The sequence below is a fragment of the Desulfotomaculum copahuensis genome, assembly GCF_001655685.1.
Taxonomy (GTDB): Bacteria; Bacillota; Desulfotomaculia; order Desulfotomaculales; family Desulfovirgulaceae; genus Desulfotomaculum_G; species Desulfotomaculum_G copahuensis.
In genome coordinates, this window is sequence record NZ_LYVF01000047.1 from 115343 (window position 1) to 173013 (window position 57671).

Annotated in this window: 57 protein-coding genes and 1 other RNA gene (2 of these 58 running past the window's edge); 42 read left to right on the forward strand and 16 right to left on the reverse strand. The window is 56.3% G+C overall.

What is annotated here, in order from left to right:
* The 16 genes from A6M21_RS03820 to rnpB form a co-directional block, all read left to right on the forward strand.
* Nucleotides 1-100, forward strand: partial view of a sigma-54-dependent Fis family transcriptional regulator gene (locus tag A6M21_RS03820; RefSeq protein ID WP_066666554.1) — the 3' end only. The gene continues 1646 nt to the left of window position 1, outside the view; only the last 100 of its 1746 coding nucleotides appear in the window; its start codon lies beyond the left edge, outside the window; it ends in the stop codon at nucleotides 98-100.
* A 282-nt stretch (nucleotides 101-382) separates the two neighbouring features.
* Nucleotides 383-1558, forward strand: coding sequence for a thiolase family protein (locus A6M21_RS03825; protein ID WP_345788078.1), 1176 nt, complete (start codon nucleotides 383-385; stop codon nucleotides 1556-1558).
* A 54-nt stretch (nucleotides 1559-1612) separates the two neighbouring features.
* Nucleotides 1613-2773 (forward strand): acyl-CoA dehydrogenase family protein, encoded by a 1161-nt coding sequence (locus A6M21_RS03830; RefSeq protein WP_066666556.1) that lies wholly within the window; start codon nucleotides 1613-1615, stop codon nucleotides 2771-2773.
* Between the two features lie 205 nt (nucleotides 2774-2978).
* Nucleotides 2979-3830, forward strand: a complete 852-nt coding sequence (locus tag A6M21_RS03835) for a 3-hydroxybutyryl-CoA dehydrogenase (RefSeq protein ID WP_066666657.1) — start codon at nucleotides 2979-2981, stop codon at nucleotides 3828-3830.
* 19 nt (nucleotides 3831-3849) lie between these two features.
* The gene (locus A6M21_RS03840) at nucleotides 3850-5451 is read left to right on the forward strand and encodes a long-chain fatty acid--CoA ligase (RefSeq protein WP_242868754.1); all 1602 of its coding nucleotides are present in this window, start codon (nucleotides 3850-3852) and stop codon (nucleotides 5449-5451) included.
* 142 nt (nucleotides 5452-5593) lie between these two features.
* A complete protein-coding gene (locus tag A6M21_RS03845) occupies nucleotides 5594-7243 on the forward strand; it encodes an acyl-CoA synthetase (protein WP_066666658.1) in 1650 nt (549 codons plus the stop codon).
* Nucleotides 7244-7395: 152 nt separating this feature from the next.
* Entirely contained in the window at nucleotides 7396-7935 is a 540-nt protein-coding gene (locus A6M21_RS03850) for a hypothetical protein (RefSeq protein WP_066666558.1), read from the forward strand.
* Between the two features lie 280 nt (nucleotides 7936-8215).
* A complete protein-coding gene (locus tag A6M21_RS03855; RefSeq protein ID WP_066666559.1) occupies nucleotides 8216-9067 on the forward strand; it encodes an AAA family ATPase in 852 nt (283 codons plus the stop codon).
* Nucleotides 9068-9108: 41 nt separating this feature from the next.
* A complete protein-coding gene (locus A6M21_RS03860; RefSeq protein ID WP_066666560.1) occupies nucleotides 9109-10305 on the forward strand; it encodes a vWA domain-containing protein in 1197 nt (398 codons plus the stop codon).
* A 212-nt stretch (nucleotides 10306-10517) separates the two neighbouring features.
* Entirely contained in the window at nucleotides 10518-11210 is a 693-nt protein-coding gene (locus A6M21_RS03865) for a tRNA (adenine(22)-N(1))-methyltransferase (protein WP_066666561.1), read from the forward strand.
* On the forward strand, nucleotides 11207-12328 hold the full coding sequence (locus A6M21_RS03870) for a Nif3-like dinuclear metal center hexameric protein (protein ID WP_151191795.1): 1122 nt from the start codon (nucleotides 11207-11209) through the stop codon (nucleotides 12326-12328). The genes A6M21_RS03865 and A6M21_RS03870 overlap by 4 nt, the downstream gene beginning before the upstream one ends.
* A gap of 369 nt (nucleotides 12329-12697) precedes the next feature.
* On the forward strand, nucleotides 12698-12919 hold the full coding sequence (locus A6M21_RS03880; RefSeq protein WP_066666564.1) for a 4Fe-4S dicluster domain-containing protein: 222 nt from the start codon (nucleotides 12698-12700) through the stop codon (nucleotides 12917-12919).
* On the forward strand, nucleotides 12916-14055 hold the full coding sequence (locus tag A6M21_RS03885) for a 2-oxoacid:acceptor oxidoreductase subunit alpha (protein ID WP_066666565.1): 1140 nt from the start codon (nucleotides 12916-12918) through the stop codon (nucleotides 14053-14055). Before A6M21_RS03880 ends, A6M21_RS03885 begins: the two co-directional genes overlap by 4 nt.
* Nucleotides 14056-14886: a 2-oxoacid:ferredoxin oxidoreductase subunit beta gene (locus tag A6M21_RS03890; RefSeq protein ID WP_066666566.1), complete on the forward strand. Its 831-nt coding sequence runs from the start codon at nucleotides 14056-14058 to the stop codon at nucleotides 14884-14886. It begins immediately after the preceding gene.
* Nucleotides 14879-15520 (forward strand): 2-oxoacid:acceptor oxidoreductase family protein, encoded by a 642-nt coding sequence (locus tag A6M21_RS03895; RefSeq protein WP_242868755.1) that lies wholly within the window; start codon nucleotides 14879-14881, stop codon nucleotides 15518-15520. The genes A6M21_RS03890 and A6M21_RS03895 overlap by 8 nt, the downstream gene beginning before the upstream one ends.
* Before the next feature lie 183 nt (nucleotides 15521-15703).
* An RNA gene (gene rnpB / locus A6M21_RS03900) (RNase P RNA component class A) lies at nucleotides 15704-16104 on the forward strand.
* Nucleotides 16105-16162: 58 nt separating this feature from the next.
* Here the strand turns inward: rnpB and A6M21_RS03905 are convergent.
* The 3 genes from A6M21_RS03905 to A6M21_RS03915 all read right to left on the reverse strand — a co-directional run bounded on the left by A6M21_RS03905 (nucleotide 16163) and on the right by A6M21_RS03915 (nucleotide 19964).
* Nucleotides 16163-17551, reverse strand: coding sequence for a phosphomannomutase/phosphoglucomutase (locus tag A6M21_RS03905; protein WP_201721830.1), 1389 nt, complete (start codon nucleotides 17549-17551; stop codon nucleotides 16163-16165).
* 244 nt (nucleotides 17552-17795) lie between these two features.
* Nucleotides 17796-18887 carry a glycosyltransferase gene (locus tag A6M21_RS03910; RefSeq protein ID WP_066666568.1) on the reverse strand — a complete coding sequence of 364 codons (1092 nt, stop codon included), beginning with the start codon at nucleotides 18885-18887 and terminating at the stop codon, nucleotides 17796-17798.
* A gap of 15 nt (nucleotides 18888-18902) precedes the next feature.
* Nucleotides 18903-19964: a mannosyltransferase family protein gene (locus A6M21_RS03915; protein ID WP_161485994.1), complete on the reverse strand. Its 1062-nt coding sequence runs from the start codon at nucleotides 19962-19964 to the stop codon at nucleotides 18903-18905.
* Between the two features lie 226 nt (nucleotides 19965-20190).
* Between A6M21_RS03915 and A6M21_RS03920 the strand changes: the two genes are divergently transcribed.
* From A6M21_RS03920 to A6M21_RS03935, 4 genes are all read left to right on the forward strand, one after another.
* A complete protein-coding gene (locus tag A6M21_RS03920; RefSeq protein ID WP_151191787.1) occupies nucleotides 20191-20871 on the forward strand; it encodes a response regulator transcription factor in 681 nt (226 codons plus the stop codon).
* 76 nt (nucleotides 20872-20947) lie between these two features.
* Entirely contained in the window at nucleotides 20948-22345 is a 1398-nt protein-coding gene (locus A6M21_RS03925) for a sensor histidine kinase (protein WP_066666571.1), read from the forward strand.
* A gap of 279 nt (nucleotides 22346-22624) precedes the next feature.
* Entirely contained in the window at nucleotides 22625-22909 is a 285-nt protein-coding gene (locus tag A6M21_RS19365) for a hypothetical protein (RefSeq protein ID WP_161485995.1), read from the forward strand.
* A gap of 191 nt (nucleotides 22910-23100) precedes the next feature.
* Nucleotides 23101-24324 carry a stalk domain-containing protein gene (locus tag A6M21_RS03935; protein WP_161485996.1) on the forward strand — a complete coding sequence of 408 codons (1224 nt, stop codon included), beginning with the start codon at nucleotides 23101-23103 and terminating at the stop codon, nucleotides 24322-24324.
* A 90-nt stretch (nucleotides 24325-24414) separates the two neighbouring features.
* Here A6M21_RS03935 and A6M21_RS03940 read toward each other — a convergent pair whose 3' ends face one another.
* Both A6M21_RS03940 and A6M21_RS03945 read right to left on the reverse strand, forming a co-directional pair.
* Complete coding sequence (locus A6M21_RS03940) at nucleotides 24415-25572, reverse strand: UxaA family hydrolase (protein ID WP_066666574.1); 1158 nt, start codon at nucleotides 25570-25572, stop codon at nucleotides 24415-24417.
* On the reverse strand, nucleotides 25572-25856 hold the full coding sequence (locus A6M21_RS03945) for a UxaA family hydrolase (protein ID WP_066666575.1): 285 nt from the start codon (nucleotides 25854-25856) through the stop codon (nucleotides 25572-25574). The genes A6M21_RS03940 and A6M21_RS03945 overlap by 1 nt, the downstream gene beginning before the upstream one ends.
* 543 nt (nucleotides 25857-26399) lie before the next feature.
* Between A6M21_RS03945 and A6M21_RS03950 the strand changes: the two genes are divergently transcribed.
* Complete coding sequence (locus A6M21_RS03950; protein WP_066666576.1) at nucleotides 26400-26915, forward strand: hypothetical protein; 516 nt, start codon at nucleotides 26400-26402, stop codon at nucleotides 26913-26915.
* Nucleotides 26916-27308: 393 nt separating this feature from the next.
* Nucleotides 27309-28049: a carboxypeptidase regulatory-like domain-containing protein gene (locus A6M21_RS03955; protein WP_066666577.1), complete on the forward strand. Its 741-nt coding sequence runs from the start codon at nucleotides 27309-27311 to the stop codon at nucleotides 28047-28049.
* A gap of 101 nt (nucleotides 28050-28150) precedes the next feature.
* Here A6M21_RS03955 and A6M21_RS19435 read toward each other — a convergent pair whose 3' ends face one another.
* Entirely contained in the window at nucleotides 28151-28249 is a 99-nt protein-coding gene (locus A6M21_RS19435; RefSeq protein WP_151191788.1) for a polysaccharide deacetylase family protein, read from the reverse strand.
* 500 nt (nucleotides 28250-28749) lie between these two features.
* Here A6M21_RS19435 and A6M21_RS03960 point away from each other — a divergent pair, with 500 nt between their 5' ends.
* Nucleotides 28750-29517, forward strand: coding sequence for a DEAD/DEAH box helicase (locus A6M21_RS03960; protein WP_151191789.1), 768 nt, complete (start codon nucleotides 28750-28752; stop codon nucleotides 29515-29517).
* Nucleotides 29518-29530: 13 nt separating this feature from the next.
* Nucleotides 29531-31087, forward strand: a complete 1557-nt coding sequence (locus A6M21_RS03965; protein WP_078060369.1) for a helicase-related protein — start codon at nucleotides 29531-29533, stop codon at nucleotides 31085-31087.
* A 375-nt stretch (nucleotides 31088-31462) separates the two neighbouring features.
* On the opposite strand, the gene A6M21_RS03970 is transcribed toward A6M21_RS03965, so the two are convergent.
* Nucleotides 31463-31798 (reverse strand): spore coat protein, encoded by a 336-nt coding sequence (locus tag A6M21_RS03970; RefSeq protein ID WP_066666578.1) that lies wholly within the window; start codon nucleotides 31796-31798, stop codon nucleotides 31463-31465.
* A 16-nt stretch (nucleotides 31799-31814) separates the two neighbouring features.
* On the reverse strand, nucleotides 31815-32009 hold the full coding sequence (locus tag A6M21_RS03975; RefSeq protein ID WP_066666579.1) for a ferritin-like domain-containing protein: 195 nt from the start codon (nucleotides 32007-32009) through the stop codon (nucleotides 31815-31817).
* Between the two features lie 219 nt (nucleotides 32010-32228).
* On the opposite strand from A6M21_RS03975, the gene A6M21_RS03980 reads away from it, so the two are divergent.
* Nucleotides 32229-34214, forward strand: coding sequence for an oxidoreductase (locus A6M21_RS03980; protein WP_066666580.1), 1986 nt, complete (start codon nucleotides 32229-32231; stop codon nucleotides 34212-34214).
* Nucleotides 34215-34277: 63 nt separating this feature from the next.
* On the opposite strand, the gene A6M21_RS03985 is transcribed toward A6M21_RS03980, so the two are convergent.
* The 3 genes from A6M21_RS03985 to A6M21_RS03995 form a co-directional block, all read right to left on the reverse strand.
* The gene (locus A6M21_RS03985) at nucleotides 34278-34889 is read right to left on the reverse strand and encodes a GNAT family N-acetyltransferase (RefSeq protein WP_066666662.1); all 612 of its coding nucleotides are present in this window, start codon (nucleotides 34887-34889) and stop codon (nucleotides 34278-34280) included.
* Between the two features lie 128 nt (nucleotides 34890-35017).
* Entirely contained in the window at nucleotides 35018-36379 is a 1362-nt protein-coding gene (locus A6M21_RS03990) for a sigma-54-dependent transcriptional regulator (protein ID WP_066666581.1), read from the reverse strand.
* Nucleotides 36351-37913, reverse strand: a complete 1563-nt coding sequence (locus A6M21_RS03995; protein ID WP_066666582.1) for an ATP-binding protein — start codon at nucleotides 37911-37913, stop codon at nucleotides 36351-36353. The genes A6M21_RS03990 and A6M21_RS03995 overlap by 29 nt, the downstream gene beginning before the upstream one ends.
* A gap of 574 nt (nucleotides 37914-38487) precedes the next feature.
* Here A6M21_RS03995 and A6M21_RS04000 point away from each other — a divergent pair.
* From A6M21_RS04000 to A6M21_RS04010, 3 genes are all read left to right on the forward strand, one after another.
* Complete coding sequence (locus tag A6M21_RS04000) at nucleotides 38488-39411, forward strand: sulfite exporter TauE/SafE family protein (RefSeq protein ID WP_066666583.1); 924 nt, start codon at nucleotides 38488-38490, stop codon at nucleotides 39409-39411.
* Nucleotides 39411-40235 (forward strand): TIGR02186 family protein, encoded by an 825-nt coding sequence (locus A6M21_RS04005; RefSeq protein WP_066666584.1) that lies wholly within the window; start codon nucleotides 39411-39413, stop codon nucleotides 40233-40235. Before A6M21_RS04000 ends, A6M21_RS04005 begins: the two co-directional genes overlap by 1 nt.
* Nucleotides 40236-40344: 109 nt before the next feature.
* Entirely contained in the window at nucleotides 40345-41013 is a 669-nt protein-coding gene (locus A6M21_RS04010) for a hypothetical protein (RefSeq protein WP_066666585.1), read from the forward strand.
* A 1-nt stretch (nucleotide 41014) separates the two neighbouring features.
* Here A6M21_RS04010 and A6M21_RS04015 read toward each other — a convergent pair whose 3' ends face one another.
* Together A6M21_RS04015 and A6M21_RS18620 are read right to left on the reverse strand one after the other, a co-directional pair.
* Entirely contained in the window at nucleotides 41015-41992 is a 978-nt protein-coding gene (locus A6M21_RS04015; RefSeq protein ID WP_066666586.1) for a sulfite exporter TauE/SafE family protein, read from the reverse strand.
* A 32-nt stretch (nucleotides 41993-42024) separates the two neighbouring features.
* On the reverse strand, nucleotides 42025-42174 hold the full coding sequence (locus A6M21_RS18620; protein ID WP_161485997.1) for a hypothetical protein: 150 nt from the start codon (nucleotides 42172-42174) through the stop codon (nucleotides 42025-42027).
* A gap of 763 nt (nucleotides 42175-42937) precedes the next feature.
* Here A6M21_RS18620 and A6M21_RS04030 point away from each other — a divergent pair.
* Both A6M21_RS04030 and A6M21_RS04035 read left to right on the forward strand, forming a co-directional pair.
* Nucleotides 42938-44236, forward strand: coding sequence for a sulfite exporter TauE/SafE family protein (locus tag A6M21_RS04030; RefSeq protein ID WP_078060371.1), 1299 nt, complete (start codon nucleotides 42938-42940; stop codon nucleotides 44234-44236).
* Nucleotides 44237-44254: 18 nt separating this feature from the next.
* Complete coding sequence (locus A6M21_RS04035) at nucleotides 44255-44968, forward strand: hypothetical protein (RefSeq protein ID WP_066666589.1); 714 nt, start codon at nucleotides 44255-44257, stop codon at nucleotides 44966-44968.
* A gap of 212 nt (nucleotides 44969-45180) precedes the next feature.
* Here the strand turns inward: A6M21_RS04035 and A6M21_RS18625 are convergent, their stop codons facing one another.
* Both A6M21_RS18625 and A6M21_RS04040 read right to left on the reverse strand, forming a co-directional pair.
* Entirely contained in the window at nucleotides 45181-45348 is a 168-nt protein-coding gene (locus tag A6M21_RS18625; RefSeq protein WP_161485998.1) for a hypothetical protein, read from the reverse strand.
* Nucleotides 45349-45499: 151 nt separating this feature from the next.
* A complete protein-coding gene (locus A6M21_RS04040) occupies nucleotides 45500-46942 on the reverse strand; it encodes an NAD(P)/FAD-dependent oxidoreductase (RefSeq protein ID WP_066666590.1) in 1443 nt (480 codons plus the stop codon).
* A gap of 160 nt (nucleotides 46943-47102) precedes the next feature.
* Here A6M21_RS04040 and A6M21_RS18275 point away from each other — a divergent pair, with 160 nt between their 5' ends.
* Complete coding sequence (locus tag A6M21_RS18275; protein ID WP_151191790.1) at nucleotides 47103-47288, forward strand: hypothetical protein; 186 nt, start codon at nucleotides 47103-47105, stop codon at nucleotides 47286-47288.
* Between the two features lie 37 nt (nucleotides 47289-47325).
* On the opposite strand, the gene A6M21_RS04045 is transcribed toward A6M21_RS18275, so the two are convergent.
* On the reverse strand, nucleotides 47326-49665 hold the full coding sequence (locus tag A6M21_RS04045; protein ID WP_066666591.1) for a PAS domain-containing protein: 2340 nt from the start codon (nucleotides 49663-49665) through the stop codon (nucleotides 47326-47328).
* Nucleotides 49666-49913: 248 nt separating this feature from the next.
* Between A6M21_RS04045 and rpsB the strand changes: the two genes are divergently transcribed.
* The 11 genes from rpsB to rseP form a co-directional block, all read left to right on the forward strand.
* On the forward strand, nucleotides 49914-50618 hold the full coding sequence (gene rpsB / locus A6M21_RS04050) for a 30S ribosomal protein S2 (RefSeq protein WP_066666592.1): 705 nt from the start codon (nucleotides 49914-49916) through the stop codon (nucleotides 50616-50618).
* A 127-nt stretch (nucleotides 50619-50745) separates the two neighbouring features.
* Nucleotides 50746-51402, forward strand: coding sequence for a translation elongation factor Ts (gene tsf, locus A6M21_RS04055; protein ID WP_066666593.1), 657 nt, complete (start codon nucleotides 50746-50748; stop codon nucleotides 51400-51402).
* A 138-nt stretch (nucleotides 51403-51540) separates the two neighbouring features.
* Nucleotides 51541-52278 (forward strand): UMP kinase, encoded by a 738-nt coding sequence (gene pyrH / locus A6M21_RS04060; protein ID WP_242868763.1) that lies wholly within the window; start codon nucleotides 51541-51543, stop codon nucleotides 52276-52278.
* Nucleotides 52253-52828, forward strand: coding sequence for a ribosome recycling factor (frr, locus tag A6M21_RS04065; protein WP_066666594.1), 576 nt, complete (start codon nucleotides 52253-52255; stop codon nucleotides 52826-52828). The genes pyrH and frr overlap by 26 nt, the downstream gene beginning before the upstream one ends.
* Before the next feature lie 4 nt (nucleotides 52829-52832).
* Complete coding sequence (locus tag A6M21_RS04070; RefSeq protein ID WP_066666595.1) at nucleotides 52833-53033, forward strand: hypothetical protein; 201 nt, start codon at nucleotides 52833-52835, stop codon at nucleotides 53031-53033.
* Between the two features lie 2 nt (nucleotides 53034-53035).
* Nucleotides 53036-53203: a DUF362 domain-containing protein gene (locus A6M21_RS04075; RefSeq protein ID WP_066666596.1), complete on the forward strand. Its 168-nt coding sequence runs from the start codon at nucleotides 53036-53038 to the stop codon at nucleotides 53201-53203.
* Nucleotides 53204-53284: 81 nt separating this feature from the next.
* Nucleotides 53285-54091 (forward strand): undecaprenyl pyrophosphate synthase, encoded by an 807-nt coding sequence (gene uppS / locus A6M21_RS04080; RefSeq protein ID WP_066666597.1) that lies wholly within the window; start codon nucleotides 53285-53287, stop codon nucleotides 54089-54091.
* Nucleotides 54091-54879, forward strand: a complete 789-nt coding sequence (locus A6M21_RS04085; RefSeq protein ID WP_066666598.1) for a phosphatidate cytidylyltransferase — start codon at nucleotides 54091-54093, stop codon at nucleotides 54877-54879. Before uppS ends, A6M21_RS04085 begins: the two co-directional genes overlap by 1 nt.
* Before the next feature lie 11 nt (nucleotides 54880-54890).
* A complete protein-coding gene (gene ytvI / locus A6M21_RS04090; protein ID WP_066666599.1) occupies nucleotides 54891-55952 on the forward strand; it encodes a sporulation integral membrane protein YtvI in 1062 nt (353 codons plus the stop codon).
* Between the two features lie 88 nt (nucleotides 55953-56040).
* Entirely contained in the window at nucleotides 56041-57222 is a 1182-nt protein-coding gene (locus A6M21_RS04095; protein WP_066666600.1) for a 1-deoxy-D-xylulose-5-phosphate reductoisomerase, read from the forward strand.
* 15 nt (nucleotides 57223-57237) lie between these two features.
* Nucleotides 57238-57671: the 5' portion of an RIP metalloprotease RseP gene (gene rseP / locus A6M21_RS04100; RefSeq protein ID WP_066666601.1), read on the forward strand. Its footprint extends 586 nt past the window's final position; 434 of the gene's 1020 nt are visible here — the first part of the coding sequence; its start codon is at nucleotides 57238-57240; its stop codon lies off the right edge, out of view.

Consider the following 57671-nt stretch of genomic DNA (forward strand, 5'->3'; position numbering starts at 1 on the left):
CAAGGTTGCCGGCATCCTGGGGGTAAATCAATCCACCGTAGTGCGCAAAATGAAAAAATACAACATACAGGTACGCGATATCATTTGTGATGCAAAGTGATGCTCGAGTGATGCACTGCATCGCAGGAGCATCACTATTCAGCCTCCATGCCAGGAGCCGGGCCGTTGGCACGCAATTTGCAATTTTATTAATAAGCAGAATTGACATTTTTAATGCGGATCCCGGCCGTACGAGTCACGCTCCCGAAAAAGGCGGGCGGTTGTAATTGAGAAGATGATGCAAGCGCATCATCTTCCAATCCGGCGTGCTTGGTGTAACAGCTTTGACCGGTGTGCCCCTATTGCCGGCATATTGTGGAGGAGGAGATGCCAATTGCAGGATGTGGTTATTGTATCGGCTGTCCGGACGGCCATTGGTGATTTTGGTGGCCAGTTCAAAACGATGATCTCGCATCAACTGTCTGTACCGGTTATTCAAGAGGTGCTGAAAAGAGCCGGGGTCGGCGGTGAAATGGTGGATGATGTGATTCTGGGCAATTGCGCCCAGCGAACCGACGAGCCCAACGTGGCCCGAACCGCGGCGCTGGTGGCCGGGTTGCCCAAAGAAGTCACCGGCATGACCGTTCAGCGCCAGTGTTCCTCCGGCATGCAGGCCATTGTCTGCGGTTACCAGCAAATTGTCACCGGCGATTCGGAAATCGTCCTGGCCGGCGGTGTGGAAAGCATGAGCACTGTGCCCTATGTACTCAAAGGTGCCCGTTGGGGTCAGCGCCTGCAGCACGGTCAGATGACCGACGCATTGTGGGAAATGCTCACCGATCCCATTCATCACATCTTGATGGGGGAAACGGCTGAACGGTTGGCGGACAAGTACGGCATCACCCGGCGCGAGCAGGACGAGGTGTCTTTGCGCAGTCATTTGAATGCCGCCCGGGCGCGGGACACCGGGTTGTTTGACGCCGAGATCGTACCGGTGGCCGTCCCCCAACGCAAGGGTCCGCCCCGGGTGGTCAACCGGGATGAGCATCCGCGGGCGGATTTAACCATGGAGCAGTTGGCCGGGCTGAAACCAACCTTCCGCAAAAACGGCACCGTAACGGCGGGCAACTCTTCCGGATTGAACGACGGCGCGGCCGCTGTATTGCTCATGTCCCTGGAAAGGGCGCGTTCAATGGGTTTGAAACCCCTGGGACGCATCGCCGGCTTTGCCCGGGCCGGGGTGGAACCGGATTTGATGGGTTACGGTCCGGTGCCGGCCATTCGTAAAGCGCTTAAACGGACCGGGATGAACCTGGAGGACATGGAACTGGTTGAATTGAACGAGGCGTTTGCCGCGCAATACCTGACTTGCGAAAAGTTGCTCGATTTAAACCGGGACGTTACCAATGTCAACGGCAGTGGAGTGGGCCTGGGGCATCCGGTGGGTTGCACCGGCGCCAGGCTGGTGGTTACCCTCCTTCACGGGATGGCCCGGCGCAACCTGCGCTATGGTTTGGCTTCCCTGTGTGTGGGTGGAGGCATGGGCTATGCCATGATTCTGGAGCGGGAGAAAGAGTAAAACAGGCGGAATTTGTTAAAAAACCAGTAAAAATCAACCATGGAGGGTCATTAAATGTATGAACTTTCCGAGGAGCAGGAAATGCTGCGCCAGATGGTGCACCGGCTGGCCGAGCAAAAAGTGGCCCCGCGGGCGGCGGCCATTGATGAAGAAGATGCTTTTCCCTGGGACTTGAAGGAACTTTTTGCCGGGCAGGAACTGCTGGGGGCCGGGGTGCCGGAAGCATACGGCGGCACCGGGGCGGGGTTGCCGGCGGTTTGTGTGGTCGTGGAGGAAATCGCCCGGGTATCGGCTGCCGCCTCGCTGATCGTAGCCGCGCAGGAACTGGGGCTGATGCCCATTTTGCTGGCCGGTTCGGAAGAACAGAAGCGAAAATACCTGCCCGGGTTGGCCGCCGGTGAATTAATCAGTGCTTTTGCCTTAACTGAGCCCAACGCCGGTTCCGATGCCGGCAGCGTACGGACCGGCGCCCGGCGGGAAGGAAGCAAATATGTGCTCAACGGTCAGAAGTGTTTTATCACCAATGGCGGCCTGGCCGATGTTTACACCGTTTTTGCCAGCACTGATCCGGCCAGGGGAATCAAGGGTTTGAGTGCTTTTATTGTGGAAAAGGATGCGCCCGGTTTTGCGGCCGGTAAAAAGGAAAAGAAAATGGGCATCCGCGGTTCCCAGACGGCGGAATTGATTTTTGAAGATTGCGAGGTACCGGCTGAAAACTTGCTTGGCAAGGAAGGGGATGGCTTCAAGATTGCCATGATGACCCTGGATCACACCCGGCCGGTAATCGGCGCCCAGGCGGTGGGTATCGCCTGCGGGGCGCTGGAATACGCCCTCAATTACGCCCGGGAGCGTGTGCAGTTCGGGCGGCCGATCGCCGGGTTCCAGGGCATCCAGTTCATGCTGGCCGACATGGGTACCAGGGTGGAAGCGGCCCGGCAACTGGTTTACAAGGCGGCCTGCTTCATTGAGGAAGCCGGGGTCAAAGGTGCACCGCCGGCGGAGATCAGCCGTTATTCTTCCATGTGCAAACTTTTTGCCTCGGACGTGGCCATGCAGGTTACGGTGGATGCCGTGCAGATCCTGGGCGGTTATGGTTATATGCGGGAGTATCCGCTGGAACGGATGATGCGCGATGCCAAGATCACCCAGATTTATGAGGGCACCAACCAGATTCAGCGCCTGGTTGTTGCCCGGTCCATGCTGGACAAGCGCTAGCACCCGGGGAGCAAAAGGCCGGCCGCCCGAAGCGTGCAGCCGCCCGGTCCCGCACGGCAATAAGCCGGCTGCGCTTGACAGGCGGCGGTTCCTGTTTGGCAGGGCGGCGCTGTGATTGTTTGCCGGGACATTGGAAAACATGCCCGGGATTCCTGCGGCGGCCGGTAAAACACGGAAATTAATTTTTTGGGAGGAGATGTTATTTATGACTGTTAATACCATTGCAGTCATCGGCGCCGGCACCATGGGCGCCGGCATTGCTCAGGCGGCGGCCATGGCCGGTTACAAGGTAGTTCTTTCCGATATCAAGCAGGAGTTCGTCCAGCGCGGGCTGTCCACCATCCGGGCCAGCCTGCAGCGTTTGGCGTCCAAGGGCAAACTGGGGGACGGGGATGTTCAGGCGGTCATGGACCGGCTGGTTCCGGAGGTCGGTCTGGAGGCCGCGGGGACGGCGGATCTGGTCTTCGAGGCGATTGTTGAAAACATGGAAGCCAAGAAAAACCTTTACCGCGAGTTGGATATGACGTGCTGGCCGGAGGCGGTTTTTTGCTCCAACACCTCCGGACTGAGCATTACGGAAATGGCTTCCGTCACCGGACGGCCGGACAAAGTAATCGGCACGCATTTTTTCAACCCGGTGCCCGTAATGAAACTGGTGGAAATCATTCGCGGCTGCGACACTTCGGATGAAACTTTTGACACGGCGCGGGAAGCCTGCCTGCGTATGGGCAAAACCCCGATCCTGGTCCAGGAAGCCCCCCTGTTTGCAGTCAACCGCATCCTGGTACCTATGATTAACGAGGCCATTTTTGTTTTGCAGGAAGGTGTGGCCAGCGCCAAAGACATTGACACCGGCATGAAACTGGGCGCCAACCACCCGATCGGCCCCCTGGCCCTGGCTGACTTGATTGGCCTGGATGTGCTCCTGATGGTCATGGACACCCTTTACCAGGAAACCTGCGACTCCAAATACCGGCCGGCGCCCCTGCTGCGCAAACTGGTGCGGGCGGGTCACTACGGGCGCAAGTCCGGTAAAGGGTTCTACGAATACAAGTAAACCGGGGGTGGTTGAATTGATGCGCTATCCATTGCTGCTGCGCTCCATTTTGGAACGGGCCAGAAAACTGTTTCCGGCCAAGGAAATAGTTTCCCGGGATTTTTCCGGGCTGTTTCGCTATGACTACGGCCGGTTTTACGAGCGGGTTTGCCGGTTGGCCAATGTGCTAAAAGAATTGGGGGTCGAACCCGGCGACCGGGTGGCCACGCTGGCCTGGAACAACCACCGTCATCTGGAGCTTTATTTCGCCCTTCCCTGTATGGGAGCCGTAGTGCACACGGTCAACCTGCGCCTGTTCAAAGAACAGATCATTTTTATCCTCAATCATGCTGAAGACCGGGTTATATTCATTGATGAAGATCTGGTGCCCGTAATTGAAGAGATCAGGGAGCAGGTTCAGGGGTTGAAGCATTTCGTCATCATGACCGATAAAGACGGACCGCCCCCCACCAGTTTGAGTCCAGCGTACTCTTACGAACAGCTGTTGGCCGGGGCTTCGCCCGATTACCGTTTTCCCGCGGATCTGGACGAATGGTCTCCCGCTTCAATGTGTTATACCACCGCCACCACCGGCGACCCCAAGGGCGTAATGTATTCACACCGGGCGTTGTATCTGCACAGCCTGATGATCGGCATGACCGATACCTTCGGTCTGTGTGAGCAGGATGCAGCCATGCCGGTGGTGCCCATGTTTCACGTCAACGCCTGGGGTATACCGTACGGCGCAGCCTTGGTGGGGGCAAAGCTGGTCCTGCCCGGTGCGCGCCCCGATGCCCGGGTGTTGTGTGAACTGATTCAAAATGAAAAAGTCTCGGTGGCGGCGGGGGTGCCGACTATCTGGATGGGTTGCTTGAACCTGCTGGAGAAGGAAAATTATGATTTCAGCAGTTTGAGCCGTCTGCTGGTGGGCGGGGCGTCTTCCCCGCGCGCCCTGATCGAAGCCTATGAGAAAAAACACGGTATCCCCTTTATTGTAGCCTACGGCATGACGGAAACCACACCGCTGACGCTGCTTTCCCGCCCGAAGAGCTATATGCGGGACTGGCCGGAAGAACGGGTTTATGCTCTGAAGGTGAAACAGGGGCTTTTTGCTCCCGGACTGGAAATGCGGGTGACCGGCGAAGATGGTACCGATGTTCTCTGGGATGGCTGTACGATGGGTGAGCTGCTTTTCCGCGGCCCCTGGATTACCGGCGAGTATTACCGGGATCCGCAGCGCAGCAAAGAGGCGCTGCGGGGTGGCTGGTTCAGAACGGCCGACATCGCCACTGTTGACGCCGAGGGATATGTAAACATATGCGACCGTTCAAAGGATTTAATCAAAAGCGGCGGGGAATGGATTTCTTCGGTGGAACTGGAAAATACCATCATGGGTCATCCGGCGGTGGCCGAGGCGGCGGTGGTGGCCTTGCCGCATGAGAAATGGCAGGAACGGCCCCTGGCCTGCGTGGTAATCCGGGAAGAATTCAAGGGCCGGGTAAAGCCGGAGGATATACTGGAGTATTTACGCTCCCGGGTGGCAAAATGGTGGCTTCCCGACCGCGTTGAATTTATTGACGAAGTGCCCAAAACCAGCGTGGGTAAATTCGACAAGAAGGTTTTGCGCCGCCGGTTCAGCTAAGCGGGCGGAATGGCGGTGGAGCGACCGGTTGGTGTGTTGACCGGGTTAAAGGCGGTGTGCTGTTTTGGCCGGGTGCCTTTTAACCGATAAGTTCATGGCGTTCCCTTGCATTATTTTTAACGGGGGGATCTATGTGGAAAAAATGCTGAATGAGCTTTCCGATACCGACAGGCAGAGGTATATGGAGATAAATGATGAAAACCTGACCTTCCTGCGCAGCCGTTACAACAAAGTCAACCGTTGGGTGATCGCAGACATGGTTCGTCGCAGCGCCTACCGTTATCCTGAAAAACCGGCCTTGATATTCGGTGATTCGGCCATGACCTACACCCGGTTGGAAGAGGTCAGCAACCAGTTCGCCCGGGCGCTGCTGGATCACGGTCTGAAGAAGTACGACCGGGTGGCCGTGCTGGCGCACAACACACTCCATCATGTCGTCGCCTGGCTGGGCACGGCCAAAGCAGGCGGCATTTACCTGGCCATTAACTATTTGCTACGGGGAAAGGACATCAGTTACTGTATCAAACATTCCGAAAGCAAGGTTTTTGTAGTGGAGGACGCCCTCTACCCCCTCGTGCAAGACGTAATGAGCGACCTGGACAATGTGAACCATTTGATTTGGTCCGGCCAGGGCCGGGGAGAAACCGCCCCGGACGGTTTTATCGATTTTGACGCCTGGTTTGAAAGCTATCCGCGGACTGAACCCGGAATCGAACTGCACATTGAAGATCCGGTGCAGATGACCTATACAAGCGGCACCGAGACCCTGCCCAAGGGTGTGATTCTGACCAACCAGGCGCTCCTGTCCGAATATACCGGTTGCATCATTGACGGGCAATATTCCCCGGACGATATCAACCTCAATGTTATGCCTATTTTTCACTGCGCCCAGCGGGATGTGTTTTTAAATCCCTGCCTGATGCTCGGCGCTGTCAATGTACTGTTGTTACAGCCGGATCCGGTGCAAATCATCACGGCCATTGAAAAGTACCGGGCGACCATGTTCTTTGCCGCCCCCACGGTGTGGATTGCCATGTTGCGCCATCCCGGCTTCGACAGTCATGATCTCGGTTCATTGAAAAAGGGATATTACGGTGCGTCGATCATGCCGGTGGAAGTGCTGCGGGAATTGCTGCGCCGCATGCCTAATTGTCAAAGTTTTTACAATTATTATGGTCAAACGGAACTCAGTCCCTACCATACAATGCTGAAGCCGGCCTTCCAGTTGACCAAACCGGGTTCGGCCGGGCAGGGCGGTTTGAATATGGAAACGCGCCTGGAGGATGATCTGCACCGGCCGGTCACTGAACCGGGAAAACCGGGCGAAATATGCGGCCGCGGTCCTCATGCCATGCTCATGTATTTCAAGGAACCGGAAAAGACTGAAGCGGTGCTGGCTCACGGCTGGTTCCACAGCGGGGATATCGGTGTGCTGGACGAAGACAATTTCATCAGTGTGGCGGACCGGAAAAAGGACATGGTTAAAACAGGCGGGGAAAATGTACCCAGCCGGGAAGTGGAAGAAGTAATTTACCTGCATCCGGCGGTTTCCGAAGTGGCCGTAATCGGACTGCCGCACGATAAATGGGTGGAGGCGGTGACGGCGGTGGTTACTTTGAAACAGGGGCGGAGCGCCACCGAAGATGAAATATTGACCTTGTGCCGGCAGCATCTGGCCCCTTTCAAGGTACCCAAAGGAATAATTTTCACCGCAGCCTTGCCCAAAACGCCCAGCGGCAAGATATTAAAGCGGGATATGCGCCAGCATTACCGGGAGTTTTATGTTGATTAATCCAAAAAATCCGTTGCAGACCACCGGCCTGCAGTGCGACGACCAATGCGATGCCACAAATTACCAGGGTGAGATGCTTTTTACGCTGTAACCATTTGCCATTGCTGCCAATAAGATGTTACCAAAATTATTACATCTTAAGGAGGATTATCATGTCCGAGGCAAAGAAGGAAGCAGCCAAAAGCGTTGAGGCATCATCCTGGGGATTGTTTGAAGGCGGATTGCTTTCCGAGTTCAACGCCAGTGTTTTACAGCCGAGCAACACGAGCGGCGCGATCACCCCGCCCCTGCCCCTGTCGACGGCGCCGACCGTAATCGCGGCGTTGATTGGTCCCGCTTCTATGAGCATTGACGATTTAGCCGACCGGGTATGGTTGACCGGAACTGTAGGTTGGTTGGCAGTCACCCTCGGTACCGGGGCGACAAGTACCGATGTTGTCTTCCGGATTTACCGGAATGCGCCGATTACCGGGCCGCAGGTTTTCAGCACCCGGTCCAGCGCCACACCGACTGTTCCATATGTGACCACCAGCTTTGATCATGTGGATCAAAATATAATCACTACCCCCGGACAGCAACTGGTGCCTTATTTCCTGACGGCCGAACTGCCCCTGGCCGGCAGCGCCGCCAACATCATCGGTCCGATTACTTTCACCGGTGCGGAGATCGAGGGCAACCCTGTAACCCCGTAATTCCATGAATCATGTGCGCTGCATTTCCATAACCCGCAGACCGTTTTAGCGGAAAAGCCGCAGGAGCCAATCCTGCGGCTTTTTATCGCTTTTGAAAATTCCCTTGAAAATATATGGTCCATAGTATAAACTTGAGACAAATTTCGATTTTCCTAAAGCGGGCGTCCAGACGGCAATGTATCGCACTTTCGCCTTGCCTGACGGGACGACAATGTTAAAACAGGCGCTTACGCCCCGGAAATTTGGTGGTGCCGGGCTGTATCCAAGAAGGGTGAAGGAGATGAAGAAAATGCATTTCGACGGTACTGCGGATTATATCGTTTCCGATGAACTGCGGGACGTGGTGAATATTGCCGCGGCTCTTGGGCGGCCGCTTTTGGTCAAGGGGGAACCGGGCACGGGTAAAACCATGCTGGCCAAAGCGGTGGCCGATTCCCTGGGCATGCCGCTGATCATCTGGAATATCAAGTCCACCACCAAAGCGAGGGAAGGACTGTACGTTTACGATACGGTGCAACGCCTCTACGACAGCCAGTTCGGGGATCACGACGTGTCCGACATCAGTCAGTATATCAAACCGGGCAAACTGGGTGAGGCTTTTGCGTCCGAAAAGCAGGTGGTGCTTCTGATAGATGAAATCGACAAGGCGGACCTGGAGTTCCCCAATGACCTGCTCTGGGAACTGGACATGATGAGCTTCTATATACCGGAAACGGGGGAAACAGTCACCGCCCGGCACCGCCCAGTGGTAATTATTACCAGTAATGCGGAAAAGGAGCTGCCGGACGCCTTTTTGCGCCGCTGCATTTTCCATTATATCGCCTTTCCCGGTGAAGCCTTGATGACTGAAATCGTGCGGGTGCACTTTCCGGATTTGGACCGCCGCCTGCTGGCCGAAGCTTTGAAAGCATTTTACTGGCTGCGGGAGTTGAGCGGGTTGCAGAAAAAACCGGCCACCAGCGAATTGCTGGATTGGTTGCAGGCGCTGGTCATCGGCGGCGTACCCTATGATCAAATTACTGCCGAAATACCCTTTATGGGTGTGTTGCTTAAAAAGAACCAGGACCTGGATATGGCCCTGCGCCGCCTGCAGATGCAAAAAGGCGCGGTAAGTGCGGGCCGCGGGCGCTGAAAATGCCCGGCAATTAGAGTTTGAAACAGGGGGGTGAGCTGATGTTCACCGGCTTGTTTTTTACCCTGCGGGAAGAGGGGTTGCCTGTTTCCTTAACCGAGTGGATGACTCTGATGGAAGCGCTGGACAAGGGATTGTCCGGTCCCGGCCTGACCGGGTTTTACCACCTGGCCAGAGCCGTGCTGGTGAAAAGCGAGAATCATTACGACCGCTTCGACCTGGCCTTCGCCCGCTATTTCCGGGAGGTGGAAACTTCACCGGAACTGGCCGCACGGGTGGCCCGCTGGCTGGAGAAATCATTGCCCCCGCTGCGGGTGGAACCGGGGGCGCGTGCACCCGCCCCGTCCTGGAACCTGGATGAAATGCGCCGGGCGCTGGCCGACCGGCTGGCCCGCCAGGACGGGGAGCATCACGGCGGTTCCCGCTGGATCGGCACCGGCGGCACCTCGTCTTTCGGCTACGGCGGTTATCACCCGGCCGGCTTACGGATCGGCGGGCAATCAGTAAACCGCTCGGCGGTGCAGGTGGCCGCCCGGCGGCATTACCGGGACTACCGCACCGATGAAACGCTCACCACCCGGCAGTTCGCCGTGGCCCTGCGCAAGCTGCGCATATTGAGCCAGAATGAGGGCGGGCCGAAGGACGAACTGGATCTGGAGGCCACCATCGACGCCACCGGCCGCAATGCCGGGCGGCTGGATCTGGTGTTCACCCGGCCGCGCCGGAATACGGTCAAGCTCGTTTTAATGATGGATTCGGGCGGCTCGATGAACCCCTACCTGAACCTGTGCAGCCAGCTCTTCCAGGCAGCCAGGAGCGCCAACCACTTTAAAGAAATCCGGTTTTATTTCTTTCATAACTGCGTTTACGACCGGCTTTTTCTAGATCCCTTCTGCCGCCCGGCCCAATCCGAATCCACGCTGGATGTACTGCGCCGGTTGAGCGGCGAGTACATGCTGATCATGGTGGGCGACGCCAGCATGGCGGTGAGTGAACTTTTGATGGCGGGCGGCGCTGTGGACTGGATGGAATACAACGAGGAAACGGGCCGGGTCTGGCTGGAAAGGCTGATCCGGCGCTTTCCCCGCGCGGTCTGGCTGAACCCCATCCCCCGGAATATGTGGCCGGTTGATGAAGGGCGGGAAACCATCGCCCTGATCGGACGCATCTTTCCCATGTTCGAGCTGACCATAGACGGTTTGGAGCAGGCGATTAAAGTTTTAAAGGCAAGGCGCTGAGGATATATTACGATTAAGCGGCGGTCAAGGGCCGGGCGGTTTGCGCCTGCCGGCTGTTCCGAGATAAGGCGTGCGCGCGGACATGAACCACGGCCCGGAAGGCCGGCGGCGTGAGATACAGATTGATCGCAATCACGGACCGGGGCGCAACTTAATTGTCCAACCGGACGGTGCCCGGCCGGTTGGACAACGAATAAACGGAGTGATCTGATTTGGAACTGACCGGCCGTTTGGCCGCCATAGCCGCATACGTACCGGCGGGGCCGGTGGTGGCGGACATCGGCACCGATCATGCCCGCCTGCCTATTTACCTGGTGGAGAAAGGCATCTGCCCCCGGGTGCTGGCCACGGACTTGCATGAAAAGCCGTTTCAAAGCGCCTGCCGGGCGGTGAGCGAGCACGGTCTGGCGGACCGGATCGAGGTGCGGTTGGGTGACGGTTTGCGGCCGCTGGTTCCGGGAGAGGCCGGCGTGGTGGTGGTGGCCGGCATGGGCGGCAACACCATCCGGCGGATCCTGGCCGGCGGACCGGCAGTACTGGCCGGAGTGAAAAGTCTTGTCCTGCAGCCCATGGCGGATGCGGGGGACCTGCGCCGCTGGCTGGTGGATAACGGCTGGCGCCTGGTGGAAGAAAGCCTGGTGGAAGAGGACGGTCATCTTTATACAATCATGGCGGCTGAACCGGGCTGGGAGGAAATAAGCGACCCCTGGCTGCTGGAGGTGGGTCCCCGCCTGGTGGAAAGGTGTGATCCGCTGCTGCTCAAACATCTGGAGCGTATAAAATCCGAATACCAGCGGGTGCTGTGCTGCCTGGCCAGAAGTCGCAGCCAGGCGGCGGAAAGAAAGGCGCTTGATTTGACGGTAAAGCTGAACCGGATAAGGGAGGTGCTGGCCCGGTGCCGGTGACGGTAAACGGTGCGGTCATCAGCAATCTTGTTGAGGAACTGGCCCCTTTGGAACTGGCCGAGGAATGGGACAATTCCGGCTGGCAGTTGGGAGATCCGGGGGCGTCCGTGCGGCGGGTGCTCCTGGCCCTGGATGTGGATCAAGATGTATGCCGGGAGGCACGGGCACGCGATGTCCAGTTGATCGTCAGCCACCATCCGTTGTTTTTCAAAGGCATCAAACAAATCCGCCTGGACCGGCCCGCCGGGGTGCTGGTGGCGGAGTTGCTGCGGGCCGGCATCGGGGTTTACGCCGCCCACACCAACCTGGACAGCGCCCGGCGGGGAGTCAATGATGTGCTGGCGGCCGGGCTGGAATTACGGGAAACAGCTGTCCTGAAGCCCGGCGGCCGGGAGCGCTATCTCAAACTGGCGGTCTTTGTGCCGGCGGACCACGCTGAAGCGGTCAAAAGAACTTTGGGGGATGCCGGAGCGGGCTGGATCGGCAACTACAGCCATTGTACTTTTGCCGCCCCCGGTACGGGGACTTTCCTGCCTCTGACCGGTACCAACCCCTATACCGGCCGGGTTGGACAACTGGCGGAGGTGGCGGAAGTGCGCCTGGAGACCATTTTGCCCGCATCCATCGCCGGCCGGGTGATCGAGGCCATGCTGGCGGTCCACCCGTACGAGGAGGTGGCTTACGACCTTTATCCCCTGGCCAACCGGGTTAAACCAACCGCCGGTTTGGGCCGGACCGGGATGCTGCCGCAAGCTTTGCCCTTAGCTGACTTTGCCGGCCGGGTGCGCGGGATCTTATCCTTACCCGGTCTGCGCTGGGGCGGCGCGGCCAACCGGGCGGTGCGGCGGGTGGCCCTGTGCGGCGGCGCCGGGGCCGGTTTATGGCCGGAAGCGCTGGCTGCCGGCGCCGATGTACTGGTCACCGGCGATGTCGGCTATCACGCGGCGCGGGACATGCTGGCGGCCGGGATGGCTTTTATCGACGCCGGCCATTACGGCACGGAAAAGGTGATACTGCCGGCGCTGCGGGACTATCTGGCACAGCGCTGCCGGGAAAAGGAGCTGCCGGTGGAATTTATGGTCAGTGAGGCGCAGGCGGACCCCTTTTCATTTTCCTGATTACATGGCAGTCACACGCCGGACAAAGATCTTGTCTCAACGTGAGACTCCATCCTATATTGAGATGGAGCGGTTATGCCTGCCACCGGCCTTATGATTCACCGACAATCCAGTGGACAAAAAATTCCCTCCGGCACAGATCCGGAGGTTTTTATTTTTGACGGCTGTTATTTGCCCGGAATACCACGCAGTGAAAAGTCCGCCCGGGTAAATGCGTGCGCCTTCCGCCGCCCCCGTGCACTGTCCCCGCCCCGCACGGGCGGCGGGCCGGAAAAAGCAGCCGTTTGAAAACACTCCACCGGTATGACATGCTGTTTCTGGCACAAGCCTTGCAATGATTGTTTGCCAATCAGGGGGAGGTAGAAAAAAATGGCTCAAGTCTTAACAAAAACAATTACTACCCGGGTGGACATTCAACGGGCTTTGTGCAAGAAATGCGGTATTTGTCTGGCATTCTGCCCGGCCGGGGTTTTCGCCCGCAACGAGCGGGGTGAAGTGATCGTCGCGCATGCTGAAAGCTGCAAGCATTGCGGCCTCTGTCAGTCCCTCTGTCCCGATTACGCGGTGACGGCGCAGGAGGCGATCGCATGACGGAATATACGCAACCGCGCCTGATGCAGGGCAACGAGGCCTGCGTCGAGGGGGCGCTTGCCGCCGGCCTGAATTTTTTCGCCGGGTATCCGATCACTCCGTCCACCGAGATCGCTGAATCGCTGGCCGGCCGGCTGCCCAAAGCCGGCGGGGTGTTTATGCAGATGGAAGATGAAATTGCCAGTATTTCGGCGGTGATCGGCGCCTCACTGACCGGGGCCAAAGCGATGACCGCCACCAGCGGTCCGGGCTTTTCCCTGATGCAGGAGGGGTTGGGCTACGGGGTGATGGCCGAGGTGCCTTGCGTACTAGTCAATGTGCAGCGCCTGGGACCGAGCACGGGTATTGCCACGGCGCCGGCACAGGGAGATGTCATGCAGTCCCGTTGGGGTACTCATGGCGATCACCCGGTGATTGTAATCACTCCTTCCTCGGTGGCCGAGGTTTACACTCTGACTGTGCAGGCCTTCAATCTGGCGGAGCGGTACCGTACGCCGGTTATTTTGCTCATGGATGAAGTTGTCGCCCACATGCGGGAAAGCGTGGTTCTGCCGGAACCGGGACAACTGCAGATAGTCAACCGCCCCCGGCCGGAAACCCCGCCGGGGGTGTATAATCCGGCGGAACATGCCGGCCGTCCGGTCAGGCCGATGGCTTGCTTTGGCGACGGCTACCGGGTGCATGTGACCGGTCTTGCCCATGACGCGACCGGTTTTGCCACCTCCCGGCCGGAAGTGGTAAATGTGGAGATGACGCGATTGAATGAAAAAATTCCCGCCACCGCCGGGGAGATCATTCCGCCGGAAAAAATATGCTGTGACGATGCGGACATTGTCCTGACGGCGTTCGGCGGTACTGCCAGGGCGGCCATGCGGGCCATGAGGCTGGCGCGGCGGGATGGCCTGAAGGTGGGGCTGTTGCGTCCGGTTGTCCTGTGGCCGGTTCCGGAAAGGGCAATAGCCGGCCTGGCCGCGGCCGGCAAACGTTTTCTGGTGGTGGAGATGAATTTCGGCCAGTACGGCCGTGAAATAGAGCGTGTAGCTGCCGGCCGGGCGGCGGTATACGGACTTTACCGGGTGAGCGGGGAGTTGATCACGCCCGCGGAAATTCTCGGGCGCATCCGGGAGGTGGCGTAAATGTTGCCGGAAATAGAAGGGTTTTTCCGTACTGATAAATTGCCCCACATGTGGTGCCCGGGCTGCGGCAACGGCATCGTACTGCACGGTCTGGTCAAGGCTATTGCCGAACTGGGGCTGGATAAGAACAAAGTGACCATTGTTTCCGGCATCGGCTGTTCGGCCCGGGCGGCCGCCTATCTTGACTTCGATACCGTGCATACCACCCACGGCCGGGCGCTGGCCTTTGCCACCGGCATCAAACTGGCCCGGCCGGAACTGAATGTTTTTGTGCTTATGGGGGACGGCGACTGCTCGGCCATCGGCGGCAACCATTTGATTCACGCCGCCAGACGCAACATCGACCTGACGGCACTGGTTTTCAACAACAGCATTTACGGTATGACCGGCGGCCAGGCTTCACCCATGACCCCTTCCGGCAAGCGGGCCACAACCGCCCCCACGGGTACGCTGGAGCGTTCCTTCGATTTGTGCGAACTGGCCCGGGCGGCCGGAGCGACCATGGTCGGCCGGGCTACGGCCTTCCACACCAGGCTTTTAACCGGGTTGCTGGTGAAGGGGCACCGGAACAAGGGATTTTCCCTGGTTGAAGTAATTACCCAGTGCCCCACCGCTTACGGCCGGCGCAATAAAATGGGCCAACCGGCGGATATGCTGCGCTGGCAGAAGGAGCACGCTGTCGACATCAAGGCCGCCCGGAACATGGATTCCGGGCAACTGCAGGATAAAATCATCATTGGCGAATTGCACCGTTCCACTGCGCCGGAATTGACCACCCGTTACCGGCAACTGATCCAGGAACTGCGGGAAGGGGGTGGCTTCCTTGACTGATTTTTTCATGCCGTATAATACAGCCGCTGCGCTGAATGCCGGTAATGATTTGTGCGGCGTCAACAATCCGCCGGAAACCAAAGAGATCCGGTTGAGCGGATCCGGCGGTCAAGGATTGATTCTGGCCGGCATTATCCTGGCCGAGGCTGGCATACGGGAAGGTAAAAAAGCCGTACAGACCCAGTCTTACGGACCGGAAGCACGGGGCGGCGCGAGTAAGGCGGAAGTGATTTTAAGCGACGGGCCGGTGGATTACCCCAAAGTGGAGTATGCCGGCATCCTGCTGGTCATGAACCAGGAAAGCTGCCGGAAATATATGCCCTTGCTCAAGGAGGGCGGGGTGGCCATTGTGGATACCACTTATGTACAGGATATACCGCCGGTCAAGGGAAGGGTTTATGCTCTTCCGATCAGCCTTCTGGCGCGTCAGAAAACCGGTAGGGAACTGGTGGCCAATATCGTGGCGCTGGGTGTGCTGGCCGGTATCACCGGCCTGGTGGGCCGGGAAAGTCTTGAGCGGGCGGTGATCGCACGCATCCCGCCCGGTACGGAGGAGTTGAACCGGAAAGCGCTGGACGCCGGCTATCAGGCTGCGGAACAGTTGCTCACGCAGGAACGGACGGCGGTGCAATGAAAAAGTGGTGAACAATGGCTGGTTCCCCGGTTTGCCCCCGTTCATTTGCTTACCGGATGATACCGGGTCTGATGCGTTTCACCGCAGTATCCCTTCCGGTAAATGCCTGTTGGATCGCCAAAACTGTTATCTCTGTTTGCGCAGTCTCATCGTTTGTGTTAAAATGTAAATAGAATATCGCTGTGAGTAAACCGGGTGATCGCGGGCGCAGAAGCCGAAAGGCGGCGTCTGAGGAAAGTCCGGGCTCCGCAGGGCAGGGTGCTGGGCAACTCCCAGTGGGGGTGACCCCAAGGATAGTGCCACAGAAATGCGGACCGCCGTTTGAGAGGTGGGATGTGGGAGGCTGGAAAACAGTTCTCACTTCCCACTTCTCAAACGGCAAGGGTGGAACGGTGCGGTAAGAGCGCACCAGCGGCCGCGGCGACGGGCCGGCTAGGTAAACCCCACCCGGAGCAAGACCGAATAGGGGGACACGGGAGCGGCCCGCTCCGTCCCCGGGTAAGGTCGCTTAAGGCGCCGGGCAACCGGCGTCTCAGACAGATGATCATCCATGACAGAACCCGGCTTACAGGTTTGCTCACAGCAGCTTGAAAAGGGCGCGCTTCATGTACAATGAAGCGCGCCCTTTTCATCTGTCATGAACTAATATTCCCATTGGAAGCCGGCCACTTCCGGCTGGTTTAACAGCGCTTGCCGCATGATCTCCGTGATCCGGTCCAGTTCCTCACCGGTGGCTGCTTCGCAGCGGGCGACCAGCACGGGCTGGGTGTTGGACGCCCGGACCAGGCCCCAGCCGCCGGGGAACTGTACCCGCACGCCATCCACATCGATCACTTCGTACTTTTCCCGGAACAGGGCGGTGAGCCTTTGCACCACCGCGAACTTCTCCCGGTCGCTACAGGGCACCCGGGTTTCCGCGGTGGAGTGGTAGCGGGGCAGGGTGTCCACCAGGGCGGAGAAACTTTCCTGGCTGTTGGAAAGCAGCCGCAGCAGGCGTCCGGCGGCGTAGAAGGCGTCATCGAAGCCGTAGTACTCGTCGGCGAAAAACATGTGCCCGGACATCTCCCCGGTGAACACGGCCCCCAGTTCCCGCATCCTGGCCTTGATCAGCGAGTGGCCGGTGCGGTAGAAGTACGGCCGGCCGCCCAGGCGTTTGACCTCGTCCACCAGCCCCTGGGAGCATTTTACTTCGATGATGGCCACCGCACCGGGGTGTTTGGGCAGGATCTCCCGCCAGAACAGGGCCATCAACTGATCGCCCCAGATCACCCGGCCCGTGTCGTCCACCGCCCCCAGGCGGTCGCCGTCCCCGTCGAAGGCGATACCCAGGCCGGCCCCTTCTTTCCGTACAGTTTCTACCAGGGTGGTCAGATTGGCCCGTTTCACCGGGTCGGGGTGGTGATGGGGGAAATGCCCGTCCGGTTTGCAATAAAGGGGAATTACCGTACAGCCGAGGGAGGTCAGGAAATCAACGGCGAAAAGAGCAGCCGTGCCGTTGCCGCAATCCACGGCCACCTTCGGTTTTTTCGGCCCCAGCCGGATTTTCTCCGCCAACATGGCCAGGTATTCCGGCGCCGGATTGGCGCCATCCAGTGTGCCCCGGCCGGTAACAAAGTCCCCGTTTTCCATCAGCCGGCGCAGTGACTGGATCTCTTCCCCGTAGATGGTGCCCGGCCCGCAAGCCAGTTTAAAGCCGTTTTCGTCCGGCGGATTGTGACTGCCGGTGATCATTACCCCGCCGTCCACCCCGTATAGTTCCCGGGCATAATAAAACAAGGGCGTGATCACTGTGCCCAGATCCACCACCCGGCAACCGGTGGACAGCAGCCCTTCCATCAGGGCCTCCTTCAAGCGGGGGGAACTCAAACGGTTATCCATGCCCACCAGCGCTTCTCGGCGCCCCCGCCGCTGCAGCCAGGTACCGAAAGCGCGGCCTAAAGAAAGCACGGTTTTGTCGTCAAGGTCCCGGGCGGCCACCCCCCGGATGTCATATTCACGAAAAATAGCAGGATTCAATCGATTGCCCTCCATTAGATTATAATTGTCCAATATACGACAGCCGGGCTCAAATATCCTGCTATTCTTGTCCGTTGGAGACTGGTTCAGCTTGCCTTGGGAGTTGAAACGCACACAATCAAGAATTGATTGTAAATTCGCCCGGACGGAGTCTGTAGTGCAATCTGACAGGCTGTGCTGTTCATTGCCGGCACATATGATCCGGCAATGAATATTGTCGTGCTTTTGCTCTCCGCCGGATCTTGGCCGGTGTGTACGCTTACGCCCGGTCCGGGTTGTCCCCGGGCAGCGTAACCGCCCAGGTCCAGCGGTTGTTGGCGTAGTAGTTCCAGATGGTGGCGGCCAGGATGCCGGCGGCATTGGCTGCCGCACCGGGCAGACGCAGCAGTCCGTGCAGGGCGGCCAGCACGGCCACGTTAATCAGCACTCCCAGGCCGCAGCACAGGTAGAATTTCAGAGCCCGCTCCCAGGGATTGCCTTCCTTGCGGTGGTTCCAGGTAAAATGGTCGTTGAACAGGAAGTTGCCGCTCATGGCCAAAACGGCAGCGCCCAGGGCGGCTGGGATCGCACCCAGGGAAAGCAGGCGGGTGAACAGAAAAAAGAAGACCATATTCACCACCACGCCGCTCGTGCCCACCAGGCAGAATTTCCAGAAGCGCAGGTCCTCCGGACTGTCCGCCACCAGGCGTAAAATATGGCGCAGGTAGTTAACCTGCTCCCGCAAATTCATTTTCGACCGTTCTTCCCGTCGGCTTCTAAATGTGTAGGGTACTTCGGCCAGGTGTTGAAAATGCCCGCGGACCATGATTTCTGCCAGGATCTTCCACCCCAGCGGTGCCAGAGCCACGCCGGCAATGACTTCTTTTTTGAACATGAAAAATCCGCTCATCGGGTCGCTGGTCCGGCGCAAGTCCTTCAGCGCCAGTTGGCCGATCAGTCTGGCCGCGTTTGAAACCAGCCGGCGCAAAAGACTCAAACCACCATTGCTGCCGCCTGGAACAAAGCGGGAGGCAATCACTAGATCGCTCCCTTCCTGGATACGCCTCAACAGCACGGGCAACATCTCCGGCGGGTGCTGCAAATCGGCGTCCATTACAGCCAGCACGTCTCCCCCGGCGGCGGCAAATCCGGTTGCAACCGCCGAGGCCAATCCCCGCCGCCCCGGGCGGTGGATGAATCTGATCCGCCGGTTAATCCGGCACAGGCGGGTGAGCACTTGCGGTGTGTTGTCCGTGCTGTCGTCCACAAAAAGGATTTCATAGTCGGTGTCCGCCAGTGCCCGCACGATGCGTCCGGCCAGGCCGGCTACGTTGCGCTGTTCGTTGTACGTGGGGATGATTACCGTAAGCAAATGAAAGACCTCCCGTCAGGCCACCCAATGGCCGCGTGCAAAAATAACGTACAAGAAGAAAAACAAGGCCGCTGACAGGGCCAGGATGAAATTATGCGCCCCTTCCCCCCTGAAGCGGCGGGCCATGGTCAGATACAGTGGAAACAGCACCAGTACGAACCGGGGCATGCTGTACAACGGAGCGTGGGGGGCCGGGGAAAAAAGGGGCAAAAACAGTCCGGTAAAAACAAAGATGCTATATGAAGCTCTCTCCCGTGTCAAGGAAAGGCAAAACAAACCAAAACCGGCCAGGGTGAAAGTCAGATCCAGCAATTGCCTGCTGAAATGATAATCGGCACGCATTAAAACAAGCGCCCGCCAAATACTGGCCCAGGGCCAGCCAAAGCCCCGGTGCCAGTATTGCTGGGCGTGGATGAAGGCCAATGGATCACCCAGGTGTTGTTTCAGATAAAACATAAAAATCAGCAGCCCTAGCGGAATCAAACCCAATGACACGCCATCACGCTTTATTTTTCCTCCCGTGGCCCGCAGGTATTCCCATGCCAGCGGCAGAAACAGAAAAACACCCGTGTTGCGTGTGGCCGCGGCCAGCATGCCGGTCACGGCGGCCGGCAGCCAGTGGTGCCGGCGGGCCAGGTAAAAGCTGAGCAAAACCAGCAACAGGAATAGTGATTCGGTATAAATGACCGACAGAAAAAAAGCGGTCGGGAAAAAGGCAAGATACCATAATGCCCGTTCAGCCTCCCTGCGGCTGTGATCCAGCCGGGCCAACCGGTAAAAAACAGCCAGCGCCCCCAATAGCGCACCGTTGGCCACCAGTGCTCCCGCTGTCTCCGGGGTCACACCCAGGCGGCTCAGCAGGTGGATGAGCAGCGGGTAAAAAGGGAAAAAAGCAGCCGTCTTTCCGGTATAGCCCTCCTTGGCGATGGCCAGATACCAGCCCGCATCCCAGCGGTTCAACCCCCGGGTGACGATTTCGGCGGCCCTGGCGGGGTCATAGCGGCCGGGGAAAAAGACGACTGCGCAATAGCCGGCCAACGCCATCAGCAACTGATGGGCCAGATAAACCGCGATCACAATTTGCCTGCCATAAATGCTCTTCATCATGCTTACTGGTATTTTCCCTGGGCAACGCCGGTTTATACATTCCACAAATTTTACATGCTTTTGCCCCCGGTTTGCCACAGGGGGGCGTTATATTACAACCGCCGGACCGGTGGTTGCGGCCCGAGTTTGATTGTACCCATTGTGCAGCCGCCTCCTTTCGTATTATATTTAAGGAGAAGTCCGGGAGGGGATGGGTTTGAAGACCGTTTTCATTGTCGATGACGATTTGAATACTTGTAAACTGGTACGCCAGTATCTGCGTCAGGAAGGTTTTGCCGTGGAAATCTTCGGCTCGGTTTCCGCGGTGGAGGAGCGGCTGAAAACCGGTTTTCCGGATATGTTTGTGCTGGATATCATGCTTCCCGGTGAGGACGGACTGGCTTTTTGCCGGCGCATACGTGCCGGAAACCGGGTGCCGATTATCTTCATTTCCGCCCGGGGGGACGAACTGGACCGCGTGCTCGGACTGGATCTGGGCGGCGACGATTATCTGGCCAAGCCCTTCAGCCCGCGGGAATTGGTGGCCAGGGTAAAAGCCGTTTTCAGGCGCGCCGGGACAGCAGGTGAACAGGTCCCGGAAGCGCTGGCGGTAAACGATCTGCGCATTATGCCGGGCGAGCGGCGGGTGGTTGTTTCCGGACGAGAGGTGGATTTTACGCCCAAGGAATTTGAGTTGCTCCATTTATTGCTGCGCAACCCCGGGCGCGCTTTCAGCCGGGAACAACTGCTGGATGCCGTTTGGGGGTATGATTATGTGGGGGATGTCCGGGCGGTGGACGACCTGGTCAAACGGGTACGTAAAAAGCTTCGCGAAAGGGGTTCACCGGTGGAAATAGCCACTGTTTGGGGCTATGGTTACAAGTTGAGCGGCGAATAAGTCCGCCGGTGGTCAAAGTGCCGGGGACGCCGTTAACGCGGACTGGTTCGGCAGCCGGGGAAAAGCAGGTGATTTGATGCGTTTTAGAGGTCTGGCCGGTAAAATTGCCGCCGGTTATCTGGTTATTGCCCTGTTTATCACGCTGGTGTTGGGGACGGCGTCATTTTTTCTCATCCGCAGCCACCTGGTAGCTCAGGCCAAGGAGAACCTGCGCCAGAACGCCCTGGCCATCGCCCGCATTCTGGCCGCCCAACCGCTGAACAAGGCGAGCGTGACCAGTGTGCTGCCGGAACGGCCCCTCTTCCGTCTGGCCAACCGCCTGCTGGGCGGGCACTACGTGGTGTTGGACCGGCAGGGGATAATAATAGCCAGCAATCTGGGCGAGCGTTTCAAGCCGGGCATGCGTTTGAATGAGTTGTTGCCACTGCATACCTGGCAGGCGGAATTGGCCCGGGGCGAACCGGTGTCCTGGCAAAACAGGGAGTTTGTGGCGGCGGCTGTGCCCATCAAAGGGGGCGGCGGCAATACCGGTACGCTGATCATGCTGGCGCGCATGAGCAATTTGCAGTCAATCGGCCGGGAACTGGCGTTGATCATCGTGCGCAGTCTTGTCCTGAGTACTCTGTTGGCCCTGGTGCTGGCATTTTTTCTGGCCCGGCACATCGCCCGGCCGCTTTCCCTGCTGCAACAACGCACACGCCAGTTGGCCCGGCGGGAATTCGGCGTCGCGCCGGTGGAGTTGTCCACCGGCGATGAAATAGAAGAACTGGGCAAGGACTTCAATATAATGGCCGCCCGTCTGGCCGAGTATGACGCTGCCCAGAGGCGTTTCCTGCAAAATGCCTCACATGAATTAAAGACGCCCCTGATGAATATCCAGGGTTATGCCGAAGGAATATTGGACGGCGTTTTCCAAGGGGGGGAGGTCAACGGGGGGTTGCAGGTGATTGTCAAAGAAAGCAGGCGGCTGAAAAACATCGTGGACGAAATTATTTATTTAAGCCGGCTGGAAAGCCCGGCGGAAAAATACTCTCCGATGCCGGTGGATCTGGTCGCGCTGATGCGGGAGGTGCAGGAAACCTTGCGTCCTCTGGCTGGTGAAAAACAGGTCCGGCTGAACGCCCCCGGGGAATTGTGGCTCTCTGCGGACAGGGAAAAATTGTTGCGTCTGGGTATGAACATCGTCAGTAACGCCCTGCGCTATGCCCGGCGGCAGGTGGCCGTCGAAATATATGCCGGTTCAGCCGGTACGGCCGTCCTGACCTGCCGGGACGATGGACCGGGTTTCCCGCCCGCACAAATGGCTCACCTGTTTGAGCGGTTTCAAAAAGGTCCCGGTGGCCATACCGGTCTGGGCCTGGCCATCGTCCGAGCGATCGCCGAAATGCACGGGGGGGAGGTGAAGGCCGCCAATGGCAGTCACGGCGGCGCGGAAATAACCGTCGTCCTGCCCCCGGGGGAAAAACCGGCTTAGGTTCCATGCACACAAGCCGGCTGTCTTGTCATCGCGGCCGGTTATGAATGACAGGTTCAGGTCATCGTGCGGACACCAGTCCGGACCGTCCCGGCTTACCCAGCCCGGGGCCTGCCGGTTGGTAACGGGGCCTGTTCACCCGCATAACCGGCGGCATCATTCGCCAGTTAATTCCGTTTCAACGCGACCTTTTACCGCCGGAATTATTATGCGGATCCTGTACAAAACTTGTTGCCGGAGAAAAGCGGTTCAGCTATTTTGTTTTACCGGAGGCACCGGTTGCAGGTGAAAGTGCCGGTGTTCCACCAACAGCCTGTGACAAACGCCGCAGTGCGGGCAGGTTACCTGTTCACCGTCTTGAAAGCGCATTTCACCAATGTAATCACCGCAACAACTGACTTCAATGCTGATTACCCGGCCCTCCTGATTCTGGTTGACGCGGTAATCCGCCTGATTTTTTCCGGGCATATGATATTCACCCCCTGCCGGTTATTGACCTTATTATACCGCAGATTGCAAATTTGCCAAGCATCTTCCATGGGTGGCGCCGGAAGATTTGATTAAACCGGCCGTTGGTGATATTTATCCGTTTTAAAGGGATTTCAAACTTTTTCGCGAAAAAACAGGTTATGAATTTTTATCAAAATTAGGAATGAGGCAAGACCATGAGCGTACCCCGAAAAGTATCTTGTTTTTTCATATTCATATTTCTATTTTGTTTGTTTGCTGCTGTTCCGGCCTTTGCATCCGGGAGTGTGACGGTTTTTACCATTGGTTCGCCTGTTTATACTGTTGACGGCCGGACGCACACGATGGACGTGGCTCCGTATACCCAGAACGGCAGAACTTTTCTTCCGGTAAGGTATGTTGCCGAAGCCATCGGTGTGTCCCCGGACAATATTTTATACCGCGCCGGCACAATTACGCTGTCGCGGGGTGATACCACCGTCCGGTTGACCATCGGCAGCAATGTGATGGAAGTTAACGGTAAACCCGGGACGATGGACGTAAAAGCAACCACCCTCCACGGGCGGGCCATGCTTCCGGCGTCCAGTGTCTGCCGGGCTTTCGGCACCGTTCCCGGGTGGAACGCAGAGAGCCGGACCGTGACTATAGAGGAATTGGACCCTCTGAACTCCGGCAACCAGGACGGTTCGCCGGATGTGACAAGCACGTCCGGCGTCAACAATCCCGGTACTGTTCCATTTGACGCGGTGACCGTTTTGCCGCAACAGCCGCCGGTGGAAATAATTCCGTCGCTGAAATATCCTGCTTCGCTTAAAACTGTTGGTGAGGACTACCAGTGGCAGTACAGGGGGATTACTTACCGCTGGCATATGGATGTGCCGGTTGACCTGCTTGACTGGGATCGGAAAGTGGCCGGATTGGTAAATGATTTTTACGCCGGCGATGGAGTTGCTCAGGCTGTCATGCTGTCATCCATGCCCGGTGATTTGCAGCAAATGGTTCTTTCCTGCTCGGATGCGGCCAATGGTGATTATGTTCCGTGGGTCAATGAAAACCTAAATTACACCTATGCGGGTATCCTGGCCAAGTGGCTGTCCAGTCAGGCCCGGGCCGACGGGTATGATTATTTTCATGCCGCCGAATTCGTGCAGAGTTTTGTCGGCGGGGCAATCCCCTACAAGATAACCGCAGAACCCCAATTGCCCGCCCAAACATTGGTTGATGACGGCGACTGTAAAGACAAGTCGATATTGTTGGCCGCCATTTTAAAGAACATGGGGTATAAAACAGCGTTGTTGTCTTATTCTCCGCCGCCCGGACAAACCGCCGGCCACATGGCGACCGGGATAGCCTTTGACGATAGTGAAATTACAACGGACCGGATGCTTTCGTATTACCTGAGCGGCAATGTAAAATATTATTTTGCTGAAACTACGGAACCCGGCTGGCTGATTGGACAAGTAAGTGACGAAAAAATGGAAAAGAGCGGTTATGTTTACCCGGTAAACTAGAAAGTCAAGCTTACCGGCGGTGTTTTTGCGCCGGAAAATGCATTACCAGCCGCCGCTTGAAACCGCCCGGCCGGGTTGTTGAATATGACCCTAAGCGCTGCGGAACAATTTGGTGGGTAGAAACTCCCGGTGCCCGAGTACCTCGGAACTGGTCAGACGGCCGGCGGCGGTGCGCAGCACCATGTCCATGAGCATGTCCCCGGCCTGTTCAATGGTGATTTCCCGGGTTAGCAGGCCGGAAACATTCAAATCGATATGTTCGGACATGGTGGAAACAGTCAGCGGATTGGCCGACAGCTTGATCACGGGTGTAACCGGACAGCCGACAATATTGCCCTGACCGGTGGACACTATTTGCAGGGTTGCGCCGGCTGCCGCGAACAAGGTGAGTACTTCAGGTGCCGCGGAAGATGTTTTCATGAACCAAAACCCCTTGTCCGGCGGCGGCTCGGCCGGAGCCAGCACACCGTCAATCAGCGCGTTGCCAAGCTTTTGGATGTTGCCAAAGGCTTTTTCCTCAATGGTGCTCAGCCCGCCGTGAATGTTTCCCTGACTGGGCTGGCTGCCCAATAGGCTGGCATGCTCGTTTTCAATGAAGCTGGTGTATTCATTGTATGCCTGACGGAACTTTTCCTGCTCTTCCAGTGACTTGAAACGATCGGCAATGATATGCTCGGCGCCGGTCAGTTCGGAAGTCTCGCCGAACATGACGGTAGCGCCCCAATCCAGCATCCGTTCCAGCACCCGGGCTACCGTGGGGTTTGCCCCCAATCCGCTGGTGGTGTCGGATTCACTGCACTTGATGCCAAGGATGATTTCCGCCAGGTTGATTTCCCGGGGCTTGATCTCACTGGCATAATGAATAAATTCCTTGGTCTTCCGCGCCGCCCGTTCAATGACGGCAAGATCACCGGCTCTTTCAATATAGAATGAAGCGACCGGCTTTCCCGTTCCGGCTATGCCGGCGGCAATCTTGTCCGTCCAGTCCGGTTCCATTCCGATCACTACTGCCGCCGCCACATTTGGGTTACTGCCCACACCGGTCATGGTCTGAAAAAACAATTCCAGATCTCGGCCGAATTGGAGTTCACCAAAAGGATGAACCAGCGCTTCCGCGCCATGAATGATTTTGGATACGTTTTTGGCGGCGGCATTGGATACGCCGTCTACTGGAATGATCGTCACATGGTTGCGAATCGCCGCCTTGCCGTTCTCCCGCCGGTAGCCCTGGAAGGTCAAACCAGCCATTACCGCCACCTCGCGCTTTTCATGTTATGCACATGCACATGTTCCCCCGCGCTGATCGGTTGGGAGGCATAGCCGCAGGACCAGCCGTAAATAATTATTTTCTCCCCCGCCGCCACCGGCTTCAAGGCAATTTTGTGCCCCAGGGGAATATTGCTGCATGCCTCCAGCTCAAACCCGGTATTATTTTCAGTCACCAGGCCGGCCACTTTTTCACCCACGGCTATATTGGTAATCACCACTCCGGTCGAGTCCCCCGGTTTGTGTACCAGCACCTTGTATTCCATGATAATTACCCCGTTTCAACGGAAAAGTAATCCCTTGTATAATATGCATCATGATATAGGGCAATATTTATGGGTAATGATTGCTGCGTATGAAAAAATTTCCGTCCAATCCAGGTCTCCGGCAAAGTTACGTGATGCATCAATCAGTGAAAGGCAAGTTCTCGATCTCAACCCGGTTTGCGTAGGCCGGCGTCAATATCTTAAATCCATGCAGATCAAAAGACTGATTGCCAAGTTCGGGTTTTCGCCGCGTTCCGGGAGTATGTACGTTTCAAGACAGATCAAAATCGATTAATTTTAAACAATATGCTTGGAAAACCGGGGTATTCTCCCGGTTCTTTTTTGTTCATATTTTGTTCACGGTTTTTTCATGGTTCGGTAACAAGTTTTTAGTACTTTGAATTACGCGAAGGGTGGTGTTTATTGGTATGTAAGTAAAATAGAAAACTAACGGGAGACCGGGCAAACCGGGATCATGATGGCGTTTCAACAATCCGTGGGGTTTTCACTGTTGTTATGAGACAATTCAGGAGGTGTGGATATATGAAAAACAAAAAGAGATTGCTTTGGCCGGTAATGATCCTCCTGCTGCTGATGGCTGCCCTGGTTGCTGGATGCGGCAATTCCACGACGTCTGGAACCGCCACGCCGGCGGGAAACAGCGGACAAGCAGCGGGTAATAGCACCACGCAGAGCACCTGGAATGCCTCCACGGCAAAACTTTTTGGCACCCTGCGGCGTGTGGAAGGACTGACCGGGGACAAGAAATACCCCTTAACTTCGGAGCAGGCCAAAAAAATCCTGCCCATCGTCAAGGACATTGCCGCGCAGAAGACCATTGCCGCTGATTATGCGAGCGGGAAACAAAAAGAAATTATTGCTGTGCTCAGCCCCGAGCAGCAAAAAGTGATCAGCACCATACCGCACCGGCCGCCCAACGTTAAAAAAGGCGCTACTAACCGGCCTGCAAATTCCGGCAACAGCAACAACCGGGGGGAAGCACAGAACGCATTCCTGGAGCGCATGATATCGGCTCTTCAGCAGAAGGCCGACAGTTGATTTATTTTTGAGCGTACGCTCTTTGTACGGTGTGGAATGTGATTTGAATAATACCTGTAATAAATGTTGCGATTTTGTCCACGAAACCGCAACATTTTTTATGGCCAGGTTAAAATTTACCCCGGGTAGAATCCGGCAGTTTTTGATCATCCATAAGGCATGTTATTTATACTGATCATATATGATTCTGATGCGAACGTACATGGAGAGCCAAGGAATAGGTTTACAGAGCGGTTGTTCATCAATTGTTCACATTTCTTTCATGTACTGGTAACAACTCTATGGCATTCTAGAAAACGAGAAAGGTGGTGGTTGTTGACATGAAAAATTAAACGCAACGAAAGCGCAGGCGTATAAACGATCCAGCTTAATTAAAAATTGGAGGGGAATTGGATGGTTAACCTAAAAAAATATGCTATCACAATAATGATTCCTTTATCGTTATTGGCTGGTGCATGTATGCCCTACGGCACTGCTTTTGCCGATACCACTCTTACTCGGATTACTGCCACCGCCCCGGCTGCCACCGCATATACGGTGAGCGGGGTGGTGACGGACAATTCCGGGAACCCGATCAGCGGCGCCATCCTGGCCATCAATGGTGAGAACTCTACAACCACCGCATCTGACGGCAGTTACAGCCTGAGTCTGCCTGACGGCACATACACCCTTACTGTATCTGCAGCAAATTATCAAACCGCCACATACAGCCTGGATGTGGCCGACTCCAATCTCACCGGTCAGAATATTGCCTTGACTCCGGGAACATCAAACATGACTTGGAATAACCCCGACACCTGGAATCAGATGCTTACTACCGGTTGCTTGAATGGTAAGCATGTAACCAGGGCAATGTTTATGGCCATGCTGGTGAATAGGCTTAATTTGAGCAGAGAAGCGAATATTAATTTCATTGACGTACCTGGCAATGCCTGGTATGCCCATAGCTTGAGACTGGCGGTGGGAGCCGGTCTGATGCATGGGGTAGGAGCCAATAGATTTGCTCCAAATCAAATTATTACTGTTAAGCAAATGCAAGCTATGGTTAATGCCGCTAAAAAATTTAATTCACTTTTTAACCAAAGTGGTTATTCCCGGGTATACAGTGGATATATGAACCATTTTAATAGATAATTAAAGCATATTATCGTTACTGGTTGCATAAGCCAGCTCCAAAGCCAGGGGCTGGCTTTTTAAACTTTCCTGAAAGCGAACGGTCTCATGCAGCATGTTCCCTACAAAACGAACTCGGTGGCCGGCATGCGGTGGGCCGGCAACTGTGGATAGGCATATTTGTGAAAAGCCTCGTAGCCGTAATCAAATGTGATTATCACTCAGGGCAAAAAGAAAACGCCTCAAGTAATACACTACATTACCTGGGGCGCCACGTCAATAGAAATTTATTTTCCGTCGTGTTGATATGTATTCAGGCCAAAGGTGAATATCGTATCCGCCATTGCCGGGCGGGGTATTGCCGGACCGGTTGAAGACAATAGCGTCAGCAATGGGAGACACTTACGCCAATTCATCCAATCACCTCTTTTACCACATTCATCCAAGGTTATACTTCGACATTGCATGACAACCTCCTCTGTTAAATAATAACAATGCTCCATTTTTTAAACTCTCTGCAATGCAAAACATTTCTTAAAAAAAGACCCCAAAGATAAAGAGGCGATTGGCCAATGCCACAAAGATGATGAAGGTGATTTGCCGCCGGTGGCGAATAATTTATTTCTGTATAAGGTTCCTGATGTCTTATTCTTCAAGCCTCTTATACAGTTGGTTCAAATCGTGTATAATGTAAACAGTAAAACACTAAGGAGGCAGTTTATTGACCACCGGGAAAAAGTCCCCGGACGGGGGGAAGCGCCGACTGCCGCACCGGCGGGAGGTTAAAGCGGCGGCGCCGCCGCTAAAACTGGATCCGTTCCAGGAAGAGGCCATTGCCGCCCTGCTGGCAGGTCATAACGTGTTGGTGGCCGCGCCCACCGGCACCGGGAAGACTCTGATCGCGGAGAAACTGCTGGCGCAGATACTGGCAAAAGGCCGGGGAGCCGTCTATACTTCACCGATCAAGGCGTTATCCAATCAGAAATTTCGTGATTTCGGACAGCTATTCGGCCGGGAACGGGTGGGATTGATTACCGGCGACCTGTCAATCAATGAAAACGCCGGCTTGCTGGTCATGACTACGGAAATTTTCCGCAACTGGTGTTTTGCCAACCCGGAGGCACTGGAAGACACCACCCATGTGATTTTTGACGAGATGCATTATCTGGATGATCCGGACCGGGGCACGGCCTGGGAGGAAAGCATTATTTTCGCCCCGCCGCACATTAAAATTCTCGGTCTGTCGGCTACGGTGCCCAACGTAAAAGAAATCGCCACCTGGATGGCCGAGGTGCGGGGGGAGCCGGTCAGGGTGATCGAAGAACACTGCCGGGCGGTACCGCTTGAGATAGCCTGGATCAGCCCGGGCGGCGAAGTGCTGGATGAATCCGGGGCGCGGGAGGAAATCGAGGAGCGCATGGAGGTGCGCCGCTGGCGGCAACGCCGCTGGGACGGCGGCATGCTGGCGGCCGGACGCGAATTCGAATAGGTGGTGAAATGATTTGCCCGCCATTAACCCCAGTCCCACTTGCGGGGATGTGATTGACGCCATTTCCGCGTACCTGCCGGTTCTTTATTTTACCTTCAGCCGCGGCCGCACTGAATTGCTGGCCGATGAACTGGGACGTCAGTGGGATTTCCTCAATCCGGGGGAAAAAAATGACGTCAGGGAGTTGATCCGGCGGGCGGAGACGGATAACCCCGGTCTTTTCGGCCCGCGGCGTAAAAACCTGCGCCGCTTGTTGCAGCAGGGCATCGGTTACCACCATGCCGGCCTGTCACCTTTATTAAAGGACCTTGTCGAACGGCTGTACGAGTCAAGACTGGTTTTTGTCCTTTTCTGTACCGAGACATTTGCGGTCGGAGTAAATTTTCCCGCTGCCAGCACGGTTTTTGACTCCTGCCGGAAATGGGACGGACGGGAATTCCGCTCCCTGTTGAACCGGGAGTTTTTCCAGATGGCCGGCCGGGCCGGACGGCGCGGCTTTGATCCGGTCGGCCGGGTATATGTGCGCATTGATGAACGTTTTCCGGATCAAACCGGTTTTTTTCAGGAGGAACAGGTCGAGCCGGTGCGCGGCCGCCTGGTCATCTCTCCCAATACGGTGTTGAGCCTGTTGCATTGGAAAACAGATGATGAGATTAAACGTTTTTTGGAGCGGAACCTGGCGGTATTTCAAAACAGCCGGGAAAGCAGGCAGATCAAGAACGAACTGGACGGCCTGGAAATGCGCGCCGGCGAACTGACGCAGTGTTTTTGTCCGGATCGGGGGCAGCCCTGTTGTCAGCTTTTCCGGCTCAAGTTGCGCCGGGAACTGAACCAGTTGGGTAAACGCAAGCGCCGGCACAGGCCCGGAACAAAGGAAAGAAAAGAAGAAATTCACAGTTTGATGCAGACGGCACGAAAGAAATGTCAGTATAAAGCGTGTGTGGATGCGGAAAGAAAAGTACGCCGGTTGGAGGACCGGATGCATCTCCTGCACCAGCGCGTCAGACAACTGGAAAAACACTCCCGCAACTACGGCCGGGACTTTGAAAACGTCTGGCGGCTTTTGGAACGTCTGGGCTACATTCAAGACCGGGAATTGCTGCCGCGGGGGCTGTTTGCCCTGTACGTGCACGTGCAGGAAATCCTGGTCACGGAACTGGTTTTTTCCGGTATCCTCTTTGAAGTGCCTCCGGTGGAAGCGGTGGCCATTCTGGCCGGGGTCGATTACCAGCCCGGACGGGACGAACAGGTGGTTCCGCCAGCTTTCAACCTGGACCGGGTGGTGCATTTACGGCAACTTTTATTACAAAACGGTGTACCGGAGCAGTTTTGTACCTGGTCCCCCCTGCCGGCCGCCCTGGCCGCCGCCTGGTATGAGGGGGCCGGTTTTGACCAGTTACTGGCCATGTGCAACCTGCAGGAGGGAGACGTTTTTTCTGTTTTGCGCCGGGAAATCGATTTGTTGCGCCAGATGGAGAGGGCGGCCGGACAAGATCACCTGTTGGCCCAGTTGGTGCAGGATTTACGCCGTGCCCTGGACCGGGATGAGGTGGCCGTAATGGGCGTATAAGTCCCATAACTCTCAAGGATAAAAAAATTCCCTGATTTGCTCAGGGAAATGGAGTGGGGAAAGAGAGAAACCCGGGAAATACAAAAGATTCCAAAATGCGGGCCCTTTTCAGGGCGGGGGACAGGAGAGGCTAAATTAAAATAGCGCCCGGGACCGCCTAATCAGTTTCTAAAGGAGAACGTGATAGCAATCACTTGCGTATTATTTTAACACATGTGAAGTTATTATCAAGGCTGGTTTTTTCCCGGTATATGCCGTTTTAAAATAATAGGTGATGCATTCGCTTATTTTCTTTATATATGTGCAAAATTGATAATTATTTAAAAACCGCGGGGCGCCGGCTGATTCCGGCGGCCCGCGGTTTTACGCCTGGAGTCAAAAAGCCCGGTATTGTCCCTGTCCCGCATAATTGCCGCCGCCTCCCGGAGGCTGGTAGACGGCCTGGCCGGCATTGGCTTTTCCGGCTTTTTGGGCTGCTTCGCCCTGCACCCGGGAAATATCCTGTTGGTGTGCCTGCATGGGCATGTGCCAGCCGCGGCGTATCATGGCGTCCATAAAGATGTGCACGTGGCGCTGCTCGTCCTGGTAAATGCTCTGAAACAGCTGCAGCAACTGGGGGTTGGCGGTTTCAATAGACCGGATGTTGTAATCACCGGATTCGTGTTTGTCACTGACCATGGCATCCAGCAGCATCATACGGTCATCGAGCATAAGATCCCCTCCTGTTTTAATGGTTGGCATTCTGATTAAGATATTGGACCAGCGAGTTCAAATGTCTTTGTTCATCCTGTTGTACGGTGCTAAAAATTTGTTTCAGTTCCGGATCGCCGGTCTGGTTGGCGTAAGCGCCGAACTTCTCGAAGAGCAATTGCTCGGCGGTGATTGCCGCCTGAATGGAAAGCAGGTCTTTCTGGCTGAGCAATGAACATCACCCCTTGTCATTTTGCTGTTATTATGTCCTGTTCAACCGTTTATATCAGAAATGTCCCATTTTTTTTGCGATCCAGGCAGGAGAGCACTGCCTGCGGGACGAAATATCTTGCCAGACGTCACAGAACCCGCAGAAATTTTCCACCGTCTTCCGGGGGATGAAACGACGGCAGCCGGCCTTCCGGGGGGGTGAAAGAAAGGGGCTTTTGCATTGCTGCTTTTTTCGCCTGTTAAAGTTGGTTCCTTGCAATTGAAAAACCGCCTGGTTATGCCGGCCATGCATTTGGGCTACTGTCGCGACGGAGAGGTCTCCACGCGGCTGGTGGATTTTTATGCCCGGCGGGCGGAGGGCGGGGCCGGCCTGATCATTGTAGGCGGCTGTGCCGTGGATGAGCACGGCTATCCCTCCATGATCAGCGCGGCCGGGGACCGTTACATACCGGGTCTGGCCCGGTTGGCCGCAGCCATCAAAGAAGGCGGTTCGGCGTCAGCCGCCCAGCTTTTTCAGCCCGGCCGTTATTCCTATGCTTATCTGGAGGGGATCGAGCCGGTGGCTCCATCCGCGCTTGCTTCCCGCTTGACCGGCCGCCGTCCGCGCGAATTGACCACCGGAGAAATCCACCGGTTGATCGATGCCTTCGCCCGCGCCGCCTTCCGGGTGAAACAGGCCGGATTTGACGCCGTGGAGGTGATTGCCAGCGCCGGCTATTTGATTTCCCAGTTTCTTTCCCCGTTAACCAACCAGCGGCAGGATGAATTCGGCGGCGATCCGGCACGGCGTATGCACTTCGGTCTGTCCGTGGCCCGCCGGGTCAGGGAGGCTGTGGGTGCGGAATTTCCGGTCATCTTCCGGATCAGTGGTCATGAATTCATGTCCGGCGGCAATACCACGGAGGAGATAATTTTGTTCTGCCGGCAGCTGGAAGATTGTGGTGTGGACATGTTCAATGTTACCGGCGGCTGGCATGAAACTCCCGTACCGCAGATCACCATGGATGTGCCCCGGGGGGCCTTTGTGTATCTGGCACGGCAAATCAGGCAGGCGGTCAGCGTGCCGGTGACGGCCTGCAACCGGATTAACCACCCCGCCCTGGCCGAAAAGATACTGTCCGACGGTTCGGCCGATCTGGTGGGGATGGCCCGGGCGCTGATTGCCGACCCGGATTTGCCGGAAAAGGCCCGGACGGGTAAATGGGAGGAGATCCGCCCCTGCATCGGCTGTAACCAGGGCTGTCTGGACGCTGTCTTCGGCCGGCGGGATGTGTGCTGCCTGGTCAACCCCCGGGCCGGCCGGGAGAGCGCCCACCGTCTGCAGCCGGCCCTGCGCGCCAAACGCGTGCTGGTTGTCGGCGGCGGGCCGGCCGGCATGGAAGCGGCCCGGGTGGCCGCCGTCCGCGGGCACCGGGTGACTTTGTGGGAAAAAAGCGGCCGGTTGGGCGGTCAGCTCAACCTGGCCGCTGTACCACCGGGACGCGGTGAGTTTAAAACGCTGGTCGGTTACCTGTGTGGACAGTTGGACCGTTTGGGTGTGGAGGTGTGTTTGAACCGGGAGGCTACGGCGGAAAATGTTACGGCCGGCGGATTCGATGCGGTGGTGGTGGCCGCGGGAGCGCAACCCGCGGTGCCGCAGATTCCCGGTGTGCACCGTCCGCATGTGGTGCAGGCGCATGATCTGCTGGCCGGCCGGGTGACGGCCGGCCGGCGGGTGGTGGTCGCCGGTGGCGGCGCCGTGGGTTGTGAGACGGCGCTGTTTTTGGCCTCACGTGGAACGCTTGATGCCGCCGCCTTTTACTTTCTGGCCGTCAACCGGGCGGAACAAATGGAAAAACTGCTTGCCCTGGCCACCTGCGGTGCCGGAGAAGTAACCCTGCTGGCGCGTAGCGCCGTGGGCAAGGATATCGGTCAATCCACCCGCTGGGTGATAATGCAAAGCCTGCACCGTTTTGGCGTGCGGGTGATCAGTGAGGCCGGTATCGTTTCCATTGATGAGGATGGTGTGCTTTACCGGAAAGGGGAACGGGAAAAGAAAGTACCGGCAGATACAGTGGTGCTGGCCGCCGGTTCCCTGGCGAACAGCATGCTTGGCGAGGAGTTAAAAGAGAAAGTCAGGGAAATTTATGTGGTCGGCGACGCCATAGCTCCGCGTCATGCCATGGAAGCCATTGCAGAAGGCTTTTGCGCCGGGGAGGTTTTATGAAGCCGGCAAAACAAAAAACATTCCCGCGGGTGCAGGAGGGCCGGTATTGCTACCGGCCCTGTTTTATTCAACCAGCGATTGCTGGTAGGTCAGTTCATCGAAGGCCCTGATGTAGGTTTTATTCACGTCCCGCCCGAAGCGCACCATGAGCATGTTTGCCGGATGCTCCAGAATCTCCGGGTCGTCTGTGCGCCGTCTTTTGAATCCGACCCGGCCGAACAGGCGGGTGAGCATTTTTTGGTAATCCCAGACGTCCAGTCCGCTGCCTTTCAGATCCCAGTGCCAGAAATACTCGGTGGTAATTACCACGAACTGCTCCAGCAGATCACTGGCGAAAGCTCTTTGCAGCAGGGCGGTGGCCAGTCCGCGCCGCTTCCAGGCGGGACTGATCTCGATCGCCCCCAGTTCGAGCAGGCGGGGATGCCTGCTCCAGCGGCTGTGCCGGTTGGGGGGATGGAAAAGCACATAACCGATAATTTTCTGTTTGTGCCGGACAATATAAACCATTCCGGAAGGGGAGTCCGCTACAATTTGCAGTGCCTCCTTCTGCCGGACAGGGTTGCGGAAATTGCGCAGCCCTTCATTCATGACCAGAGGCTTTAGATAAGAAGCACTCACCGGTCCCTCAATAGCTATATCCGCTGTTTTTACCGCAGCCTGCGGTGCATTGCTCATGTTGATCATCACCGGTCTTTCCCAGAATTAAGCCAATCTACAAAAGTAAGATACAGATACCCTTATTTAAAATATTCTGAATAAGATTAGATAAATCCTGCTTTTGCGCAAAAGTTTTCTTTAAAATTTTAAAACCTCTCGGTATTCAAGCCATATTTTTGCGCCCGGTACAGCAGTGCGGAACGGGTTATGCCCAGCAGTTGGGCGGCCCTGGTTTGATTGCCGTTGCTTTTTTCCAGTGCTTGCATGATCAACTCCTTCTCCACCGTCTCCAGGGAAATGCCCTCATCGGGAAAACGAACCACCAATCCGTCTTCGTTCCTGGGCGATGTAATCAACTCCTTGGGCAAGTGCTCCGGCTTGATTTCATCACCCTGACAGATAATGGCCGCCCGTTCGATTACATTTTGCAGTTCCCGGACGTTTCCCGGCCAGTGGTATTTGACCAGTTGCTCCATGGCCGCCGGGGAGATGCTCTGTGCCGGGTAGGCATGTTTAAGCCGGGACAGGAAATGATCGGCCAGCAGGGGAATATCTTCTTTTCTTTCCCGCAGGGGCGGCAACTTGATTTGAAACACATTCAAACGGTAAAAAAGATCTTCCCGGAAAAGTCCTTTTTCAATGGCCTGGGCCAGGTTGCGGTTGGTGGCGGCAATGACCCGGACATCCACATGTACTGTTTCCGTACCGCCCACCCGTTCAAAAGACTTTTCCTGTAATACGCGCAACAGTTTGACCTGCATGGCCATGGGCATCTCGGCAATTTCATCCAGAAAAATAGTGCCCTGATCGGCCAGCTCAAAACGGCCCAGTTTGCGGCCGGCGGCGCCGGTGAAGGCGCCCTTTTCATGTCCGAAAAGCTCGCTTTCCAGTAATTGTTCCGGCAGGGCGGCGCAGTTGATCGCTACAAACGGCCCTTTGTGACGCAGGCTGTTCTGGTGGATGGCCACGGCCGCCACTTCCTTGCCCGTGCCGCTTTCCCCGGTAATCAGGACGGTGGCGTTGCTGGCGGCCACCCTTTCGATCAGCTGTACCACCTCCCTGATTGCCGGGCTGTTGCCGATCATATTGCTGTATTTGTTGGTTAATTCGGCGCGCCAGAAATCAACCTCATTGACCAGGTGGCTGACCTTGAGGTTTTGTTTGATCACCAGTTTCAGTTCGGTTAAATCAAAGGGCTTGGCAATAAAATCCGCCGCTCCCAATTTCATCGCCTCAATTGCCGATTCCATGGTCCCATGGGCGGTAAGCATGATTACTGGCAATTTCGGTTGCAATTTTCGTGCCCTTTTTAATACTTCCAGGCCGTCCATTTCCGGCATTTTGAGATCCAGCACGACCAGGGAAGGGTTTTTTTCCTGTATTAGCGCCAGACCATGCCGGCCGCCGGTGGCTGTAAGCACACTGTAGCCCTCCTGGCGCAAGGCACGCTCGAGCGCCCAGCATAATTGTTCTTCATCGTCAATGATCAGGATGGTTGGATGCTTCATCAGGCATACCTCCCGCGGTGCTTTGAGCCGGCAGGCAAACGCAAAAAGTAGTTCCGCCGGGTGAGGTGCCGGTCACCTCAATACTGCCGCCGTGTTCTTTGACAATTTGATGACTGATGGACAGGCCCAGGCCGGTGCCCTTGTCCCGCGTGGTATAAAAGGGGTCGAAAATATGGGGCAAGTCGGCGCTGTCTATACCGCTTCCCGTATCAGTGAAAAAAATACATACTGTTCCGTCTCCCCCCCCGGTCCGGATGGTTAAAGCGCCTCCCTCAGGCATGGCCTGAATGGCGTTCAGGATCAGATTGACAAACACCTGTTTCAAACGCTGGCCGTCCGCATCCACCGGGGGCAGGTTCCGGGCCGGATCCAGGGTCAGCTGAATTGCATTCTGCCGTAACATGGGCGCGGTAAAGGTAAGCACCTGTTGCAGCAACTGGTTGATCAACAATGGCTGACAGAAATATTTCTGCGGCCGACCGAAATCAAGCAATTCCTGAATGATCCGGTTTTGCCGGTCCACCTGTTCATTGATTACGGCCAGGCTTTCTTTTAACTCCGCTGACTGGCCGGCTTCCCCTTCCAGCACCTGCACGGTGGTCTTGATTACGGCCAGCGGGTTGCGCAGTTCGTGGGCCACTCCGGCCACCAGGCGGCCCAGTGAGGCCAGACGCTCATTCCGGTATAATTCCTCCTCCAGTTTTTCCTTTTCTGCCAGCGAAGACGCCATACGGTTGATTGCCCGGGCGATCTGGCCGGCTTCGCCGGGCAATTCGGGCAACCGCCGGCCGAGATCTGTTTCCAGCCGCCCCAGACCTTCTTTGAGCCGCTTGACGTTGCCGGTCAGGCTATGCACCAGCAGCAGCGTTCCCGCGGCGCAGATAAAGAAGACAAACAGGGCCACATAACGGGAAACCAGCCGGAAGTACCGGCTTTGGGCAAAGATGGGATTCAACCTTTCATCCATCCAGACGATGGCCGCCATTTTGTCTTTTATCCGGACGGGAGCCAGGTATTCAAAGGTCTCGTCGTTCAAGCTGGTGGTCAAACGGGAGAAAGGGCGCTGGCCGGCGAGCACGGCAGCCAGGCCGGAATCAGCCTCGGTCAGGATGCGTTTCTCCCGCTCCCGGGTTTGTTCGGGCGACTCGGGGCGGAACTGGTGCAAAAAGCCATGTACAAAAACCTGGCCGGTTTGCGGAATATAAAGTCCAAAACGCACACCCGGAAAATTGGGCACCAGCGGGGAAACTGTTTCGTCAAAAGCGGTGCGTATGATGCTGGTGCGTGTTTCCGGATCCAGGGCGGCAAAATCTTTTCCGGCCAGTTTTTCCACCGTGATTCTTGTAATGCCGGGTACCATCCGGTTGAGCAGCACCGAACCCATGCGTTCCTCCATGGAGCTGAGCATGGCCTCATCACTTTTGCTGGCAAAAAAGATATCATACAGGAGCAGTAAAACGGGGATAAGCAGCAGTACAGTGATGAGCAGGACAATTTGAAATTGCAGGCTGCGCCAGCCGGTTTTGGCGGCCATAGCTATCCCTCCCGGGCTACTGCCGGAAATCAGACAGCCGCTGTATGAAAACAGACAACTGCTCATGACTTGTAATCGCGTTCACAATGGGTTTTTCTGTTTTTGACTGTTTGTTTTTATACACTACGGAACTTTGCCGGCCTAAAACCCGGGGTGGTAATGTCGGTTTCAGCCTTTTGACCGCTGGCATGGAAACTGCATTAAAAATTTATAACTTTTTTCACAAACTCTCCGGTCTATTATAGCACAGGTGACAGCATTTTTTAAGGCCGGATTGCAGAAATTTTCTGGTTTGTGAAAGATGATGTTGGCCGGACTTGTGCACGGCCGCACAATCATTTCCGTCCGGGAGGTGATATTATTTAAAAGATATTTCCTGATATTAAAGGGGTAGTTTGTTATCGGGGAAGCGGATATTAAGAAATGCGGCGTGACCGGCGGGCCGGTAGGGGGAACCGGACGACAGCCGCCGGTGCAAGACCGTACAAATTCACTCCCTGAACTGAAACTGTATTATTTTGGGTTGAGAAGGAAGACAGAGAAACAATAAAAAGAAGTAGAGGAGTGAGGGCTTATGAGTATTTATCTGGCTGTTGCAGGCATGCCGGTAAACATCTTCTTGATCATGGGACTGGGCGGCCTGGTCGGGATAATGTCCGGACTGTTCGGCGTCGGAGGCGGGTTTTTGCTCACCCCGTTGCTGATGATGGTCGGTGTGCCGCCGGCGGTGGCCGCCGCCTCGGATTCCAACCAGATTGTAGCCGCCTCCAGTTCCGGGGCGATTGCCCATAAGCGCCTGGGCAATGTGGATATGAAAATGGGTATTATATTTCTGGTGGGCGGCGTTATGGGCGGTACTGTAGGCGCGCAGCTGGTCAAGATACTGCGTGGCATGGGCAATTATGATTTTGCGGTAAAGGTGATTTACGTAGTGGTTCTGGCCGGCATTGGCAGTTTCATGTTCATTGAAAGTTTAAATGCCCTGCGGGGCAGGGTAAAACAGGCGGATGTGAGCAAACCGTCAGTTTTCAAGCGGCTGATGATATCCATGCCCTTTCAGACGGAATTCAAGGTCAGCGGTATCCGGGCTTCCATTCTCTTTGTGGTCGGACTGGGGTTCGTGGTCGGTTTGATGGCAGCGTTAATGGGTGTAGGGGGCGGTTTCATCACCGTGCCGGCGATGATCTACCTCTTGGGCATGCCGACCATGGCCGCCATCGGCACCGACCTGTTCCAGATTGTGTTCACCAGCATGAATGTCGTATTTCAACAGGCGATTACCAATCATACGGTGGATATTGTGCTGGCGGTGCTGCTTTTCTGCGGTTCCACCATCGGCGCCCAGGTGGGTGCCCGGTTCAGCAAGCGCTTCCGGGGCGAGCAGTTGCGCATCCTGCTGGCGGTGATTGTGCTGGCGGTGATGGTGCAAATGTTCATCGGACTAATCAGTGCGCCGGCGGATATAATCGGCTTGACCAAGGGAGGAGGCGGCCATTGATGAAACCGTTGAAAGCTGTTTGTCTGGTTGTGATGACGTTCTTCCTGGTTTTGACGGGCGCACCCCTGGCCATGGCCGATCCGGTGACTGTAATCACGCAGCCGGACACGGTGGAAGTGGGTGTGAACTTTTCCGGTTCCCAGCTGAAAGTATCCGGCCAGGTGCCGCCCGGCTGCCAGGTACTGCTCAAGATGGAGTCGCCCGACCGGCCGGTTGGATTAAGCAAGAAAGGTAAAAAAGGCGGCCTGTTTTACATGACGGTGGCCACGGTGAATGTCAAAGGTATGCCGGGTATGTACAAAATAATGAGTAGTGACAAAATTTCCGCCCTGCCGGCCGGTTTGCAAAGCCGCTTGGGGCTCGATCCGGATTTCAAAGCGCTCAGCAGCAAGGCGCAGGTAATTCAAAAACATGAAGAGCAAAGCATCATCCTGCCGCCGGCACAGGCGCAGGAATACCTTGACGGACTGGTGCGCCTGAATAAAAGCCGCGGTTTATACAGCCTGGCGGACTACGGTGTAAAGGTGGATGGCGGGCAATATCAGGCGGTGATGGATGTCCCGGCGGACGTGCCCCGCGGCAGCACCAAGATCACCGCTTACGCAGTCAAGGACGGCCGGATAGCGGCCTCCGCCGTTACGGAGTTGCCGGTGGTCAACATCGGTCTGGTACGTACACTGGGCAACATGGCCCAGACTAATGCAGTAGCCTATGGTGTATTATGCATCGCCGTGGCTTTGGCGGCAGGCATTATTATTGCAAGTTTGTTCAAGCTAATCAACAAATATGTTTTCCGGGACGAAGGGGTCAGCGCGCATCATTAAAAAATCCGGTTTCAGGGCGCTTGAACCGGGGCGGGCCGGGCGGCGGTGGTTGCCGCCCGGCATAGCCCGTTCTCCGGCACCGGATAATTTATTGCGGGAGGTAAGAGCAATGCAGGAGCAGGATTTTATCGAGGTATTCAAAAAGCAAAAGGAGGCCTTTCTCAAAGATTGCGAGGCCGGACGCCGGACCTGGCCGCCCGGAGGTTCCCGCGCCGCCGGGGAGCAGAAAAAAGTACTGGACTGGTTCGAGCGCTGGTTGAAAGGGGAGGCCGTACCGGAAACGGAGGAAGAGTCCGCCATACCGGTCAAATCTTTCGGTGAATTTATGGATGAGGTATTGGTTATGACCCGTGAGATTCTGGAAAAACGGAATATCAAAATGATTTACGCCCTGCCCGGGCAATACCTCGGAATCAGCGAATCGTGGAAATGTATCCAGGTTTTCGGCAATCGTAATATTTACTACCGTATCGGACGCACCCGTCCACGCAAGGGGACCAGGCGGGGAGAAGATTTGCTGGTGCTGGATCTGGTTATGGACGGATATAAAAAGCAGGTTTTTTTGCCGGTGATCGAACAAAAGGAACATCTGGAAAAGCTGCTTGGTGAGACGCTGGAGCGGGAACTGCCCAAAGTGGAAGCAACCGGCAAGTACCGCCTGAAGGTGGCGCTGCCCTATAAAATAGCCCAGCAGGGCAACGCCCCGCTGGTAGCCAAAAAATTGGCCGATTTCATTACCGTGACCAAGCCGGTCTTGAACGATCTGGGCATTGTTTGATCTAGCGGTGTTGATGCGCCGCGGCCGTCTTGATCCGTTCCGGCCGGATGCGTTTGAAAAGGCCGTATCCGGAAAAACAAATCAGCATCAAAGCACAGCACAGGACGATGCCGCCGAGGGTGATGATACCGGCAGTTTCGCCTGCTCCCGCCTGTTTGGCCGGCAGGGATGCCGCCGCCAGCACCATCATGGCAGCGCAGGCCAGCCTTGGGAACAGGGAGCGGGTTATACTTTCCGTCCAGAGTGAACAGGTGCTCCGTCCAATGATCAGACCGGCAATCAAGATAAGCGAAGCAATTACTTCCAGCCTGCCTGACAATGCCCATGCAAAGAGCGCTCCCGTACTGATGATCAGCCCGCTTAAACGGGCGGTATCCCTGGCCACCGGCACTGGTGCCCCCAGATAGCGGGCTAGCATTGCTTTTCCCGTCCAGGTGCCACCCAGGCCCAAAAAGCCGCTTAAAAAACCGGTCAACAATCCCTGCCAGGCCGCATCCCGCCAGCTGAACCGGATGGTATTCAATTCCGTCCGGGGTGGAGATAAACGGGGGAACAGCGTGCCCGGCCAGTCGCGTTTCCCGAAACGGGTGAGCAACAGCAAAAAGACGGCCATGAGCAGCAGCAGGGTATAAATTGCATTCATTACCGGTGCTGCGGCGTTGATCCCGGATAATAAAACCATGATCAGACAGCCGCCGGCTGCTCCCGCCAGGCCGAAAAGGGAAAGCAACAAGGCCAGGCGCCGATGGGCGTTTTTGAATTGCGCCCGCTCGAACAGGGAAACAGCGGAACGGCTGAAATCACGGGTTACCCCGGTGCTTACGGCAAGCGCGGCCGGCAGGCCGAAAAGGTTGAGTACGGGTACCAGCATCAGTTGGGCGCATGATCCAATAATGACACCGGTCATGCCGACGCAGACACCGGTGATGAAGAGCGCCTGCGGATTGATGAATAAACCGGCCAGAGGCAAATAAAGCATAGTTTTCCCTCCTTGTTTTTCTTCTTCACCGGCTACTCCTTGTTTCGCCCGGAAAATGGCCAGCGCGCCGCTGCTTCCAGGGTTACGCCCGCGGCGCAAAAAAACAGTACGGCAAAAACGGCGAATAAGACCTGGTAATTTTGATAAAGATGAAGCAGATAATTGTTCCAGCCTTCGATCATCCCAATCACCCCCTTATGACCATTCGCATGTGTCCTAAATAACAAGTATGGATTGGTCTACTTTCCCCTGTAATAATCGTTCAACAAGCATTTTATATCAAAGACGCGGTAATCACAAAACTTGAAAAAGCATGGATATGTGAATTAGGTCACAAGTAAGAAGATTTTCTTTGTTTCTCTGACCCGGAAGCAGTTTCAAAAAAATTGCATTTGTTCATATAACGGGGCAGGTTATTCCCGGCTTGCAGAATGTTTTGTTTTTGGCAATTGTCAGGGAAAATTGTTATCTGCCGTAAATGTCCGAAAAACGTAACAAGGTCGAGGAATCAAGCAAAATATTTAAAAAATAACTGTCTGCCGGTTTTGACAGCACGGCCCGGGGGGCGTAAACTATGTGAAAGTGAATGAGATCACAAACATCCCGCAAGGGATTTTTAAAAATGGTGAATTGTGAAATAATTATCAATCTTGCCGGTTCCGGTTCCGGCCGGCAGTAGTTGACAATCTGCAATGCGCTTTAAGGAGGTGATGCCGTTCAATCAGGCCGGTGGCGGTTGCCGGATGTACGTGCGGTTGAAATTCGGCAGTATACGTGTGGCGGGCGGAACATTGATCTTGACGGGGTTGGGCGGGGCTGCGGCTTGTGTTGCGACGACGGCCGGCGCCCCGGGAGTGCGGTGCACCGGTTTTAATCCGGTTTCCGCCCGGTGCCGTCCGGGCTGGCCCGGACGGGTAAAAAGGTTAGATCAGGAGGTGTTTATTTATGGGTATGTTCAAACGTTTTATATCCGGCTTTTGGACCGTTGGTGAAATGATGACGGCCGGAGTAAAAGCCGAGGCAAAATGGGAGTACGAGATGGGCAAGGTGATCCTCGGCCGGCGTAAAAAAATGCTTTTTCTGGCCTTATTGCCGGTTATTCTTGGCGTCGGAGTCGAGCTGGCCATGGCCGGTACGCTGCCGGATACCATCGGAGGCAGCAAGGCGTATATGCCCACTTTCGTGACCTCACAAATGTTCATCGGCTCCATTTTTGTCGGTCTGATGGCCGGGTTGATCACCGGTTGCATTGGTGCCGGCGGCGGTTATGTGCTCACCCCCGCCCTGATGAGTATCGGTGTACGCGGGATCATGTCCGTGGGTACAGACCAGTTCCACCTGTTTGCCAAAGCAATTATGGGTACGGTAATTCATAAAAAACTGGGCAACGTCAATCTGTGGATGGCGGTGTGGTTTGTGGTCGGTTCACTGACCGGCGTTACTGTCGGGGCCACGCTGAACCGGGCCGTTTATGCCAAAAGCCCGGCCTTGAGTGACGCCTTCATCAGCCTGGTCTATGTGGTTATCCTGGGTATTTTGGGCGCCTATTCCCTTTATGACTGGATCCGGCTGAGCCGGACCAAGTCGGTGCAGTCCACTAAAGAAGCCACCACGGCTTTCGCCAAATGGCTGCAGGGCATTCCGCTCAAGCCGCGGGTGACATTCGATCAGGATATTGTAGCCGGCGGGCGCAGCATCTCCATTTACCCGCTGATCATCGTCGGTTTCATCGTTGGTATGGTGGCGTCCGTGATGGGTGTGGGCGGCGGTTTCCTGACCTTCCCCATTTTCGTCTATGGTCTGGGCGTTTCCACTTTCACCACGGTCGGCACGGACATTTTACAGATTATCTTTACCACCGGGTATTCGTCCGTCGCCCAGTACGCCATTTACGGTTATGTGTTTTACAGCATCTGCATGGGCATGCTGCTCGGCTCACTGGTCGGCGTGCAACTGGGCGCCCTGGTGACCAAGTACGTCAAAGGCTCTCAGATCCGCGCCTTTTACGCGCTGACCATTCTGGCCGGTTTTGTCAACCGTATTTGCGCCCTGCCCGGAACATTGACCAACGCCGGCTATTTGAAAGTAAATACGGCTACAGGCAATATAATCAATCAGGTGGGTAATGTGGTGTTCTTTGTTCTGGTGGCGATCTTCTCGGTCTGGATTCTGATCGCCTTCTTCCAAAATGCCGGCAAGGCCCGTGCTGCCGAGATGTCCAGCCCGGTCAGCGTGGAGCGATAGTAAAGGGGGTGTCTTTACATGATTATTGTTCATAAAAGGCAATTTTTCGTCGGTCTGATCATGCTGCTTTGTTTCTTCGCTGTGTTCGCCGTGGTGCTGAGCCCGGTAATGAACGGGCGGACAATATTGCAGTTCAGTGACAACCTGTTCGATTCCCTGAGCAAGGGGTCGACATATAAGATTCCCGGTGTGGTGAAAAGCGCAGACAAGTTCACCGGTCAGCAGTTCACCGTCACAGTGAAGACAAAATCAGCGGACCAGGCGACTGGCATAAGCAACCTGCTCACGGCGGCCGGGGCCGCGGTGAAAGTAAATAAATTGAATGTGACTGTCAACGGGGATCTGGGCCTGCTTGCCAAAAAGGCGCTGGCCGACGCCGATGTTGCCTTCAAGCAGGGAAGCAAGGCCGGGTCGACGGTGCTGCCCGGCATGAAGGCACGGGAGGCCACCTATTACTGGTGGACGCTATTCAGCCCGCTGCAAAAGCAATATCTGCAGCAAAATGACGCCACGCGGGGACAGTTCGCCGGGTCGGTGATGACCAAGGCGCTTGAGCCGGCCTATAACTTCGGCGACATACCGGCGGTAAAAGTATCCGAACGGGGCAACACACTGACCTTCATGCTGCTTTTCTATATGGTCTATACCATCTGGTACGGGTTTGCCATCATGTACCTCTTTGAGGGGCTGGGCATCACCACCACCAGGGCAAAGGAGAAGCAGGAAGCTTAAACGGTGCATGGCGGTTAAAGATATGGTTCCAGTCGCCGCCTTGAAAACGCCGTGATGGCGGTTCCGGGGCGCGGCCGGAAAAGAACGGGCAATGACATCAGTGTCCTTGCCCGTTCTTTATTTCACTATGTAGGCGGTGGTGCTGTTTTTATAAACGTGAGCTTATTCACAGCATATATTAAAAAGAAACACTTACAAGCATAAGATTTACTTTACCAGCCCAAGAATTTACCGGCAACATTATAAGCGGCCGGGAAAAATGCTTTGGCCACCAATGTGCCTGTTAACACGAGAATCGATGTAATCCCCACTCCGTCTACAATCGCGGCGGCAACCTGTACCCACCGGGGTTCCTGGACGCAATATTCTCTTTGCGGCATAGCCGGCACCCCCTTTGTTCATATAGTAGGGTAACCGGGGATAAATGTCAAGAATATTTAGTCAAGTTAATTATTTCACTTGTAAATTTATTCTTTAAATGTAACCTGAGTCACAATCAAAAAGTAACCTGAACCATCTGATACTTGATGGTCAGGGGGAAATTGGAGAACGTTCGCCGGTACAAAGCAGGGTTTTTATCGTCTGCAGCGGGTGCCCGAAGACATAACGACCTACGCCGAGCAGAAAAAGCAGGCCGATCAGCCAGTAGGGCAGGCGGCCTGTTTTCAGCGCCCGGAAGGCGGCGTGAACGGCCCAGCCGTAGCTGTGGCCGCGGATTTCCTCCCGGGCCGCTGTGAGCAGCAGGCGGTTGAACCAGGGACGGTGTCCCAAACTGTTGTTCAGGTTGAACAAGGCTATGCCGAGCAGGTTTTCCCGGCTGAACCGGTGCAGCGGCCGGTGGTAGTAGCGGGCGAAATCCCGGCGGGTGATGCCGTGGTAAAAAACGGTGCGGGCGGCCAGCCAGCTGCCCCAAAAGGCGGCGAAATAGCCGTCTTTGAGCACGCGTCCGTAACCCGACAGATCCCCGGCGGCCACCCAACCGTCGCCGTAAAAGCATGGTGATGGGCCGGAATAAATAAAAGCCGGGCAGACCACGTGGCAGCGCAGCGCCTCCACCGGATTGGGCAGGTCGATGATTTCCCGGATCGACGGATGGGCGAAGAGGAGACGCAGGTCGTGGAAGTCCAGTTTCTTGTTCAACGCCGTCAATGTCAGCCAGTTTTTCCCTTTCGGAATAAAGGCCAGCATGGTGCCGGGCACAATACCGTCCAGCATGTAAACCCGCCGCCCGACCCGGTTGACCAGGGCGGTGGAAGTATTTACTTCTGTTACGCTAGCCTGAAATACGGGCGGCGGAGTATAGCCGGTGCTCTTCATGAACCGGTTGAGCATCGGTTTGTGCAGGGAATTGAAGCCGCTGGCCAGCACCACCAGGTCGGCGGACAGCTCCTGCGGGGTGTGATCGGGATTGCGCCGGCTCAAGATTACCCGCCAGCGGCCGCTGGAAGTGGCGTGCGGTGGAATCAGCCGCTTGACCACCGTCGGTTCAATCAGCGTGAACAAATGACCCAGGTCTTCCAACCCTTCCAGGATGCGCATTTTGATTGCGTCGTCGAAACCCGGTACGCCGAAGCGGCTGGTGCGCAGGGTGGAAGTAAGCGGCGCGGGCAGTTGTACGGCCACGCTGCCCTGGCGGTTGACATAATGGCATCCCTCGATTTTTTCCAGCACCAGGTTTGGCGGCATTTCCAGCTCATACAGCTGTTCCATGGTTTTCCGGGCCAGATCGGTGACCAGTCCGCCACAATAATTGCAGCCGGTGCTGTTCACCAATTTGATATTGATACTCCTGTTCTCCCGCCGGCAAAGCATTAGCAACTGGCGGGCAAAAGCGCTTCCAGCCAGTCCGCCGCCCACAATCACCACCGTGGACCCCTCGGGCAGGCCGCCGGTGGGCTGGTGGGGCCAATGCGGCGTAGGAACGGGATGGGACAGCCGTGCTTCCAGGAAGCGGATTAAAGGGGAGGGACCCATGCCATGTCTCCTTATAACCGGGAATTATTATTATTTTATTATTCGCTGTCGCTGCTTCATTTTCCTTTTTGGTCCGCAAACTGTTTCATGGTCGTCCGGGCGACAGACGGTACGGTAAACGGCGGGTAAAATATAAATAAAAACCGGGGGAGTGGGATAAATGTGCCGTGTATGCGGACGGCAGGACGTAGAGATGGTGCCCGGACTCAACGTTTGTGAAAAATGCTGGAATATCTATGACGCCGTAAGACAGTTGGTGGTCAACCGCGCTTTCTGCGGCGGTTGCGCGGCCTGGCAAAAGAAGATGTTTGCGGGGGAGACGCCCCAGTGCCAGAAATGTTCATAAAAGCTTTGCGCAAAATAAAATTCCGGCGGGCCGGCAATTAATTGCCGGCCAGTACATTTTCCCGGGCGGTCAGGGCCGGAAAACAGACCCGGAATTCCGTACCCTGGCCGGGCCGGCTGTGTATCTCCACCCGGCCGCGATGGTTTTCTACAATACGGTAGGAAACGGTCAGACCCAGGCCGGTGCCGGTTTCTTTGGTGGTGAAAAAAGGAGTGCCCAGCCTGGACAGCACTTCTTCGGACATGCCCTGACCAGTATCGCGGACGGATATCACCACATAATCCCCCTCCCGCCCGGTGGCCAGGGTGAGCACCCGGCGCGGCGAGCTTTCCATAGCCTGCAGGGCGTTGTGAGTCAGGTTTAAAAAGACCTGTTTCAGTTGATCCCCCTCGGCTTTAATCAAAGGTAGATCAGGGGTCAGTTTCTTTTCCAGGGTTACCTGCATCAGTATGCACTGGCTTTCCACCAGAATGGACAACTGTCCGAGCAACTGGTTGATGTCCAGTGGTTCGCCCTTTGGCGTCCGCGGCCTGGCGAGCAGGAGAAAATCCTTGATGATCTCATTGATGCGGTCGATTTCCTGGATGATGATATCCAGATACTCCTGATTTTTGGTGTCTTTCAGGCGGCTGCTCAGCAACTGGGCGAATCCTTTTACCGAAGTAAGCGGGTTGCGCAGTTCGTGGGCCATCCCGGCGGCCATCTGGCCGACCATGGCCAGTTTTTCCCGCTGCTGATCCAGTTCCTGTTGTTTGTGCAGTTCGGTGATATCGTGAAACACAGTGACCACGCCGGTAAAGTTGCCCAGGGCGTCGGTAAGCACGTCGGCGCTGACTAATAGCCAGTATTCCCGTCCGCCGATCTGATATTTTACTTCCAGCGGTCCGGCTTTTTGCATTGTTTCCATGGCCCGGACCGTAAGCAGGTGCTCTTTGCCCGTACCGGGAAAAATCTCCGGGATGAACCGTCCCAAAACGCCTTCCCCGGGCAGGTTGAGAATGCGTTCAGCCGCCCGGTTGAGCATGGTGAGACGGCCCGTTTCATCCACCACCATCACCCCGCCGAGCATTTGCTCCAGCACCGTGTCGGAAGTTTGTTTCAAAGTATGATATTTGACCATGGTGCTCACATCCTGGAAAAACAGCACCGTGCCCTCACGGCCGGTGCCGCGCATAAACGGGCAGTTGTCCTGAACCACGTTTATTTTTTCGCCGTTTTTGCGCCTGATGATCACGTGCCGGCAGGCGAACATCTCGCCGTCTTTCGGCGGTGTCAGTTTTTGCCCCGGCAGGGCTTGAATCCGGAGCAGGTTTTCGATTTCCAGGGTGGAAAGGCCGAGCACTTCCGTCTCGTTGTAGCCGGTCAACTCCTCCCAGGCCTTGTTGGCGTAACTGACATACATATTGTTATCCACAGTCAGGATGGCCAGCGGTGTGCTGTTCAGCATGTCAAGGATAAAGGATCTTTCCATGCTTTCTTTTTGGACGCGGGTTTCAGCCAGGAAGTGCTTGTGCCGGATCTGGTAATATTTATACATACCCGGGGCGAGTAAAAGGGCGGTCAGTAAAATCAAGGTGTTGCGTAATGTCACGCTGATGGCCAGTTCCGGGATGGTAGCCACTTGCTTGACCAGTGCCAGACGCCAGGCGGTGTTGCGCACCGGGGAAACGTAAACAATATAGGAATTGCCGTCCAGAAAAATACTTTGCTCCTGGTTGAGCGGGAAGGTTCGCAACTGGGGGGGCAAATCCTTATTTTCTTCCGCTGTGAAAGGTGTTCCCGAGTGAAAAATGAGATTGCCCAGGCCATCCATTAAAATCACCCTGGTATCCTGCAGGGTCAAGCCGGCCAGGCTGGACTCCAGATCGTCAATCGTTACGGAAACAGCCACTACACCGGAGATTTGGCCGTTCTGCCCAATAACCGGTGACTGGGCGTAGATCAGCGGCCGCTTGAGCAAAAACCCCCTGGTGACGTTGGATACAATGGCATTGCCGTCCAGTGTCTCTTTAATGGCACGCAGATCCGGCACCCGGGCGCCCGGTTGTCCGCGCAGGCTGTCCACCACCACACCGCGGCTGTTAATGAACACAATATTGCTGACAAAGGGGAAGTCCTGGGCCAGATTGACCAGGCGCCGGTGCAGGCTGGAGCGGTCCTGTTCGTGGATGGAATCCAGGGAGGCGGCGGCCCGGCTGAGCATGAGCAATTCATCGATGTAGCCTTCCAACCGGCCGCCCACGGCCTGCTGAACCTCCCGGCGGTTGCTGGCCTCCAGCCTGGCGTGGATGGACAGGTTCTCGTAAAAGGCGAAGTAAAACAGCAACATTACCAGCGGCGCCACCATCATTGACAGACGCCATGTTTTTTCAGACATACGGCCGGCCACCTCCAGGAAAACTGATCACTAATTTGACGTGTCCGGCTGTAATTCCTCTTTTAACCAGCCCGGCCATGTCAAAGTTTTCCGCAGTTTAACTTGCCAGAAGAACAGCTTTATGTTAGAATACTTCCTGGTGTAAACTACACACGCGCGCCGGATTTCTTCAGGGGTGCCTGCTTAATGCGGGTCCTGGCGGGAGATGACGGCGGCGGAGGAAAAACCGGGCGGGAGGAGGTGTTAATGTGGCAATTATTTCCATGAAACAGCTTTTGGAAGCCGGGGTGCACTTCGGACATCAGACCAGGCGCTGGAATCCGAAAATGGCTCCTTACATTTTTACCGACCGCAACGGCATTTATATTATTGATCTGCAGAAAACCGTGCGCAAGGTGGACGAAGCTTATAATTTTGTCAAAAACCTGGTTGCCGGCGGTGGTACCATTTTGTTTGTGGGTACCAAGAAGCAGGCGCAGGACTCGGTGCGTGAGGAAGCGGAGCGTTGTGGCATGTTTTATGTCAACCAGCGCTGGCTGGGCGGTATGCTGACCAATTTTCAGACCATCCGCCGGCGCATCGACCGGTTGCATGAACTGGAGCGCATGGAGGAAAAAGGCACCCTGCAGTTGCTGCCCAAAAAGGAAGTGGCCGAACTGATGCATGAAAAGGAACGGCTGCAAAAGTTTTTGGGCGGGATCAAGGAGATGCGCCGGTTGCCTGGCGCCCTGTTTGTCATCGATCCGCGCAAGGAACGCATTGCCGTGGCCGAAGCGCGCAAGCTGGAAATCCCCATCGTGGCCATCGTGGATACCAACTGTGACCCCGACGAAGTGGATTATGTCATTCCGGGCAATGACGACGCCATCCGTGCCGTCCGTCTTTTAACCGGCAAGATGGCTGATGCCGTGCTGGAAGGCAGGCAGGGCGAACAGCTGGCCCAGGCACAATAAAGAGCTGAAAAGGTGGGGGGCCCGCAATCGTTTAAATGCCGGGTAACCCCTGCTTTTTTAAGTTTGAGGCCTTTATTTTATGGCAATAATACATTTAGGAAAAACCTGGCATCAAAGGGGGATGCATATGGCTGAGGTAACTGCGGCCATGGTCAAGCAACTCAGGGAACGCACCGGCGCCGGTATGATGGACTGCAAAAAGGCATTGGCCGCTACTGACGGCGATATGGAAAAAGCAGTTGATTTTCTGCGCGAAAAAGGGTTGGCTGCGGCGGCCAAAAAGGCGGGCCGCATCGCTTCAGAAGGCGTGGTGGACTCCTACATACACGGTGGCGGCCGCATCGGTGTGCTGGTGGAGGTTAACTGCGAGACTGATTTTGTGGCCAAGACAGACGATTTCCGCAGCTTTGTCCGGGATATCGCCATGCAGATTGCCGCCGCACGGCCGGAATACGTCTGCCGGGAGGAAGTGCCGGACAGTGTGCTGAACCGGGAAAAGGAAGTACTGGCGGCGCAGGCGGCCAATGAGGGCAAGCCGGAGAAAATCATTCAAAAAATGGTGGAGGGCCGCCTGGAAAAATTCTATAAAGAAGTTTGCCTGTTGGACCAGCCCTTTATCAAAGATCCCGACATTTCCGTGCAGCAGTTGTTGACGGAAAAAGTAGCTAAAATAGGGGAAAAAATCAGCATCCGCCGTTTTGTACGCTACGAGTTGGGTGAAGGACTGGCCAAACGGCAGGATGATTTTGCCGCCGAAGTGGCTTCCGCCACCCGGAATGATTGACTGCTTTGGAAAATTTGCCGGGTGGGAAAAGGATTTTTTAACCTGCCGTAGAATTATTCCGGGAGACTGGAGGCTTGAGCTGTGACAGAAACGCCCGAACATGAGCCGGTCACAGTGTATGATCTGCGCGGTGGGATCATAGATGGCACAGAGATACCAAAATACAAACGGGTGATCCTGAAGTTGAGCGGGGAGGCGCTGGCCGGCAACCGTGGTTACGGCATCGACCCGGATGTGGTCAAATCCATCGCCTGTCAGATTAAAGAACTAGTCCAGATGGGCGTGCAACTTGCTGTAGTGGTGGGTGGCGGCAATATCTGGCGCGGCGTGGCCGGCAGCGCCAAGGGCATGGACCGGGCCACGGCCGATTACATGGGCATGTTGGCCACGGTGATCAATACCCTGGCCTTGCAGGACGCCCTGGAAAAACTGGAAGTGCAGACCAGAGTACAAACGGCGATTGAGATGAAGGAAGTGGCCGAACCTTATATTCGCCGGCGGGCCATCCGGCACCTGGAAAAAGGGCGGGTGGTCATCTTCGGTGGCGGCACGGGCAATCCGTATTTCTCCACTGATACCACCGCCGCCTTGCGGGCGGCGGAAATCGAAGCCGAGGTCATACTCATGGCCAAACAGGTGGACGGGGTTTATGATTCCGATCCCCTGAAAAATCCCTGTGCCTGCCGCTTTGAGCGGCTGAGCTATATTGAGCTGTTAAACCGGGGTCTGGCGGTGATGGATGCTACCGCCACCTCCCTGTGTATGGACAACCGCATTCCGCTCGTAGTGTTCAACCTGAACCGGGAAGGCAACATCAAGCGGGCGGTGATGGGTGAAAATGTCGGTACCTATGTCGGAGGTGATCAGGTTGGCTAATCAGCACATTGTTGAAGCCGAAAGCAATATGAAAAAGACCGTGGAAGTGGTCAAGCGGGAATTCGCCTCCCTGCGCGCCGGCCGGGCCACTCCGGCTTTGCTGGAGAAGATTATGGTTTCCTATTACGGTACGCCGACCCCGATCAACCAGCTGGCCAATATTTCCGTCCCCGAGGCGCGCCTGTTGGTCATTCAGCCCTGGGACAAATCGGTCCTGCCGGAGATCGAGCGGGCAATCATGAAATCCGATCTGGGCATCAACCCCGCCAGTGACGGTACGGTAATCCGTCTGGCCATTCCCCAGTTGACTCAGGAGCGGCGGGCCGAACTGGTCAAAGTGGTTAAAAAGAAGGCTGAAGAAGGCCGGGTGGCCGTGCGCAATATCCGCCGGGACACCAATGAAGCGGTCAAGCAACAGCAGAAAAACGGTGACATATCCGAAGATGAGTTGCGCCGGGCGACTGATGACATTCAAAAAATCACTGACAGATTCATCAAGGAAATCGACGGCCTGGTGACTGAAAAAGAAAAAGAAATTATGCAGGTATAGATCCATGGACGTGCCGGATGTGCTGGCCATGGATTTACCTGCCGCCCTGGCCTGCTGTGCGGCTGCCGGGTGGATGGTTGAGATCCGGGAAACCGCGCCGCCGGGCGGTAAACCATCCGGGAAACCCCGGGTGGTCCGTTTTGAGATTACGGGCAGCCGGTGCGGTGTGCTGACGGTGGCCCGGGAAATGGGAAAGGAGGTGTAGCGGTGGCCTACCGGATTACTGATGAATGTCTGGCTTGTGGGACATGTGCCGAGTCCTGCCCCAACGAGGCGATTAATGAAGGTGACATCTACCAGATTGATCCCGATAAATGTGAGAATTGCGGCACCTGTATTGATGCCTGCCCCACCGGAGCCATTATCGAGGAATAATGGAAATAACCCCCTCTTCCGGAGGGGGTTGTTTATATAAATTGTTCCCCGCAGCAGGTAAGAAGGAGGATTATCCGGCCCATGCTCAAGGACCTGGTGCGCAATTGGCGTGAGCGTAAAAAAGGCCAACTGTCGGAAGAGGATTTGCTGGCCCGGTTGGACCGGCAGCGCCTGCCCCGGCATGTGGCGATCATCATGGACGGCAACGGGCGCTGGGCGCGGCGGCGGGGAATGCCCCGCACCTTCGGTCACCGGGCCGGCATGGAATCCATCCGGGATATAGTCCGCTTGAGCACCCAGTTGGGCATTGGTTATTTGACCCTGTACGCATTTTCGACGGAAAACTGGAAACGTCCCACGGACGAAGTGAATTTTTTGATGAACCTGCTGGTGGAGTATTTGCACAAGGAAATTGACGAACTTTGCCAAAACAATATCCGCATTCACCCGATCGGACTACTGGACGAACTGCCGGCAAAAGCCGGGGAGGCGCTGCAGGTGGCTGTTGCACGGAGCAGGCACAACAGCGGGTTGACCTTGAATCTGGCCCTGAATTACGGGGGACGTACCGAACTGGTGGAGGCCGTGCGGGCGATCGCGCGGGAGGTGGCATCCGGCCGCCTGTTCCCCGAATCTATTGACGAGCCGGTCATTGCCGGTTATCTTTATACGGCGGGTCAGCCGGACCCGGATTTGTTGATCCGGCCGGCCGGCGATTACCGGGTAAGCAACTTTTTGCTCTGGCAGCTGGCTTATACGGAATTCTGGATGACGCCGGTAATGTGGCCCGACTTCCGGAAGGTGCACTTGTTGCAGGCGCTGGTGGACTACCAGCGCCGGGAGAGGCGCTTCGGCGGTTTAATCAAATCTCAGGCTGGTGAAAATTAGTGCTCCGGCAGCGAATTTTAAGCGCAGCGGCAGGCATTCCCCTGATTATACTGGCGGTCTGGCATGGCGGTATCGCCCTCTTGTTGCTGGTTGCCGTTCTCATGTTGCTCGGCATTCTGGAAATCGTGGGGATATTTGAACGCCTGAACCTGCGCCCGCCCCTGTGGCTGGCCATGCTGGGCAGTCTTTTGCTGCTGGGCAGCGCATATCTATACAAGGACGAGGGATTTGCCGCCGCCATCACACTGGTGGTGATTCTGTTCCTGGCCGTCACGGTACTGTTGTATCCGGGCTACACGCCGGTGGACGGGGCGGCCGCCCTGCTGGCCACGCTTTATATCGGTTTGTTCGCCTATCTTTACTTGATGCGTTTATTTGACGCCGGGTGGATCTGGCTCACCTTTACCCTGGCCGGCACCTGGGCCAGCGACACATTGGCTTACTTTGTCGGCCGCTCTTTGGGCCGCCATCATCTGGCACCGGTGTTGAGCCCGGGCAAGACTGTCGAAGGCGCCGCCGGGGGGGTGGCGGGCAGCGTTTTGGCGGCGCTTGTGTTTCTGTATCTCTATCCTTTTCTGCCTCGCGGACCGGTTTTGCTTTTAGGGGTGCTGCTGGGCGCGGCCGCCCAGGTGGGCGATCTGGTGGAGTCCGCATTTAAAAGACAAGCCGGTGTGAAGGATGCCGGCGGACTGATTCCCGGTCACGGGGGTATTTTGGACCGTTTCGACAGCATGCTCTTTACCGCGCCCCTGGTATACTACTTTGTGGCCAAGTTTATAATAAGTTGAGGTGACTACCGGTGCCCAGGTATATCCGGGTAGCCGTTCTGGTGACCACCGTCCTGCTGCTTTACCTGGCCTGGAAGTACGTGGTACCGGAAGCGCTGGTCATATTGAATTTTGTTCTGATGGTGCTGACGCCTTTTATTCTGGCGGCGGCCATCGCTATTTTAATGGAACCGCTGGTCCGGTTGTTCAGCCGGCGGCTGAACCGCTCACTGGCGGTAGCACTGGCCATGCTGGTGGTCATCGGCGGCCTGGGCGGCCTGCTCACCCTGCTCATCCTGCGCCTGGTGGGCGAGTTGAATGAGCTTTCGGTGCGCCTGCCTCACTATGCCGGGCCGGTCCAGGACAATATCAGCCGTTTGGTGGAGCAGGGGAAAATTTTTTATTTTCAGCTGCCGCCGGCGGTCACCGCTCATCTACAGAAAAACATGGGCACATTCACCGACTGGCTATCGAACTTTGCCGGCAATGTAGCCGTATGGCTTTTGCACCTGGTTACCTCCCTGCCCAACGCGGTTACAACTATCGTGGTGGCGCTGGTGGCCACCTACTTTATCAGCCGGGACCGCCACCTGATTGTGAACCTTTGGCTCAAAGCGGCCCCGGAACCATGGGGCGCCCGGGTGCTGGATGTGGTCCGGCAGGTGGTTGGCGCCGCGCTGGGCTATATTCGCGCCCAGTCCCTGTTAATCACCCTGACCACCGTGCAGAGCATCGCCGGCCTGTATCTGATTGGGGCGCAGTATTCCCTGACCATCGGTCTTTTGATCGGACTGTTCGACCTGATCCCGGTGCTCGGACCGGCTTCGGTATACATTCCCTGGACCGCCTGGGCGCTGTTCAGCGGTCATGTGGCCTTCGGGCTCAAGCTGCTGTTTCTTTACCTGCTGGTCTGGGCCGTGCGCCAGGTGCTGGAGGCGCGGGTGGTGGCCGCCAATCTGGGTCTGCATCCCCTGGCCGTGCTGCTGGCCATGTATGTCGGCCTGAAGTCAATCGGGGTGGCCGGTCTGATCCTGGGACCGCTCTCCTTGATTGCGCTGCAGGCGGCGGTGAAGACTATTTACGGCAGCCGTTAGAATGTGCGTGAGCCGGGTTTGGTTTGTGTGTATGCAGACCGTTTCCACGGCCGGTTGGAAATGGCATAATTGAATGCAGGGGTGTATAATGAAGGAAATAGTTATCCTGGGCAGTACCGGCTCCGTCGGCCGGCAGTCCCTGGAGGTAATCCGCCGCCTGCCCGGGCGCTACCGGGTGGCCGGGCTGGCCGCCGGGCGCAACTGGCGTTTGCTGGCGGAGCAAATCAAGCAGTTTCATCCCCGGGTGGTTTCCCTGGCCGGGCCGGAAGAAGCCCGGGAGTTGGCGCAGCATTTGGACGGCGGCGGCCGGCCGCCGGAAATCCACTGGGGCGAAGAAGGACTGCGGGCTGTGGCCACCTGCCCCGGTGCGGCTGTGGTGCTTTCCGCCGTCACCGGTACGGCCGGCCTTGAACCGACGGTGGCCGCGCTAATGGCGGGCAAGAATATCGCTTTGGCCAACAAGGAGACCCTGGTGGCCGCCGGGGAACTGGTGATGGGTCTGGCCAAAGCAAAGGGTGTCCGGATTCTGCCCGTGGACAGCGAACATTCGGCGGTCTGGCAGTGCTTGTCCGGCGCACCGCCGGGCGCGCCGGACAGAATCATTCTCACCGCTTCCGGCGGGCCGTTCCTGCATGAACCGGCGGATTTGTCCGCGGTCACGGTGGAAATGGCCCTGGCCCATCCGAACTGGCACATGGGCCGCAAAATCACAATTGATTCCGCTACCATGATGAACAAGGGCCTGGAGGTCATGGAAGCACACTGGCTGTTCGGAGTGGCTCTGGACCGGATCCAGGTGCTGGTACATCCGGAGAGTATCGTTCATTCCATGGTGGAATTTGTGGACGGGGCGGTGCTGGCCCAGCTTGGAGTACCCGACATGCGCCTGCCCATCCAGTATGCCTTGTCCCATCCCGGGCGCTGGCCCGGTCCGGTGCCCCGTCTGGACTGGCGGCGGGCGATGAGGCTGACTTTTTTGCCACCCGATACGCGCCGCTTCCCCTGTCTGAAACTGGCCTCCGCCGCTGCCCGCACGGGGGGGACCATGCCGGCGGTGTTGAATGCAGCCAATGAAGTGGCGGTGCAGGCTTTCCTCGACCGGCGCCTCGGCTTTACCGGTATTCCGGTTCTGGTGGAACGGGTGCTCGATGCCCACCGGGCTGTTTCCGGCGCCTCCCTGGAGGAAATACTGGCCGCCGACGCCTGGGCGCGTGAATATGCGCAGCGGGCATTGGACCGGGAACAGCTGCCGTGCTGCCGCCGGGATTGAAATGGAGGCGATATTATGCAGACACTTTGGGCTTCCATTGTTGTTTTCGGTCTGCTCATTTTCTTTCATGAGTTCGGCCATTTTATCGTGGCCAAACTGGCCGGGATAAAGGTGCATGAATTCAGCCTCGGGTTCGGCCCCAGGCTGGCCGGCCTGCCACGGGGGGAAACCACCTACAACCTGCGCCTGCTCCCGCTCGGTGGTTTTGTGCGTATGGCCGGCATGGATCCGGAAGACAAGGAAGCGGACGATGAACGCGGTTTTAACAAAAAGCCGGTTTGGCAGCGGGCGCTGGTTATTGTGGCCGGTCCGCTGATGAATTTCCTGCTGGCGGCGCTTTTGCTGGCGGTGATTTTTGCCGCCCAGGGGATGCCCGCTCCCACCACCACCGTGAGCAAGCTGTTACCGGGTCAACCGGCAGAAAAAGCCGGCCTCCGGCCGGGAGACCG

Excerpts from the sequence above, each read along its gene's own strand:
- A6M21_RS03840 (WP_242868754.1), top strand. The coding sequence starts at position 3,850 with ATGCGCTATCCATTGCTGCTGCGCTCCATTTTGGAACGGGCCAGAAAA.
- A6M21_RS03830 (WP_066666556.1), top strand. The coding sequence starts at position 1,613 with ATGTATGAACTTTCCGAGGAGCAGGAAATGCTGCGCCAGATGGTGCAC.
- A6M21_RS03835 (WP_066666657.1), top strand. The coding sequence starts at position 2,979 with ATGACTGTTAATACCATTGCAGTCATCGGCGCCGGCACCATGGGCGCC.
- A6M21_RS18620 (WP_161485997.1), bottom strand. The coding sequence starts at position 42,174 with ATGATCGAAGGCTGGAACAATTATCTGCTTCATCTTTATCAAAATTAC.
- tsf (WP_066666593.1), top strand. The coding sequence starts at position 50,746 with ATGGCTGAGGTAACTGCGGCCATGGTCAAGCAACTCAGGGAACGCACC.
- A6M21_RS04030 (WP_078060371.1), top strand. The coding sequence starts at position 42,938 with ATGGGTATGTTCAAACGTTTTATATCCGGCTTTTGGACCGTTGGTGAA.
- A6M21_RS04045 (WP_066666591.1), bottom strand. The coding sequence starts at position 49,665 with ATGTCTGAAAAAACATGGCGTCTGTCAATGATGGTGGCGCCGCTGGTA.
- A6M21_RS03950 (WP_066666576.1), top strand. The coding sequence starts at position 26,400 with ATGAAAAACAAAAAGAGATTGCTTTGGCCGGTAATGATCCTCCTGCTG.
- A6M21_RS04095 (WP_066666600.1), top strand. The coding sequence starts at position 56,041 with ATGAAGGAAATAGTTATCCTGGGCAGTACCGGCTCCGTCGGCCGGCAG.
- A6M21_RS03925 (WP_066666571.1), top strand. The coding sequence starts at position 20,948 with ATGCGTTTTAGAGGTCTGGCCGGTAAAATTGCCGCCGGTTATCTGGTT.
- A6M21_RS03905 (WP_201721830.1), bottom strand. The coding sequence starts at position 17,551 with ATGGAGGGCAATCGATTGAATCCTGCTATTTTTCGTGAATATGACATC.
- A6M21_RS04005 (WP_066666584.1), top strand. The coding sequence starts at position 39,411 with ATGAAACCGTTGAAAGCTGTTTGTCTGGTTGTGATGACGTTCTTCCTG.
- A6M21_RS03855 (WP_066666559.1), top strand. The coding sequence starts at position 8,216 with ATGAAGAAAATGCATTTCGACGGTACTGCGGATTATATCGTTTCCGAT.
- frr (WP_066666594.1), top strand. The coding sequence starts at position 52,253 with ATGTCGGAGGTGATCAGGTTGGCTAATCAGCACATTGTTGAAGCCGAA.
- A6M21_RS03970 (WP_066666578.1), bottom strand. The coding sequence starts at position 31,798 with ATGCTCGATGACCGTATGATGCTGCTGGATGCCATGGTCAGTGACAAA.
- uppS (WP_066666597.1), top strand. The coding sequence starts at position 53,285 with ATGCTCAAGGACCTGGTGCGCAATTGGCGTGAGCGTAAAAAAGGCCAA.
- A6M21_RS04035 (WP_066666589.1), top strand. The coding sequence starts at position 44,255 with ATGATTATTGTTCATAAAAGGCAATTTTTCGTCGGTCTGATCATGCTG.
- A6M21_RS03885 (WP_066666565.1), top strand. The coding sequence starts at position 12,916 with ATGACGGAATATACGCAACCGCGCCTGATGCAGGGCAACGAGGCCTGC.
- A6M21_RS03945 (WP_066666575.1), bottom strand. The coding sequence starts at position 25,856 with ATGGAATACAAGGTGCTGGTACACAAACCGGGGGACTCGACCGGAGTG.
- A6M21_RS03850 (WP_066666558.1), top strand. The coding sequence starts at position 7,396 with ATGTCCGAGGCAAAGAAGGAAGCAGCCAAAAGCGTTGAGGCATCATCC.
- A6M21_RS03940 (WP_066666574.1), bottom strand. The coding sequence starts at position 25,572 with ATGGCTGGTTTGACCTTCCAGGGCTACCGGCGGGAGAACGGCAAGGCG.
- A6M21_RS03880 (WP_066666564.1), top strand. The coding sequence starts at position 12,698 with ATGGCTCAAGTCTTAACAAAAACAATTACTACCCGGGTGGACATTCAA.
- A6M21_RS03990 (WP_066666581.1), bottom strand. The coding sequence starts at position 36,379 with ATGAAGCATCCAACCATCCTGATCATTGACGATGAAGAACAATTATGC.
- A6M21_RS04010 (WP_066666585.1), top strand. The coding sequence starts at position 40,345 with ATGCAGGAGCAGGATTTTATCGAGGTATTCAAAAAGCAAAAGGAGGCC.
- A6M21_RS04015 (WP_066666586.1), bottom strand. The coding sequence starts at position 41,992 with ATGCTTTATTTGCCTCTGGCCGGTTTATTCATCAATCCGCAGGCGCTC.
- A6M21_RS03860 (WP_066666560.1), top strand. The coding sequence starts at position 9,109 with ATGTTCACCGGCTTGTTTTTTACCCTGCGGGAAGAGGGGTTGCCTGTT.
- A6M21_RS04070 (WP_066666595.1), top strand. The coding sequence starts at position 52,833 with ATGGACGTGCCGGATGTGCTGGCCATGGATTTACCTGCCGCCCTGGCC.
- A6M21_RS03995 (WP_066666582.1), bottom strand. The coding sequence starts at position 37,913 with ATGGCCGCCAAAACCGGCTGGCGCAGCCTGCAATTTCAAATTGTCCTG.
- A6M21_RS04000 (WP_066666583.1), top strand. The coding sequence starts at position 38,488 with ATGAGTATTTATCTGGCTGTTGCAGGCATGCCGGTAAACATCTTCTTG.
- A6M21_RS03890 (WP_066666566.1), top strand. The coding sequence starts at position 14,056 with ATGTTGCCGGAAATAGAAGGGTTTTTCCGTACTGATAAATTGCCCCAC.
- A6M21_RS18625 (WP_161485998.1), bottom strand. The coding sequence starts at position 45,348 with ATGCCGCAAAGAGAATATTGCGTCCAGGAACCCCGGTGGGTACAGGTT.
- A6M21_RS18275 (WP_151191790.1), top strand. The coding sequence starts at position 47,103 with ATGTGCCGTGTATGCGGACGGCAGGACGTAGAGATGGTGCCCGGACTC.
- A6M21_RS04040 (WP_066666590.1), bottom strand. The coding sequence starts at position 46,942 with ATGGGTCCCTCCCCTTTAATCCGCTTCCTGGAAGCACGGCTGTCCCAT.
- A6M21_RS03845 (WP_066666658.1), top strand. The coding sequence starts at position 5,594 with ATGCTGAATGAGCTTTCCGATACCGACAGGCAGAGGTATATGGAGATA.
- A6M21_RS03955 (WP_066666577.1), top strand. The coding sequence starts at position 27,309 with ATGGTTAACCTAAAAAAATATGCTATCACAATAATGATTCCTTTATCG.
- A6M21_RS03985 (WP_066666662.1), bottom strand. The coding sequence starts at position 34,889 with ATGAGCAATGCACCGCAGGCTGCGGTAAAAACAGCGGATATAGCTATT.